This is a genomic window from Hydrogenophaga sp. (assembly GCF_011772445.1).
Lineage (GTDB): Bacteria > Pseudomonadota > Gammaproteobacteria > Burkholderiales > Burkholderiaceae_C > Hydrogenophaga.
In genome coordinates, this window is record NZ_WVZN01000026.1 from 1 (window position 1) to 55,639 (window position 55,639).

A 55,639-nucleotide genomic window follows, 5' to 3' on the forward strand; every position below is an offset into this window, starting at 1 on the left:
GCGGCGGAGAGGTTCTCGCCCGTGATGTTGATGTTGGCCACGGCGTTCTCGAAGCGGCTCTGCAGGGCGCCCAGGTCGGCGCGTGAGCTGTTGATGGCATCGATGGCCGAGTCGATCACCTTGAGCGCGCGCTGGGCTTCGCCGAACGAGGTGATGGAGATGTCGTCGAGCTGCGAGGCCGCGGCCGCGCCCGCGGCGGCCGGCGAGGCACCGGTGGTGGCCGCGGTGAAGCCCGTGAAGTCGGCCGTGGCGATGGCGTCGTCCGAGAAGGTCGTCCAGCCGGTGATGGCGCCGGCGGCGTCGGTCACCACACGGGCGAACACGCCGGTGTCGGAGGATTTGGCGTTGATCGCGTCCACCACCTGGGTGGTGCGCTCCGAAGCGTCGGCCGCGGCGGCGATCGGGCCCAGTTCCACGCCCTTGACCGTGAGCGTGCCGGCGGCGAGCGCGGCGTTGGCGCCGGCCGTGGTGGTCAGCGTGCCGGCGGCGGTGATCAGGTCGGTGTCGCCCAGGGTGTCGGACTTGGCCGAGACGATGGACTCGATGGCGATGCCCTCGCCCGCGTTGGCGCCGACCTGGAAGGTGGCGTTGGCAAAGGAGCCGTCGAGCAGCTTGGTGCCGTTGAAGCTGGTGGTCTTGGCCACGCGGTCGATCTCCTGGCGCAGCTGCGTCACTTCGGACTGCAGCGCGGTGCGGTCGTCGCTGTTGTTCGACGCGTTGGCGGCCTGCACGGCGAGTTCACGCATGCGCTGCAGCATGTCGCCCACCTTGCCCAGCGCGCCTTCGGCGGTCTGAGCGAGGGAGATGCCGTCGTTGGCGTTGCGGGCGGCGACGTTGAGGCCGCGCACCTGGCTGTTCATGCGCTCGGAGATCGCCAGGCCGGCGGCGTCGTCCTTGGCGGAGTTCACGCGCAGGCCCGAGGACAGGCGCTGCATGGAGGTGGCGAGCGAACTGGCCGAGCCACTCAGGTTGCGCTGAGCGGTCATCGACATCACGTTGGTGTTGATGGTGGTCATGACGGACTCCTGTGAAAGGCTTGTTGAAGGCAACCGGCGCGGCGGCCGGATCACGAACCGCGATCCGTGGCCCGTTGCCTGGGTGTTTCGGCCAGGCCGTCGATTACTTGAGTCCGCAGGCATGTGGCCTTAAAACAAAACGGGCGGTGGATGTCCACCGCCCGTCGCGCTTTTCAAGCCGCGCTTCGCCTCGTCACCCGGTGTTCCTGTTCCACATCGTGATCTGTTGCGTGATGTACGCGTTGAGCGAGTTCAGGCGCGCCACGTTGGCGTCCATCGCGTTGTAGTAGGCCAGGTAGCGCGTCTCGGCCCGTGCGGCGCGGTCCACCACCTTGTCCATTTCCTTGTTGGTTCGCTTGATGCTGGCGTTCAGCGACTCGGTGCGGTTGCTGAGGGTGCCGCCCGACTCGACGAGGCCGTCGGCGAAGGCGTCGAGCTTGAGCCCGAAGCCGCGCTGCGTGGGGTCGTCGCTGGTGGCGCCGAAGAGCTTGCCCAGTTCGCCCGGCTTGTCCAGCGCGGCGTCGAGCTTGGTGCTGTTGATGCTCATCTTGCCGTCGGACTTGATCTCGATGCCGACGTCCAGCAACTGCGTGAACTCGCCGCCCGGCGTGCTCGATCGCATCATGCTGCGGATGGCGTTGCGCAGGCCCGTGGCGGTGCTGTCGCCCTGCAGCGAGCCGGCGACCTTGGTCTCCGGGTCGTATTTGGTGGTGGTGGCCAGCAGGTCCATGACCGCGTTGTACGCGTCCACGAAGCCCTGCACGGTCTTCTTCATGGCGTCCTTGTCGTTGCTCACGCTCACGTCCACGGGGCCCGTGGTCACCTTCTTGAGCTCGAACGTGAGTCCGGCGACGCTGTCCTTGACCGTGTTGGTGGCCGATTCGATGGCCACGCCGTTGATGGTGAGCTGGGCGTTGAGGCCCGCTTGCGTGAGCGTGCTGGGCGAACCCGCGCCGGTGTAGGCCAGGCGCCCGAGGTCCTTGCCATCGCCCGCGTCCGCGTCCGCGGCCTCGACCTGGAAACCCATCTCCGCGCCCGTGGCCTTGGAGCGCAGCAGCAGCCGCTCGCCGGTGGCGTCCTTGAGCACGGTGGCGGTGACGCCCGCGTCGGAGTCGTTGATCTGCTTCGCGATGTCGGCCAGCGTGTCCTTGCCTTCCTCGACCGTGATCTCCACCGGCGTTTCGGTGCCGGCCACGAAGCTGCCACTGCCCCAGTTGCCCAGGGTGATGGTGAGCGTGCCGGCGCCCAGGCCACTGCCCGCGGGCACCACGGCGCTGGAGGTGTTCTGCGCCTGCGCCAGGCGCTGCACTTCAAGGGAAAAGCCCGTGGGCGGCGTGCCGGCGGCCACCGTCACACCGATCGATTCGGGCAGCGAGGACGTGGCCTTGACGGCCTTGAAGGCGTTCGCTTCGGCCAGCTTGGCACCCGCGTCGCCCAGGGTGGTGACGAGCGAGCTGATGGTGCCGTAGATGGACAGCTTGCTCTGGGCCTTGGTGACTTGCGACTGCAGGCCGGTGAGTGGCGCGCGTTCCAGCGCCACGAGCTGCGCGACCATTTCCTTGATGGGCAGGCCCGATGCCATGCCGGGAGAAGTGATGGTCGCCATGCGGTTCCTTCGGGGTCAGTGGTGTTTATCGTCCCAGCAGCGACAGAACGTTCTGCGGGATCTGGTTGGCCTGCGCCACCATGGCGGTGCCGGCCTGTTGCAGGATCTGGGCGCGCGAGAGGTTGGAGGTCTCTTTCGCGAAGTCGGCGTCGACGATGCGGCCGCGCGCGGCGGAGAGGTTCTCGCCCGTGATGTTGATGTTGGCCACGGCGCTCTCGAAGCGGCTCTGCAGGGCGCCCAGGTCGGCGCGCGAGCTGTTGATGGCGTCGATGGCGTTGTCGATCACCTTCATCGCGAGCTGGCTGTCGCCGAAGTTCTCGATGTTGATGTCTTCCAGCGTGAAGGGCGCGGCGGTGGGCGCGGTGGCGACCACGGTGCCGACGTCGGCAGCGGCACCGGCCAGGCTTTCCAGGGCCTCGCCCGCGCCGGTGGCGAGCGCGCGGTCCGAGAAGATCTCGTAGCCGGTTGTGGCGCCCGTGGCGTCGAGCACGGGGCGCGCGAAGACGCCGGTGTCGGAGGATTTGGCGTTGATCGCGTCGATCACCTGACCGGTGCGCTGTGCGCCGGTGGTGGCTTCGCCGATGGGGCCCAGCGGGATGGCGTTGCCGTCGGCGTCGAGGATTTCCAGCGTGCCGGCGGCCACGGCGGCCAGCACGGCAGGCGCCACGGGGTCGGCCAGGTTGTTGATGGCCGCGGTGATGTGGAAGTCGGTGGCGCCGATGTCGTCGACGCGGGCGCTGACGATGGATTCGATGGAGATGCCTTCGCCGGCGTTGGCGCCGACCTGGAAGGTGACGTTGGCGAAGGTGCCGTCGAGCAGCTTGGTGCCGTTGAAGGCGGTGGTCTTGGCCACGCGCTCGACTTCCTGGCGCAGCTGGGTCACTTCGGCCTGCAGGGCCTTGCGGTCGTCGGCGTTGTTGGAGGCGTTGGCCGATTGCACGGCGAGTTCGCGCATGCGCTGCAGCATGTCGCCAACCTTGCCGAGGGCGCCTTCGGCGACCTGGGCGAGGGAGATGCCGTCGTTGGCGTTGCGCGCGGCGACGTTGAGGCCGCGCACCTGGGTGTTCATGCGCTCGGAAATGGCCAGGCCGGCGGCATCATCCTTGGCGGAGTTGACGCGCAGGCCCGACGAGAGGCGTTGCATGGAGGTCGCGAGCGACCCCGCCGACGTCGCCAGGTTGCGCTGGGCGGTCATCGACATCATGTTGGTGTTGATGGTGGTCATAACTCACTCCTGTGATGGACTGGAAGGGTTGACCCGGCACACTCCGGGTCTCACCGTCACTGATCGCCGCCCTGGCTGGCCTGGCGACGAACTCCATCGGGAAGCTCGCTCCGTCAATTTCGGTGATAGCCGCGAATTCTTTAGATTTGTCCGATGGGGAACGGGCGGATAAGCGGTGCCGAACATCGGCTGTTCTTGGCTTTGGGGGGATTTCGCTCGACTACCTCGCGGGCTCGCGGCCACTGGGTGCCTTGTTCCGCGAATGTCCCCCGGACGGCTGCGCCGTCCTCCTTTATTTCGCTACACAAGGCACCCAGCGTCCGCGAGCTGCCAGCACGGTGGCGCACCAACAGACCGAGTGCCAACGAGGTCGTCGGTGATTGGGTGTCCGGCGTAGCGACATAAAGGAGGAGGAACGGAGCGCGCCAGCGATCCGTTCCGGGGGACAGTCGCGGAGCCGGACACCCAAGCGCCGATGACCGGCCCCTCCGGAGAAACCCCGCGCAAACCACCGACCAACGGCCCCAGAGCGGTCACGAGCGTGAAAAACCGCAACAACTAAAACCTAGGTTGTAGGCATTGCGCCGACACCCCCTACCGGTATTCCCGACAGCACGCACAGACGTTTCCCGATTCAAGTTTGTTCACCACTCGACACAATTCCTCACATCGGGTCAAGCACAGCAAGCGCGACGGCCCTCAACCGACGAACGATGTGTTCAAGGAGCGAATGATGGACAGCGAACAACTTCTGGCCGAGATCCGCGAAGCCAACCTGACCTACCTGATGCTGGCGCAGAACCTGATCCGCAAGGACCGCGCCGAAGCCTTGTTCCGCCTGGGCCTGACCGAAGAAGCCGCCGACCTGCTCGGCATGCTCTCCACCGCTCAACTGCTCAAGATCGCCTCCAGCAACATGCTGCTGTGCCGCTTCCGTGTCGACGACGACCTCGTGTGGAACCTGCTGACCAGCCACAACGTGAAGAAGGTCGACAACAGCACCACCACCCAGCTGCACGCCAGCATCCTCATGGCCGGCAAGTACGCCGAGTCCATGGCCGCTACAGCGCACTGATACCCACTATCCGTAACAGACGAAGCGCAGGAGCACCAACATGGCCGCAGGCAAAAGCATCCTCAACGAGTCGCGCGACATCGAACGCGCGGTGGCCCTGATCCAGCTGGGCGCACGCCTGCAGGTGCTGGAGTACGAAACCAGCCTGTCCTACGAGCGCCTGCTGCGCCTGTACAAGGAAGTTGCAGGCAAGAGCCCCTCCAAGGGCCAGCTGCCGTTCTCCACCGACTGGTTCCTGACCTGGCAGCCCAACATCCACGCCTCGCTGTTCCTCAACATCCACGAGTACCTGTCCAAGTCCAGCGCCCTCGAGGACATCGACACCGTCATCAAGGCCTTCCGCCTGTACAGCGAACAGATGACCGCCAGCGCCATCGAGCCGCTGCTGTCCATCACCCGCGCCTGGCGCCTCATCAAGTTCGTCGACAGCGGCATGCTGACCCTGACCAAGTGCTCCTGCTGCGGCGGCCACTTCGTCACCGAGCCCTACGAGAACGCCCGCCACTTCGTCTGCGGCCTGTGCCAGCCCCCGGCGCGTGCCGGCAAGGGCAGTGCCGCCGGTTCGCTGCGCTTGCACTGAGAAACAACACACCCGCGCCGTCAAAGCCGGAAAAGGGCCCTTGCGGGGGCCCTTTTCGCGTTTCTGGCGATCTTCATCGCCCCTAGAGTCGGTCGATAAGTCCTGTATCCATTCATTCGACCAAGAACATGTTCGTCATCATCGGCTTCGTGGTCTCGATGCTCTGCATCTTCGGCGTGTTCATCGCGCACGGGGGCAACATCGGCGTGGTGCTCAAGGCGCTGCCGTTCGAGATGACCACCATCCTGGGCGCGGCGCTGGGCGCCTTTCTCATCAACAACCAGATGAAGGTGGTGAAAGCCGCCTTCAAGGGCATGGCCGGCTGCTTCAAGGGAAGCCGCTACACCAAGGAGCGCTACATGCAGCTCATGGCCCTGCTGTACGACCTGCTGCAGAAGGCGCGCAAGGAAGGCCTGATGGCCATCGAGCAGGACGTGGACAACCCGCACGAATCGGCGGTGTTCAAGAAGTACCCGACGATCGCGGCCGACCACCACGTCGTCGAGTTCATCACCGATTACCTGCGCATGATGGTGTCGGGCAACCTGAACGCGCACGAGATCGAGTCGCTGATGGACAGCGAGATCGAGACCCACCACCAGGAAGCGCACGCGCCCGTGGCCGCCATCGCGCGCCTGGCCGGCGGCCTGCCGGCCTTCGGCATCGTGGCCGCCGTGCTGGGCGTGGTCAACACCATGGGCTCGGTGGGCCAGCCGCCCGCCGTGCTCGGCGCCATGATCGGCTCCGCCCTGGTGGGCACCTTCCTCGGCATCCTGCTGGCCTACGGCGTGTTCGAGCCCATCGGTGGCCTGATGGAGCAGAAGATGGAAGAGAGCAGCAAGGAATTCCAGTGTGTGAAGACCACGCTGCTGGCCAGCATGCAGGGCTACGCCCCGGCCACCGCCATCGAGTTCGGCCGCAAGGTGCTGTTCAGCGACGTGCGCCCGACGTTCAGCGAACTCGAAGGCCACGTCAAAGGCAAGAAGGCCTGAGGGATGCGCCATGGCGGGTGATGGAAAGAAGCTGCAGCCCATCGTCATCAAGCGGGTGAAGAAGGCGGGCCACGCGGCGCATGGCGGCGCGTGGAAGGTTGCCTACGCCGACTTCGTGACGGCCATGATGGCCTTCTTTCTGCTGATGTGGCTGCTGGGCTCCACCGCCAAGGGCGACCTGGAAGGCATCGCCAGCTACTTCGTCAACCCGGTCAAGGTGTCCTTCATGGGCGGCGACGGCACCGGCAACAGCAGCAGCATCATCCCCGGCGGCGGGCGCGACCTGTCGGCCGCCACCGGCCAGCGCGATTCGGGCGATACCGAGCGCACCGTCAAGCAGATCGGCGCCCAGATGGCGCGCGCCGAGCTCGCCCGCCAGGACCAGGAGCGCATCGACGCGCTGGAGCGAAAGATCAACACGCTGATCGAGACCGACGGGAAGCTGGGCGAGTACCGCTCGCAGATCCGCATGGTCAAGACGCCCGACGGCCTGCACATCCTCATCGTGGACGACCAGAACCGGCCCATGTTCGACACCGGCAGCGCGCTGGTGAAGCCCTACATGCGCGACATCCTGCACGCCATCGGCGGCTCGCTGGGCGGTGTGGAAAACCGCATCTCGCTGGCCGGCCACACCGACGCCAAGCCCTATGGCAGCGGCGAGCGCGGCTACAGCAACTGGGAACTGTCCGCCGACCGCGCCAACGCCTCGCGCCGCGAGCTGGTGGCCGGCGGCCTGCCCGACGACAAGCTGCGCCGCGTGGAAGGCCTGGCCGCCAGCGTGCCGCTGCTGCCCGAGCAGCCGCTGGACCCGAGCAACCGGCGCATCAGCATCGTGATCATGACGCGCGACTACGAGGAGCGCATGTTCCCGCCCGCGCTGCCCGCCGCGCCGGTGCTGGGCTTGCAGCCGGCGCCGGCCGTGGGGCCTGCCACGGCGGTGGCCGCCACCGCCCTACAGATTTCCCCCGAAGTGACGAAAACACCCGAGACGAGCACGCGCTGAGCGGCCCGACTTTTCCCGACCCCCACCTCCGCGGAGGCTGCCATGTCCACGCCGATGAAATTCCTGATCGTTGACGACTTCTCCACCATGCGCCGCATCGTGCGCAACCTGCTCAAGGAGATCGGCCACGCCGATGCCGACGAGGCCGAGGACGGCGCGATCGCGCTGGGCAAGCTCAAGGCCGGCAACTTCAACTTCGTCGTCACCGACATCAACATGCCGAACATGAACGGCTTCGAGCTGCTGGCCGCCATCAAGGCGGACGAGAAGCTCAAGCAGTTGCCGGTGCTGATGGTGACGGCCGAGGCGCGCAAGGAAGACATCGTGCTGGCGGCGCAGAACGGCGCGGCCGGCTACATCGTCAAGCCCTTCACCAAGGCCACGCTGGAAGAGAAGCTCGCCAACATCTTCAAGAAGCTGGGCCTGTAAGGGCATCGGGAGAACAAGGTCATGAACGACACCCCCGATACCCAGGGCACCAACCCCGACATGTTCCGCAAGCTGGGCGCGATCACGCGCCAACTGCACGACGCGATGAAGGAGCTGGGCTACGCCGACAAGCTGCAAGGCACGGTGGAGCAGTTGCCCGACGCGCAGAGCCGCCTGACCTACATCGCCCGCCTGACCGGCGAAGCCGCCGAGAAGGTGCTGAGCCAAGTGGAAGAGGGCAAGAAGGAGCAGGAGCAGCTCGCGCAGCGCGGCCGGGAACTGGCCGACACCATCCGGCGCGTGCCGGCGCTGGCCAAGGCCATGCCCGAGCTGCTGGAGTGGTCCACGGACGTGGTGGCGCTGGCCGAAAAGACCGACGCGCGCCTGACCGAGATCATGATGGCGCAGGACTTTCACGACCTCACCGGCCAGGTGATCGCGCGGGTGGTGGGGCTTGCCGGGACGATCGAAGAGCAGTTGCTGGGACTGCTGCTGGAGTCGGTGCCGACCGGGCAGCCGGGCCAGGACAAGGCGCACGAGCTGGCGGGGCCGGTGGTGAACGCCGACGGCCGCACCGACGTGGTGACCAACCAGCAGCAGGTGGACGATCTGCTGGCCAGCCTGGGTTTCTGAGGTGTCAGCCGGCGCGCGGCCGACGCGACGCGGGGGCCCTCAGAACGGCGGGGCCGCCAGTACCGGCGCGTAAGCGCTCGTCAGGCTCTCGCTGGAAGGCGAGAAGCTGGCCATGGGCTGCGGCGCGAAGGCGGACATGGCCTGGATCAGGCTGTTGAACTGGGCTTCGAAGGCGGCGTTTGCCGTGCTCGGTGCAAGCGCTGCCGAGACATCGGACTGCAACGCGACTGGCTCGGGCGATGGCGGCGTATCCAGGTCCCATGAGCGTGCGTATGCCCGCTCGTACTGGCGATACATGAGGTCTTGCAGCCAGCGGCGCTCCTGTGTGTCGACGGGGGCGGGCCAGTCCGGCGATGGCTCGTCGTCCCACGGAATCAGATCGGGCAGGCCCGGCGCGGCGGACGCCGCGAGCGGGTTCGGGCCGACATATGCCGTGATGGCGGGCCCTGTCTCGATGGCCACGGGTTCGGGCATCGGCAATACCTGCTGCCGCAGCTGCAGCAGCGGCACCAGCGAGACCATCTGCTCCATCGTCCACACCGTGCCATCGGCGAACTCGAAGCGTTCGATGCCGACGCCGGGCGGGGCACCGTCTTCAGGCATGAGCACGTGCACGCCACCGGGTCCGCCCCAACTGAGCGAGAGCGCTCGGCGCGGGCCTTCGTCGGTGTCCAGCGTGGACCAATGCGCCTGCAGCGCGGCTGGGTCGATGCCGGGGCTCAGGCGCACGGTGTCTGCGCTCAGCGCGCTCAGCACGTCGTCGGTGAAACGGATGCGCGGCCGCGGTCCATGCCTATCCGTGTGGAAGTCGGAGTAAGACACCAAGGGCTGGGCGCTCACGCGGGCCAGCAACTGATCCAAATCAGCCGACAGCACGGCGGTGTGCGGATTGACGGCCGTACTGTCCCGAGCCCACTCAAGGTACTGCCGCGGTTTCAGGGGAAACTCCTCCAGTCGCATCAAGGCATTGAGCGTGTCGGCCGTGGCCGGCAAGGTCAAATCGATCCAGTCCCTATCGCGCAGGTCTTGCTCCTGCTGAGCATCGAGCGTGCCGGCCAGGGCGCGAACCTCGGCGATCAAGGCTGGGTCCGCGTCCCGATACCACCATTCCTCCTTCGGGCGGTCGGGGTTGGCAAACAGCTGCAGGTGAATCGAGACGGACACCGTCGACGCGGTGCGCTCGTCGATCACATCCCAGCCATCGTCCACGGCATCGATGACGTAGATGTCGGCGCCGGCCCCGGCGTCGAGGTGGTCGCTGCCCATGCCGCCGTGCAATTCGTCGTCGCCCTCGCCCGCGACGATGCGATCGTTGCCCGCGCCGCCATCGATACAGGTGGGTGGGGCCATGCGGGTGTCCCAGTTGCTGTACGGCTGGAAGGACGATGCGACCCGGTCGTCGCCACCGCCTGTGCTCACGATCTTGGCCGCCGAGCCGTCCAGGCTGACGTGGTTCGCACCGTCGCCGCCTTGGTAAACCTCGGTGAGGCGCACGTTGTCGTAGGTCGTGCGGTAGTAATCCTCGAAGTAGGTGCTGGTCCTCCATTCGGGCTCGTAGACCTCGGTGCTGAAGGTTCGTATGTCTCCGGGGATGTAGACGTAGATCGGCCGATCGCTGGGTCCCCCGGAGCGGTCTCCGCTCACGATCCTAGCCCCCGCGGGCAGCAAGACCATGCTGCCATTGCCCATGTACTCAAGCAGGGGAACGATGCGATCGGGGATGCTTCCGATGGTGGTGTATTCGTAGTGCGAGAAGCGCTGTCCCAGATACGTCTCGGTGCGCTCGACGCTGGCGAAGCGTTCGCGGCCGACGGACTGGCTGTCGCGCTCGCCACGCAGTACCACCTGGGCGTCGTCGTTCTGCGTGTGCTGCGTGACTTTGTTCAACTGGTAGACGCGCTCCTCGGTGGTGCCGGTGCCCACGGTGAAGCTGCCGGGCTGGTCGCCGAGCCGCATGAAGCTCCGGTCGGCGTAGTGCCCCCACCAGGTCACGCCCATCGGCACCGGCCCGGCCTGCGCATCCGCCGCCTGCGCGAAGGCCGCCTGAGACTGCTGCGGCGTCTGTGTGGCGATGGCCCGCGAGGCCAGGGCCAGCAGGTCGTGCTCGCGGCCCTGCGCGTCCACCAGTGTCCAACGCGTGCCTGCGGTGTAGGCGCCCTGGACGAAGCTGGCGGCGTTGGAGCCGCTGTGCTGGACGAGCAGGTCGTTGCCGACGCGCCCATACATCAAGGCCTCGGGCGCGATGCCATCGAGCACCAAACGCGATACCTGGCCTGGGACTTCGTACAGGCGGTCCAGGCCGGCGTCGGCGCGCAGGGTGTAGCTGTCCAGGCCCGCACCGCCATGCAGGAAATCCGAGCCCGCGCCACCGTCCAGGCGGTCGTTGCCCGCGCCGCCCTGCAAGTTGTCGATGCCGTCCAGGCCTTGCAGGGTGTCGGCCGATGCCGTGCCATACAGCGCGTCGTCGCCCGCGCTGCCAGCCACGGAAACGCCGCTGCCGACGAGGATCTCGGCGTACAAGGGCAAGGCGCTGCGAACCTCGCCGTTGGCGAAGGCAAAGCTCAGCGTGTCCAGGGGCGCGTCGTCGCGGATGAGCACGGCGTCGTTGGCGCTGTAGCGCAGGCGAACGTAGCCCGCGCCATCGATGGTCTCGCGCGTGGCGGAAAGCCGGTCGGGCGTGATGCCAGGGCCGAAGCGCACCAGGCTGGCACCCTCGGCGTCGATCAGCTGGTCCACGCCGTCGCCGATCTGGAAGGTGTAGCGGTCGGCGCCTTCGCCACCTCTCAAGGTGTCGCCGCCCCGGCCACCCTCCAGGTGGTCGGCGCCATCGCCGCCCAACAGCTCGTCGTTGCCGGCTTTGCCTGAGAGGGTGTCGTCACCCGCCCCACCACTGATGAAGTCACCCAGCACGGTGCCCGACAGGTCGTCCTGGCTGGAGGAGCCGACCAGGCTCAGCCCCGCGGACAGGCCCAGGCGCTCGATCAGGGTGTCCAGTGTCCAGACGCTGACACCGCCGCTGCCGTCGTCGAACTCATAACGCACCACGGCCCCTTCGAGCGCGCGGCGCACGGTGAGGCTGGCTTCGGTCTGCCCATCGAGCCACAGGCGCAGGTCGCTGCTGTCGCCGATGCGTTCGGCCCGCAGCGCATCGGTGTGCACACCAGGTGCGAAGCGCACCACGTTGCGGCCCTGCGGGTCGGCGACCTGGTCGTGGCCGGCCTGGGGGGCGGTGAGGTCGATCCGGTAGACGTCGTCACCCAGGCCGCCGAGCAGGGCGTCGCCGCCGCCTTGTCCGTCCAGGGTGTCGTTGCCGTCCTGGCCCATGAGCAGATCGTGGCCATCGCCGCTGATGAGGTGGTCACTGCCCGCGCTGCCATCGACGCCCATGGCGGGCAGGGTGCGCACGAGATCGGCGAGCGAGCGGGTGCGGCCGTCGGCCAGGGCGATGTCGAAGCGCTCGCCCAGCGCGAGTGCGTTGAGGAGGCGAATGCTTGCGCCACCGGCGTTCAGCAGCAGGTCGTTGGAGACCTGGCCATCGGCGCCGGGCGCGGCGCGTTGTACCTGCACGGCGTCCCAGTCGCTGGCGGCGTCTGCGCTGAAGACGATGCGGTTGCGGCCTTCGGCGTCCTGCACGGTGGCGCGCTCACCGGCGCCGAAGTGGTACTGGTCGTCGCCCTGGCCGCCCGAGAGCGTGGCGTCCTGTGGCATGGCCGAGAAGTGGTCCTTGGCAGGTGTGCCGTCTATCCGGCTGGTGCCCATCGGGGCCTCGATGCGCACGCCGCGCTCGAGCAGGTCTCGCCAGCTCAGCGCCTGACCGTCGGCGAATGCGATGTCGGCGAGGAAGGTGCTGCTCAACAGACTCCAGGGCGAGAACGGTAACTCGATGCGATCGGCGCTGCCATTGCCGTCGGGAGGGGCGATGGAGATCAACACCTTGCCCTCCGGCGTGACCGTCAGGCGCAGGTCTTCGGGAGCGATGCCCGCGCCGAAAGCGATGCGGTGGCCGCTGGTCCAGCCCCTCAGCACGTCATGGCCGTCGCCGCGATCGAAGTGCACCACCTCCGCGTCGGCGTTGAGTTCGATCGTGTCGTCACCGCGCCCTCCCATGACCTCGGTGCCGCTGGCGTACAGGCCGAGCCGGTCCTGCCCGGCAGTGCCCACGAGCCATTCGCCCGGCGTCTGCGTGGCGGCGGTCATCGAGCCTTGCAGCGCATCGCCCATCCAGCGTGCGAGCGCCACGCGCTGGCCGTCGGCGAATTCGATGGTGAAGTGGGAGACGTCAGTCAGCGAGCCCAGGCCCAACGCGGCCTGCTGGGACCGGCCCTGGGCGTCGGTGCCCATGGGCCAGACCAGGCACAGGCCGGTGCTGCCGTCGCTGTTGTCCATGGGCAGCAGGGTGATGTCGCGTTGAAGCGCGTCCACGCGGATGGTGTTGCGGCCCAGCTTGTCGCTGATGGTGGTGCTGACGTCGAAGAACTGGGCGTCAGCCGATGCCGGGTTCAAGAGGTCGGCACCGCGCACGAGGTAGAGGTCATCGCCCGAGCCGCCCTCCAGACGGTTCCAGCCCTTGCCGCCGTCCAGGGTGTCATCGCCGTCGCCACCGAACAGGTCGTCGTCGCCGTCGCCACCGAGCAGGTGGTCACGGCCTCCGCCGCCGTACAGGACGTCGTTGCCCGCGCCGCCGTCGAGCCAGTCATCACCATGGGCGCTGGCTTCGACGGTGTAGGTTGACAGGTCATCGCTGAGGTCGTCGCCGTAGAGGACATCGTGACCCTCGCCACCCAGGAGCTTGTCGGCTCCGCCGCCGCCCACGAGCGCGTCATCACCGTCCTCTCCCATGAGGAGGTCCTGGCCGTGGTAGGCGGTGTCGATGGCGTCGCGGGCGTCGTCGTCGCCCCAGAGCACGTCAGCGCCTGAGCCCCCGAGCAACTGGTCGGCGCCGCCGTTGCCCCAGAGCGTGTCGTTGCCGGTACCACCGTCGAGGAAGTCGTTGCCGTGCAGATGGGCCGCGCTGCTGGTGTTGTCGCCTGACAGTCGGTCATCGCCCTCGCCGCCGAAGAGCTGGTCGTGCCCCGCGTCGCCCCAAAGCCGGTCATCACCCGCGCCGCCATTCAGGTGGTCGTTGCCGTGGCCATCGCTGCTGCCGGCGCCGTTGTCGCCCATCAGGCGGTCGTTGCCGCTCCCGCCTTCCAGCCAGTCGCTGTCGGTGCCGCCGAAAAGCACGTCGGCGCCACTGCCGCCATCAAGCCGGTCTTGCCCGCCTTCGCCGAAGAGCCAGTCGTCGCCAGCGCCGCCGTGCAGAACGTCGCCTTCGCCCGTGGCTGAGGTGTCCACATTGGAATAGCTGATGCCTTGGGTGGTCACGCGGTGCGTGTCGATGTCGAATGAGGGGTCGCTCAGAACGGAGCGCTGGAGGCCCCAGTTGGGCTGTGCGGTGCTCGCGTCAAGGTCACCGTAGATCACGTCGTCGCCCGCGCCGCCCCAGAGCTGGTCGCGGCCCGGGCCGCCCAAGAGCAAGTCGGCGCGCTGGTGGCCGACCTGCCAGTCGTCGCCGTTGCCACCAACCAGCAGCTCGCCTTGCTCGGCGATGCCCTGGGCGTCTTCGGTGTCGGGGTCATGCGCGGCGATGACCTGGTCGTCGTTCTGCTCGAACTGGGCATACAGGCGGTCGTTGCCTTCGTGCCCGAAGAGGCGGTCCAGGCCGTCGCCGCCGATGAGGACGTCAACACCCGCGCCAGCGCGCAGATGGTCGTTTCCTGTGCCACCGTCCAGCAGGTCATCGCCGCCGCGCCAGGCGTTGAGCGTGTCATCGCCTCCATGGCCGAAGAGCTGGTCGTTGCCCGTGTCGTCGTAGAGCGTGTCAACTCGGTCAGCTTCGATCTGGTCGGGCTTGACGATGAGGTTGCCCAGGGCGTCGGTGCTGCTCTGCACGCCCTCGGCTTCGGGGTCGTGGTCGAGTGGGGCGCGGTCGCCGTGCAGCACGAGGTTGGCGCTGGGTGCTGGGATGTCGGCCGGGGCGTCCTGCAGCTGGATGCCCAGGTGGCCGTTGTGCCAGTTCTGAACCAGCACGGTGCCGGCGCCGGCGCTGATGAGCAGGTGTTGGCGATCACCGTCGGCCATGAGGTGGTAGCGAACCGCACCGTCCTGCCATTCACCGGAGCCGGGGGCGCTCTCTTTGCCGCCGCTGAGGATTTGGCCTTGGTAGCGGATCACGCCGCCGTCCTCGTCGATGAGCACGTCGCTGCCGGCGGAGCCATCGAGGAGGTAGGTGTCGGAGCCTGAGCCGCCGAGCAGGCGGTCGTTGCCGGCTCCGCCGTCCAACACGTCATCGCCCGAGCCGCCTTCGAGGTGGTCGGCGCCGCCCAGGCCGGTGAGGCGGTCGTTGCCTGCACCACCGTAGAGGTGGTCCTTGCCGCCGTTGCCCGACAGCTCACCGGCGGCATCGTCGCCCGCTGTGCCGAAGACCACCCTGGGTGTGGACATCAGGTCGAGTCCGACCTGAATCCGGGCGTCGCTGGTGAGGTCAAGGTACTGCGCGGCGAGCAGACCACTGACCGGATTGGGCGTGAGCGTGTCGGTGGCGCTGAGGTCGCGCACATGGGTGTCCAACAAGGCGTTGAGCATCGCCAGCCGATCCGCCACCCATTGATCGGAGAAGGCCATCTCGTGTTGCTCGTCACCGCGCAGCACGGCTTGTCGGTCCGATGCCCAGTCCAGGTACACATCGCCGTGGGTGTTCTGCCAGAGCGCGTTGAGGCTGGCTTGCGCCTCGGGGTCGCTGGCGCACACCACCAGCGGGCTGAGGTTCTGCAGGCACAGGAAGGCACCGAAGTCCAGGCGGGCATCGCTGGCGGTGGGCACGGCGGTCTTGATCCGAAGGCCACCGGAGAAGGCGTCGGTCACGGCTGCAACCCGGCCAGCGTAGGCGATGAGTTGTTCGTCCGTGGCGTCGTCGGATAGGGGCGGTCGGGCGGGCTGGAAGATGTGGCCCAGGTCATTGAGCAGGGCGATGGTTTCTCGGCCCTCTCGGGCGGAGGACGCCAGATCGAAGAGGCGGCCCAGGTCGTTCAGTTGGATGCTGTTGTCGATGCGGTGCAGCAGCATGGACGTGTACACCGCGCCCGAGGGGTCGAGGCGGGCGGCGCCTGCGCCGAAGGTGGCGCTCTCCAAGCTCCGCCACAGGCCATCGGGCAGGTAGCTGCCCATCCAGTCGAAGAGGGGGCGAGTGGTGTGGGGGTTGATGTATTTGGCGCCAACGGCGCCGAACACTGATCCAACCCCGCCAGCAAAAGTCACGCCCACGGCTCCTGCTCCAAGCGCTCCTACACCGCTTGCGAACGTGGCACCAATTGCTCCACCCAGAACGATGGAGAGCACTGCTTCGCCAGCCTTGTTTCCGTCGCCGTTTCGGATGGCATCGCCCACTGCGTAGATGTCGAATGCCGGTCCCGCGAATCGGCCGATATTGCGCAATCCATCGTTTACTGCGTCTTGAAAACTGGCCAATCGAACGGCGGCGTCTTTGGTGTCGTCTGCGAGCACAAAGGCTATGCGTGACATCTCGTCGGCGGCTTGGCGCCAGACGCCCTCGGCGATCACGTCGGCCGCCACCAAGGCCATCTCTCGTCGAGAAATGGCCGCAGCAATTGCTACTTCGTAGTTCTTCCGAACTTTCGTGAGACGCTCAAGCGCGCTTGAGCCGCCCTTTTCAAGAGCCTCGACAATGCCTGTGGCGAAATTGGCCGACCATCCTGCGAGGTCGTCACACATAGAGGCTAGTTGTTCAAAGGTCTGATGCTGTGTGGTGTTGGTATTGCTCATGAAACTCCTCCTTGAATGTCAAATGAAGTCCGCGCGTTGGCGGGCGGTAGTGCACGTATGACCCAGCCAAAGCACCAGAAAGCAAAACAATGGGAAGCCCACCAGCAGTTGATTCATGATGACGAGTACGCCACCCTTGCTGGATGTCGCGGCGTTGAGCATGAAATAGGCGCGCCCTTTGCTTATGGGGTCTAAGTAGGGCATCCACCATGCGATACCCAAAATCACCAGAACGATTGCCCACACATGAGTCAACGCCAGCCAACGCTTGGTTGAACTCTCAAACGTCTTGGTGTGATACCCACGAACAGCCACGATGCAGTACAGCAGGATGGCCGATGCGATTAGCAGGGAAAGGCCGATAAACGTTTGGGCAAAGACAGGGTCAGGTGCGCGCTCGGTGACTCGAAGGGCATTGGGAATCAAGGCAACGACGGGTTGCATGAGGGAGTGCAACCAAACCAGGTGCTGGCCCGATGGCAGCAATACACCCAGAGCTGCTGTTCCGAACGCGTGCACAAAGTAGGCGCGCATCATTGGGGGCTGCTTGTAGACGGTGCTGTTCATGCGCCGGCCACCTTATGTTGGACCAGCGCGGAGCATGGGGCGCTCCCGCGTTGGCCGCTGAGCATGCGGTCCTGGTAGCGGATGACACCGCTGCCCAGCGTGGCGGCCAGGCCGCGGCGCAGGTCCATGGGCTGTGTGCTGGCGTTGGAGTCGTAGCGGATCTGGAACCAGGCTTCGGCGCGGTCGCCTTGCCACAGGGCGCGGGTCAGGCCTGGGCCGATGAGGGACTCGGCGTTGTAGGCGAGGGAGAGCAGGCCGGCCATCTCCCGGGTATGGGTGAGGGTGGCGAAGAGGGCTTCTCCGTCGCGTTTGCCCAGGATCCGGCTGAAGCGGTTCTTGATGGCGTCCTGCTTTGCTTGAAGCTCGATCTCGTAGAGTTTCTCGGCTTGGGCTTCGCTCAACGGGGGCGCGGTCCAGGAAGCTGCGAATTTCGCAATCTCTGCGTCGGCCAGTTGCGTAGATCCGTTGCTCAGAGCTTGGGCAATCTCGCTCAACTGATCCAGTTGTGTGTTCGTCAGCGCGATGCCCACGCGCGCCATGTCAGATTTCAAATTGTCAATGACCATCCATTTGCTGTCGGCTCTTCGTCGAATGAAGGTGTAGCCAAATCCCAAGGTGACCGTATGGTCTCCCACGTTTGTCGGCGTTGAGAGACTCTTTCCTTCTCCGTTGTGAATGAGCTTGCGCGTGAGCTGTGCCATGTTGTCACTCGCATGTACTTGAATGGCCATATGTCCTCTCCTTTGATTGACTGAAATGGATTACCGGGGTGTCGTCCAACGGCACCAGCCTTCGTAGCGCGTCCATGTGGCTGGCCGAAATACCTCTGCTCTGACCCAAAGGTCATCGGTGACATCCCATACGACCAGCAAAGTCCTTCGATACGCAGCTAAGGCTGCTCGTTGGCGATCTGGCTCGGTTGCCTGCAATGAGGAATCGGTCGACACCCCAGGACCGTACGGGACGTGCTCGCAGGTCTTAAGGTCGATGCGGCTGTAGCCTTCTCGCCCGGTGCTGGTTTCGGCGAGGTATTCCGACCAATACATGAGGTCGGTTCCCTTGACCCGAGGGAAGTAGCGTTTGAGGGAATACACCCGGAACGGCGGTGCACCAGTGGCCACATCGAATCCACGAAACCCCGTCACCGATCCTTCGTCCATCCACCCGCAACGCTCGACGTCCTTGATCAGTTTGGGCGGACCTACGTGCACCTCGTCCGGGTACTCCGCCGACGGAAAGTCGGTTTTGAACTCCATCACTGGTTCGACCGGCACGAAGCCTTTGCCCTTCATCAGGTCGCGCATCAAGGCCTTGCACAGGGCCGTCTCGCCGGGGTTTCGTCCGTCGTCGTGCAGCCGCAAGGGCGGTTGACGTGCGATCAGCTCTTTCACTCGCGCCAGCCGTTCCGCTTCTGTTGGCTGCACGACTTGGGCTGTCGCGTGGGTGGTCAGCACCCAGGCAGTGAGCAGGAGAACCGTCGGTCTCAACAAACTCAGGAGGCTGATGGCTTCGGCTTCCGTGGTGCGGCGCTCGGCCAAGCCACGGCGCAGGCCCGTGCCACCGGCGAGCGGCGTGGCTGCGCCAGTGCCGCCATCGAGCTGGCCGGAACCACTACCCTCGCCAACTCGTCGCAGCTTCTGCATGCGAACGGAGCGCTTGCTTGTGTTGCCCATGTCGATCCCTTCTCTTTCGCGTGCTTCTTGCGCACGCCGTGAAAGATAGGGGCAGCCGTCGCCAAGCCTTACCCCTGGGAAGTACGCGCGGATCTCAACAACTGATTACGCATGGATGACGCCCTCAGGGAGTCGCTTGGCGGAACGGGTCACTGGGCGGATACCAACCGGCTTGTCGCGTCAGGCTTTCTGCCGCTCGATGCTGACGTTGACGGAAAGTTGCCAGGGTCCCAGCCTCCGCCTGTCCACCGATTCGAATAAGCCCCTTTCCCCCCGTCTTATCGCCCTTTAGTTTTCCGGGTCGCTTTCCACAATCAGGCTCACTTCCCCGAGCCTGACTGATGGATTCCTCGAGCCAAGACAAAAACCTGCCAGCCACCCCGCAGCGCCTGAAGAAGGCGCGCGACGACGGCCAGGTCGCCCGCTCCAAGGACTTGTCCAACGTCACCGTGCTGGGCGGCGGCATGCTGGTGCTGTTTGCGCTGGCGCCCACCGGTTTCGCCCAGCTGCGCGACGCGCTGGCCAGCCAGCTGCGCTTCGACAGCGCCAGCGTGCGCACGCCCGAGCTCATGCTGCAGCGCCTGTCGGACCACACCGCGCAAGCGCTCATCGTCTACCTGCCCCTGGGCCTGCTGGTGCTTGCGCTGGCTGTCGCGGCCCTCGTCGCCGCAGGCAGCTTCGCCTTCAGCACCAAGCCCATCGAGCCCAAGCTCAGCAACATCAGCCCGCTGTCGGGCTTCAAGCGCCTGTTCTCGCGCCAGCAGGTCATCGAGACCTTCAAGCTGGTGGGCATCACCGCCGTGGTGCTGCTGGTGGCCGGCCAGTTCATCGTCAACCACGCGGAGGCCTTTGCCACCCTGCTCATGCGCCCGCTGGAGGCCGGCATCGGCCAGCTCGCGCAGTGGCTGGCCGTGGGCGTGGGCCTGCTGCTGCTGGTGATCGGCGTGGTGGCGGCCATCGACGTGCCCACCCAGCGCTTCCTGCACAAGCACCGCCTGAAGATGTCGCACGACGAGATCAAGCGCGAGCACAAGGAAGCCGAGGGCGACCCGCACGTGAAGAGCCAGCGCCGCGCGCGCCAGCGCCAGCTCGCGCAGCGCCAGAGCATCCGCGCCGTGCCCAAGGCCGACCTGGTGGTGATGAACCCGACCCACTACGCCGTGGCGCTGCGCTACGACGAGGCCACCATGGCCGCCCCCCGTGTGATCGCCAAGGGCACGGACCTGCTGGCCATGAAGATCCGCGACGTCGCCAAGGCCAACGCGGTGCCGGTGCTGCAGTCACCCATGCTGGCGCGTGCGCTGTACGCGCACGCCGAGATCGACCAGGAAATCCCGGGTGCGCTCTACACCGCCGTGGCCCAGGTGCTGGCCTGGGTCTACCAATTCAAGGCGGCCATGAACGGCCAGGGCCGCATGCCAGCCGACCCGCAGCCGACGGTGCCGCCCGAACTCGATCCGCACTTCAAGAAAAAGCCCCAGGAGGCTGAAGAATGAACGCCCTGCAGCAATGGTTCAAGCGCAACGGCGCGCTGGCCGGCGGACTGGCCGCGCCCATGCTGGTGATGACCATCCTGTCGATGATGGTGTTGCCGCTGCCGCCCTGGATGCTGGACACCTTCTTCACGCTCAACATCGCGCTGGCGCTGGTGGTGATGATGGTGGCGGCCTACATGAAGCGCCCGCTGGACTTCTCGGTGTTTCCCACGGTGCTGCTGCTCACCACGCTGCTGCGCCTGTCGCTCAACGTGGCCTCCACCCGCGTGGTACTGCTGGAGGGCCACACCGGTCCCGGCGCGGCCGGCGAGGTGATCGAGGCCTTCGGCCATTTCCTCATCGGCGGCAACTTCGCGGTCGGTCTCATCGTCTTCGTGATCCTGGTGGTGATCAACTTCGTGGTGATCACCAAGGGCTCGGAGCGCATCGCCGAGGTGGCCGCGCGCTTCACCCTGGACGCCATGCCCGGCAAGCAGATGGCGATCGACGCCGACCTGGGCGCGGGCCTGATCGACGAGAAGGAAGCCAAGCGCCGCCGCGCCGAGGTGGGCGAGGAGGCCGAGTTCTTCGGCTCCATGGACGGCGCCTCCAAGTTCGTTCGCGGCGATGCGGTCGCCGGCATCCTGATCCTGATCATCAACGTCATCGGCGGCTTCGCCATCGGCATGATGCAGCACGGCCTGTCGGCGGGCCAGGCGGCGGACAACTACATCCTGCTGGCCGTGGGCGATGCGCTGGTGGCGCAGATCCCGGGCCTGCTGATCTCGGTGGCCGCGGCCATGGTGGTCTCGCGCGTGGGCAAGGACGAGGACCTGGGCGGCATGGTGGCGCAGCAGATGTTCCTGTCCTCGCGCGTGCTGGGCATCGCCGCCTCGGTGCTGTTCCTGCTGGGCGTGATCCCCGGCATGCCGCACCTGTTCTTCCTGCTGTTCGCGGCCCTGCTGGGTGGCCTGGCGTACTGGCGCCGTCAGCAGGAACTGGCGCCCAAGCCCGAACCCGGCGCCGCCGCCGCGGGCGCGCCCGCCAACGACGGCGAGGCGAGCTGGGACGACCTGCAACCCGTGGACCTGCTGGGCCTGGAACTGGGCTACCGCCTGATCGCGTTGGTGGACAAGACCCGCCAGGGCGACCTGCTCACGCGCATCAAGGGCGTGCGCAAGAAGTTCGCCCAGGACGTGGGCTTCCTGCCGCCGCCGGTGCACGTGCGCGACAACCTGGAGCTGCACCCCAGCGCCTACCGCATCACCCTGCGCGGCGTGGTGGTGGGCGAGGGCGAGGTCTTCCCCGGCATGTGGCTGGCCATCGACCCCGGCGGCATCAACACGCCCCTCATCGGCACGCCCACCACCGACCCGGCCTTCGGCCTGCCCGCGCACTGGATCGACGAGCGCCAGAAGGAAACGGCGCAAATGGCCGGTTTCACCGTCGTTGATTCCGAGACTGTGCTGGCGACCCATCTTTCACACTTGATGCAAGTCCAGGCGGCCAAGTTGCTGAGCCGGACGGAGACCCAGGAACTGGTCGAACACGTGACCCGCCTGGCCCCCAAGCTGATCGAAGAAGTCGTGCCCAAGATGGTTTCGGTTGCCACCTTCCAGAAAGTGCTCCAGCTGCTGCTGGAAGAAGGTGTGCACGTGCGCGACATCCGCACCATCATCGAATCGATCGCCGAGCACGCCGTGCACGTCACCGAACCCCACGAGCTGGCCCGCCGCGTGCGCATGGCGCTGTCGCCGGCCATCGTGCAGCAGATCTACGGCCCGGTGAAGGAGCTCGAGGTCATCGCCATCGAGCCCGGTCTGGAGCGGCTGCTGATGCAGGCGCTGTCCGGCCAGAACGCCGGTGCGCTGGACCCTGGCGTGGCCGAGATGCTGAGCCAGTCCGCGACCGACATCGCCAACAAGCAGGAGGAGAAGGGCGTGCCCGCTTGCCTGCTGGTGCCCGACGCCATCCGCAGCGCCATGGCGCGCCTGCTGCGCCGCGCCGCGCCGCGCCTGCAGGTGCTGGCGCACAGCGAGATTCCCGAGACCCACCTGATCCGCATCGGCCCGATCCTGGGCCAGCTTGCCACCTGATCGCCTGACCGCACCTTTCCAGGACCGACCGAATGAACATCCAACGCTTCATCGCCCCCACCTCGCGCGAGGCCATGTCCAAAGCGCGCCGCCAGTTCGGCGACAGCGCCGTGATCCTCTCGACGCGCCAGACGGCGGACGGTTTCGAGGTGATGGCCGCCGCCGAGGAAAGCCTGGCGGGCATCGCGCAGGCGGGGCAGTCCCTGTCGCCCGCGCCCGCGGTGGCCGCTGCGGTGGCCACGGCCGGCCAGTTGGCGGCAGCGCAGAAGACGGCGCACAGCAGCACGGTGGGCAGCGACACCGAAGCCCTGGCGATGAGCACCCTGTCGTTCCAGGAGTACGTGCGCGAGCGCATGCTGCGCAAACGCCGTGAGCAGATGGGCGAGGGCGCATCGCCCGCCGCCGCCGCGCCCGTGGCGAAGGCCGCGCCCGTGGCGCCGGCCAAGCCCTTCATTGCCGAGCCGGCCGACCCGATCATGGTGCCGGTGCAGCGCTACAACGAGCCCACGGAGATGGCCCAGCCCGCGCGCCGCGCGCAGGCCCCCATCCGCACGCGCGAGACCGCCTTCGAGGATTCGGTGCCGCCCGCGCGCTTCGCCACGCAGGAAGACAACCGCATGGCCGTCGAGCTCAACGCGCTCAAGGACATGATCGAAGAGCGCTTCAACACCCTGGCCTGGCTGGGCTCGAGCAAGCAGAACCCGATCCAGTCGAGCCTGATGCACAAGCTCATCCGCGCCGGCTACTCGCCGCAGCTCGCGCGCGCCCTGCTGGAGCGCCTGCCCGCCGAGGCCGGCGCCGGTGAATCGCTGCGCTGGGTGATGGACGCGATCCAGCGCAACCTGCGCGTGGCCGCCGCCGGCGCCAGCCTGGCCGAAGAGGGCGGTGTGATCGCCCTGGTGGGCGCCACCGGTGTGGGCAAGACCACCACCGCCGCCAAGCTGGCCGCGCAGTGCGTGAAGCAGTTCGGCGCTGGCAGCGTGGGCCTCATCACCCTGGACAGCTACCGCGTCTCGGGCTACGAACAACTGCGCGCCTACGGCCGCATGCTGGGCGTGGTGGCGCACCTGGCGCACGACCGCGCCGCACTCAAGGACCTGCTGGGCCTGCTCTCGGGCAAGCGCCTGGTCATCATCGACACCGCCGGCCTGGGCCAGCGCGACCAGCGCGTGCAGGACATGCTCGACGTGCTGGAGGTGCCCTCGCTCAAGAAGGTGCTGGTGCTCAACGCCGGCGCGCAGGGCGATGCCATCGACGAAACCCTGGCCGCTTTCAAGGCCGACAAGCTGCACGGCGTGGTGTTGTCCAAGGTGGACGAGGCCGTGAAACTCGGCCCGGCACTGGACGCCGCCATCCGCCACCAGGTGACGGTGCGCGGCGTGGCCAACGGCCAGCGCGTGCCCGAGGACTGGCAGAACGCCGACGCCGCCACGCTGGTGCGGCTGAGCATGGGTTCGGCCGGCAAGTCGGCTTTCGACCCCGCCAGCGCCGACATGGGCTTCTACTTCGCCCAGTCCGGTGGGCGCGGCATGCCGCTCGGGGGCCTGCATGTTTGATTTCGGCGTCGACCAGGCCGCCGGCCTGCGGCTCGAAGCGAAGGCCCGCCACGGCGGGCCCGCGCTGATGCCGCTGGCCAGCCCCGCGATGCCCTCGCGTGGCTTCGAGTGGCTCTGCCGCCTGGCCATGGACCTCACCGAGGCCGGCCAGCGCGTCGTCGTCATCGACGCCTGCGCCACCGAGCGTGGAGGCAGCGGTGGCCTGAGCCATGCGTTGGCCGACGCCGGTGTTGCCCACCTGGGCGCCGAGTCGGTGCCCGGCGATGGCACCGATTGGCTGGTGATGCCTGCTGCCGACGGCCTGCAAAGCCTCGTGGCCACGGCCGATGCCGCCGGCTCAGACACCGCGCTCACGCGCCTGTTTGCCCCTTTCGCGTCGGGTGCGCTGCTGCTGCTGTACGCGCCCGCCCAACTGCTGGCCCGCCTGCTGAATGGCGTGAAGGCTCGCGTGCTGGTGCCCGTGGTGCCGCAGCCGCAGGCCAGCATCGACGCCTATGGCGCGCTCAAGTGGCTGCACGGCGCAGGCCTGCACCCGGTGCTGGCGCCGCTGGACGCCCACGCGCAGGTGCTCGCCAACGTGGTCGACTGCGCGCAGCGCCACCTCGAACTCAAGGCGCCGGTGTGGCCGCGCGCCGCCTGGGGCCAGCGCGTGCCCGACGCCGCCCTGGTCTGCGCCGACGCGCCGGCCTTCGTTCCCTACCGCTCACCTGCCCGCGGCGCGCACGCCGGGGCCGCCATTCCCTTCTGGAGCTGACGATGTACACCGCCAAAGGCACGCTCAACCGCGAGGACCAGCTGCGCAAGTACAGCCCCCTGGTCCGTCGCCTGGCGCATCACATGATCGCCAAGCTGCCCCCGAGCGTGGAGCTCGACGACCTGATCCAGGTCGGCATGATCGGCCTGACCGAGGCCATCGCGCGCTACGAGCCCTCGCAGGGCGTGCAGTTCGAGACCTTCGCCAGCCAGCGCATTCGCGGCGCGATGATCGACGAACTGCGCGACGGCGACTGGATGAGCCGCGGCTCGCGCAAGAGCCAGAAGGACATCGAACAGGCCGTGCACCGCCTGCAGCAGAAGCTGCACCGGCCCCCGCGCGAGAGCGAGATCGCGGCCGAGATGGGCCTGACCCTGACCGACTACCAGGCCCTGCTGGCCAAGGTGCGCGGCACCCAGCTCGTGTACCTGGAAGACATCGGCGGCGGCGCGGGCGACGACGAGGACGGTTTCCTGGACCGCCACATGGGCGATCACGAGGCCGACCCGTCCGCCATGCTCATGGACCACCGCATGCGCATGGCGCTGGTGGAGGCCATCAAGACCCTGCCGGAGCGCGAGCAGCACATCATGAGCATGTACTACGAGCACGACATGAACCTGAAGGAAATCGCCGCCGTGCTCGGCGTGACCGAATCGCGCGTGTGCCAGTTGCACAGCCAGTCGATCGCGCGGCTGCGATCGAAGATGCGCGAGCATTGAGCCGGGCTTGGTGATCGGTTCCGGCTCGGCTGGTGCGGCGTCGCGCGTCAGCGCGCGGCCACTCAGCGAACGATCCAGGACGGCATGTCTGGAAACAGCGGCGGCAGCCGCTCGAGCAGGCTTTGTGCGCAGACGGGCAGGACCAGTCGTTTGGGCGCGGGCTTGACACCATCGCGCAGATCCGCGAAGCGCCCGAGCAGACCGGTGTCCAGCAGCAGACCGATCGTGTCGTGCGAGAGACCTTCCAGTGACAGCGTGTCTTTCGGCTCAAGAAGCATGCCGGCCAGCTGGTCTCCTGCCTTTTCCAGGGCGTCGCGTTGCGGGGCGTTCTCGGGCAGCGCGTCGAGACTCTTGCGCAAGTCCTGTTGGAACTGGACGACCCGGAACTTTCCGCGATTGCGCAGTTGGAATTCCGACGGGGGCAGAGCGCTCAATCGTGCGTTCAGTGTGCGCAACTCGGAGACCGTCGGCGCCTGGCCGGTGTGTTTCCATCGCCCCATCGATCGGCGGAAAGCGTCCACCGCATCGCCGACGTCCTCGCCTCGGTCGTGCGTCACCTCCTGGACCATGTGCTCCAGGAACGTGTCCAGATCGCCTCTCGGGACGGACTTTCCGGACCGATGCGTGGGGGCGCGCGCGAAGAGCACGAACGTGCCGTCCTCCTGGCGCTTCGCGCTCACGTGGTGCAGGTCGCAATTTCGTTCGGGCGTGGGCTCCAGCAGGCTTTGGGGCGTTGGCGTTGCCAGGAATTGCGTGAGTTGTTCGTTTTTGGTGCGGGGCTGAGGCAGGCGGGTCGAGATCATGGGCGTAGGGACAGAACAGGCCGGTGGTACAGGGGTGGCTTGGGCCACCGGCGCTGAGTGCGCGTTCTCGCCACGAGCGTTGCGCACACGCCTTTTTGTACTGGTCACCTGGATTTGGTGATAGGCCCGCGCTGGCCACACAATGGCCACGCCCCCCAACGCCCAGGAGGCCGCATGTTCCGCCCCCTCACCCTCGATCACCTCGTCCTGCGCGTCGTCGATCTCGATCGCATGCAGCGCTTCTATTGCGACGTGCTGGGCTGCACGGTCGAGCGGCGGCAAGCGGGTATCGGCCTGCTGCAACTGCGCGCGGGCAACGCGCTGATCGACCTGGTGCCGGTGAGTGGCCCGCTGGGACGCGCGGGTGGCGCACCGCCCGGCCGTGAGGGGCGCAACCTCGACCACTTCTGCCTGCGCGTGGAACCCTTCGACGAGGTGCTGATCCGCGCGCAACTGGCCCGCCACGGCGTGGAGGCCGGGCCCGTGGAGCAGCGCTACGGCGCCGAAGGCGAGGGGCCGTCGATCTACCTGGATGATCCGGAGGGCAACGTGGTGGAGCTCAAGGGGCCGCCGCGCGCGTGAGGTATTTCACGATCGACGGCGGCGTGTCCCCTTCCCTGGGGGCGACGCGCCTGCCGCCGCCGGGCGAATGCTGATGCAATCGCGCCCATTGTTTGACGGACGCGATCGGGACCCCATGCCTTGGTTGAGCCAGTACTTCGAGCTGTCGCGCGGCAGCGCCCACAACGTGCGGCCCATGGAAGGCCTGCGTGGCTTCGCCGTCTTCCTGGTGTTCCTGGTGCACTACGCCACGCTGGTCGAGCACTGGCTGGACACCGACGCCGCGGTGCTGCACCTGGCAGAGGCCCTGCACACCGTGGGGAACACCGGGGTCGACCTGTTCTTCGTGCTCAGCGGCTACCTCATCTACGGCTCGTTGATCGCGCGGCGCCAGCCCTTCGCGCGCTTCATGGCGCGGCGCATCGAGCGCCTGTACCCGGCTTTCACGGTGGTGTTCGTGCTCTACGTGGCGCTGTCCTTCCTGTTCCCGGCCGAGAGCAAGATCCCGCCGGGCACCGGTGAGGCGCTGATCTATCTGCTGCAGAACTTCCTGCTGCTGCCCGGGCTGTTCCCCATCGAGCCCATGATCACCGTGGCCTGGTCGCTCAGTTACGAGCTCTTCTACTACCTGGTGATTCCGCTGGTGATCGGCGCCCTGGGCCTGCGCGAGCGCAGCGCGGCCTGGCGCGCCGTGTTCTTCGCCGGCGCCGGTGTGGCCCTGCTGGCCTGGTGTGCCCTGGCCGGCGGCCACGTGCGGCTGGCCCTGTTCATCGCGGGCATCCTGCTGCACGAGGCCATGAACGCGCCGCGCGTGCCCACGCCCTCGGCGGCGGTGGGCGGGCTTGCCCTGGCGGCGGGCCTGCTGGGCACCCTGCTGCCCTGGGAGGGCCCGATGGGCGCCTCGTTCAGCACCCTGATGCTGTGCCTGAGCTTCTTCCTGGTGTGCCTGGCCTGCTTCCGGGCACCGCTGGGTCCGCTGGCGCGCCTGTTCTCCTGGGCGCCGATGCGCTGGCTGGGCAACATGAGCTACTCGTACTACCTGATCCACGGGCTCGCGCTGAAGGCCGCGTTCCTGGCGATGTCGGTGCTGATCCCACGCGCGGCGTTCGACTCGTGGTTCTTCTGGGCCCTGATGCCGATGATGTTCGCCATCACCCTGGTGCCGTCGGCCGCGCTGTTCCTGGCGGTGGAACGGCCGTTCTCGCTGGCGCGCGAAACGGCCAGGCCGCGCGAAGCGGTGGCTTCGACGCTCTGAGGGCGAAAGGGGGGGACGGGTTCAGGCGCCCGCGTAGCGGCGCGCGCCCGGCTTGCCCAGGCCTTGGTAGGTGGGCTTTTGCAGGTGGTCGGGCAAGAGGCTGCCCAGGGCGCGCTCGTTGAGCGCGGCGGCGCGCAGCGTGGCGGCGCGCAGTTGGGTGAAGCGCTGGGCGGCCGCGTGCAGATCCTGCGTGTGGCCGTGTTTCAGTTCGAGGGCGCGCGGGGCCTGCTGCAGCGCGGCCTGCACCGCGCCGCTGGCCAGTTCCGCGCCCGGGGCGTCGCCCTGCAGCAGCGCGCGCTCCAGGGCGTCGAGCCGCTCGTGCAGCAGCGCGATCCAGGGGTGCGGGACGCGGGCCTCGCTCATGGGCTTCAGCCGCGGCCGGCGTTGAGCATCTCGGCCGCGTTGGCCAGGAGCTTGTCGGCGATGGCTTCCGGGTTGACCTGGAAGCTGCCGTCCTCGATGGACTTCTTCACGGCGGCCACTTTCTCGGCGTTGAACACCGCGCTGTCCGAGGCACCGCCCACGGCCGCGGCCGAGGACAGGGTCACGGTCACGCCGGGCTGCGGCGCGCCGGAGGCGGGCTTGGCCACGGCCTCGCCCTGGGCGACGGGCGCCTTGGCGGGGCCACCGGCCACCGAGCCGATGTAGGAATCCGTTGACGAATCGACTTTCATGTCACGCTCCAAACCCTGATGGCAGGGTCCTGTGCACGTTGTATCGACCTTGATCCCTGGAACTTTAGTGTTTTGAGGCGGTTTTTCTGCCGTTCATCGGTCAAGGCGCCCGTCAGAGGGGCACCTCCACCACCTGATCGGCCCGCACCTGGCCGCTGACCACCTTGCCGCTGGGCAGGCGCACCCGGGCGCTCTGGCCCACCAGGCCGGCGTTGAGCGCCTGGCCGATGACCGTGATCGCAAAACCCGGACCGCCCGCGCTCACCTTCACCGGCGTGCCGGCTTCGAAGGCCTGCGGCGGACGCACCATGTTCTCGCGGATGACCTGGCCCGGCGTGAGCGCGTACGCCGCCTGCTGGCCGACCCAGCGCTCGGGCAGGGCCAGCACCATCGACGGGTGGGCCGCCCAGTCCACTTCGGCGCGCTCGGCGTGTTCTTGAGTGAGGGTCTCGCCGGATTGCACCGGTGACTTGAGCACCCAGGCCGGCCCGAAGGCCTGCACCGTGACGGGGAGGTAGACGGCCCAGCGCGTGGGACCGTCGACGCAGCGCAGGCCGACCCGGCTGCGGCCCCAGAGTCGACCGTTGGGCGGCAGGAAAGGTTCGATGGCCTTGCACGGCGCCAGTCGCAGGCGGTTGTCCAGCGAGCCCATCACCACCTCGGCGCGCAGCGGCATGCCCGCCTGCTCGGCCAGGGCCTGATCCACGGCCGGTTGCAGGAAATCGCGCGCGAGCTTTTCCAGGCCGCTGTTGTCGTTCGCGCGTGCGCTCGCGACCGCGCCCAGCAGCGCGAGGCCGAAGGCGACGGTGAGCAGCAGACGAAGGGCGGGGCGGTTCATGGCGGACTCCGGTGGCAGGTTCACGGCGACCACTGTAGGCCGCCCGGTGGGCGGGCTAAGCCGCGAAATGCCCGCCTCGGCTGCCGCTGTTCCGCGCTTATCCCTCCCTCAAGTCTTTTGACAATCCGTCCACGCCCCGGTCCGGGCATGTTCCCGGGCCGGCCACGACAACCGCACGCCAGGGGGTGCGCATGCTCGAACAGATGACCGGCCGGCTGGATTTCCACGCCCAGGCGCTCACGCTGCGCTCGCAGCGCCAGCAGGTGCTGGCCAGCAACATCGCCAACGCCGACACGCCGGGCTACAAGGCGCGCGACTTCGATTTCGCCGCCGCGCTCAAGAGCGCCAGCGGCAGCGCCACGGGCCAGGCCGTCACCACCGACGCGCGCCATTTCCGCAGCGTCGGCGCACACGCGGGCGACCCCAGGCTCGCCTACACGGTGCAGACCCAGCCTTCGCAGGACGGCAACTCGGTCGACCTCGACCGCGAGCGCGCCAACTTCGTGGACAACACCATCCGCTACGAATCCACGCTGCGCTTCATCAACGGCCACGTCAAAACCATGCTGTCCGCGATCACCGGGCAATAAGGAACTCCACGATGTCGATGTTCAACATCTTCAACGTCTCGGGCAGCGCCATCAGCGCGCAACAGCAGCGCCTGAACGTGGTGGCCAGCAACCTGGCCAACGCCGACGCCGTGGCCGGGCCCGACGGCCAGGCCTACAAGTCGCGCCACATCCACTTCCAGACCGTCGCCATGGGCGACGCCGGCAGCGCGGGCGTGAAGGTGCAGACCATCACCGAAAGCGACGCGCCCGGGCGCCGCGTGCACGACCCGCTGCACCCCAGCGCCGACGCCGAGGGTTACGTGACGCACTCCAACGTCAACCCGGTGGAGGAGATGGTCAACATGATTTCGGCCTCGCGTTCGTACCAGAACAACGTCGAGGTCATGAACACCGCCAAGAACCTGCTGCAGAAAACGCTGCAGATGGGCCAGTGATTCCGTTCAAGGACGCCTCGCCATGATGTTCTCCAACCCCTTCGACCTCTCCGCCCTCGGCAACACGCCGGGCGCGTCCACCAAGTCGGGCACCACCGCCACCGGCGCCGAGGCCACGCAGGACCGGTTCCTCAAGCTGCTCGTCGCGCAGCTGAACAACCAGGACCCGATGAACCCGATGGACAACGCGCAGATGACGACGCAGATGACGCAGATCAACACGGTCGCGGGCATCGAGTCGCTCAACACCACGCTCAAGGGCATGGCCACGCAGTTCACGGCCATGCAGAACCTGCAGGGACTGTCCCTCATCGGCCGCGAGGCCCTCGTGGAGGGCAAGACCTTCGGCTTCGACGGCACCGTCGGCAAGGCCGCGTTCCGCATCGACTCGCCCGCCGACAGCGTGCAGGTCGACGTGCTCGACAAGGCCGGCCAGGTGATCGACACCCTGGACTTCGGCGCGCTCACCGCGGGCCAGCACTCCTTCAACTGGGACGGCAGCGAGTTCAACCCCAACGACGTGGCCAGCTACCGCGTGCGCGCCTCCAACGGCGGCACGCCCGTGGGCTCGTTCATGTACAGCCGCCTCACGGTGACCTCCGTCGGCATGAAGGACGGCCAGATGCAACTGCAGCTGCAGAACGGCAGCACGGTCGGCTACGACAAGATCACCACGTTCATGTAATCCCCCTTCCCCGCAGCAAGGACGCAAGGACAACACCATGGCATTCCAGCAAGGACTCTCCGGCCTGAACAGCGCGAGCAAGAACCTCGACGTCATCGGCCACAACATCGCCAACGGCAACACGGTGGGCATGAAGTCCTCGCGCGCCGAGTTCGCCGAGGTCTACGCCAGCTCGGTCAACGCGGCGGGCGGCGTGAACATGGGCATCGGCGTGTCGGTCGCGGCCGTCACGCAGAGCTTCACCCAGGGCAACATCACCATCACCGGCAACGACCTGGACGTGGCCATCAACGGCGCCGGCTTCTTCGAACTCACCATGCCCAACGGCAGCACGGCCTACAGCCGCGCCGGCATGTTCAAGCTCAACGACCAGGGTCAGATCGTCAACCACCAGGGGGCGCAGCTGATGGGCTACCCCACGGACCCCGAGGGCAACCGCCTGAGCTTCGACACGGTGCCCCTGACGCTGCCCACCAGCGCGCCCATTCCCGCGCAGCGCACCACCAACGTCACCGCCGAGTTCAACCTGGACGCGCGCGCCCCGGTGTGGAACTCCGTGACGCCGCCCACGCCGCTGTCCACCTACGGCACCTCCTTCGTCGCCTTCGACGACCAGGGCCTGGAAATCCCCGTGTCCATGGCCTTCCGCAAGGTGGGCAACAACACCTGGGAGGTGTACACCGGCGTGAACGGCGCCGATCCGGCCCTGTCCACGCCCTTCACGCTGACCTTCAACGACGATGGCTCGCTGGACCCCGCCTCGGTGATTCCGCCGCTCACGGTGGCCTCGCCGAACGACCCGGCGCTCACCTTCCCGATCACCCTCGACTTCGTCAACATCACGCAGACCGGCACCGCCTTCGGCGTGACCGAGCTGGACCCCGACGGCTACCGCCCGGGCCAGTTCCTGGGCCTGAAGATCGGCGAGAACGGCGTCATCACCGGCCAGTACTCCAACGGTGAAACGCGCGCGGCCGGCCAGATCGCGCTGGTGAACTTCCGCAACGCGCAGGGCCTGCAGCCCACGGGCGGCGGCAACTGGACGGCCACCTACGCCTCCGGCGACCCGCTGCGCGGCGAGCCCGGCACCGGCAACTTCGGCGCGCTGCGCGCCGGCGCCACGGAAGATTCCAACGTCGACATCACCGCCGAGCTGGTGAACATGATGACCGCGCAGCGCGCCTACCAGGCCAACGCGCAGACCATCAAGACGCAGGACCAGGTGCTGAGCACGCTGCTGAACATGCGTTGAGCGCCTGCTGATCGGAGGCGAAAGCGGTATCACCATGGCCTTGGGCGAGGCAATGCCGCATTCGCAGTAGCGGTTGGTCTCCGGCAACAGGACGAGTGCGCACCGTGCGCGGCGTGGCTAGCATGGCCGGCCCCGCCACTGCGCCCATCGCCCCATGACCGACACCACACCCGCCTCGTTTCTCTCCGACGTCGAGCTCTCGTTCCCGCCCGCCGAGCGCCTGGGCGCCAAGGTCGAGTACTTCCACTTCCTGCCGCACGAGAAGTCGTACACGGTCAACGTGTACTTCATCCGCCAGGCGCCCGATGCCGCCACCATCGATCGCGTGATGCGCGAGTGCCTCGCGCTGGCGGCCGCCCACGATGGCCGCTTCATGATCAGCGGGGGTGTCTACCTGGCGTCGGGCGATGACATCGACGTGCACGAACGCACGGAGCTGCTGCCCTGGGGCAAGGACCGCTTCCTGTGCTTCGACCCGACGCTGCGCCAGATCGGGGTGCGCCGCTACGGCAAGAAGCACTTCGAGGACAAGCAGGCGATCACCGAGGTCGGCACCATCGGCACCGGCGACAAGGTGGACTATCCCGGCCGCCCGGTCAACCCGGTGTACGAGGGCGAGGACATGGACGAAGAAGTCGACGACGCCACGGACACGCAGCGCGCCATGGTCAGCGAATGGCTCTGGTACGGCTATTGCAGCCCCGAGAGCATCCACCGCTGGATCGACGAGAACCACGCCGCGGGCGATGGCTTCGACCTCGCGTGGATCAAGGCCTTCGCCGGGCGCGCGCTGGCCCGCAAGCGCGCCGCCGAGGCCGGTTGGCCACAGGTCACCGACGTCGATCGCCTCGATCAAGCCTTCACCAGCCTGCACGATCAAGGCATTTGCGCCGTGCAATGGGCCGGCAACACCATGGCCGAGGGCGAGCAGGCCGTCTGGGACGCGATCGACGACGCTTGCGAGGCCGGCGTGGCCGAAGACCACTACTGGGGTGTGTGCTTCTTCCACAGCCAGGACATGGACAGCGCGCTCCAGGGCGAGGGCCTGCGCATCGCCTTCAGCGGCGTCGAGACCGACGATGAGGCCCAGACCCTGCGCGTCGCGCAGTTGATCTGTCAGACCTTGCAGCAGCACGGCCTCAGGACCGACTGGAACGGCCGGGCCGACACCCGCATCGCGCTGCCCGCGCTGTGCTGGCAGAGCCGCACCCGTCAGGACTGAGTCCTGCTGCGCCCCGTTCCCGGCGGCCCTGAAGCGGGGAATTGAACGGCGCGACCCCCGCTGTTCCGGGCATCGCGCTCCCTCAAGAATTTCCACAATCCTTTCCAAGCCCTCATGGCCAGCGCTGCTGGCGCGAGCGGCGAGCGAAAGGATTTGGGTTGGACCGCTTCATTTACACCGCCATGACGGGCGCCAGCGCGGCGGCGCACCGCCAGCAGGTGCTGTCGAACAACCTGGCCAACGTCTCCACCACCGGCTTTCGCGCGGAGCTTTCCACGTTTCGCGCCGTGCCCATCCGCGGTGACGGCGCCAGCACGCGCGTGTTCGCGCTCGAAGCCACGGCCGGCCATTCCAGCCTGCCGGGGTCCATCCAGCAGACCGGCCGCAACCTGGACATTGCCGCGCAGGGCGATGCCTGGTTCGCCGTGCAGGGCCTGGACGGCACCGAGGCCTACACGCGCGCGGGTGCGCTGCAGGTGAACGCCGACGGCACGCTGGTGAACGCCGCCGGCCTGCCCATGCTGGGCGACGGCGGCCCGATCGTGATTCCCGAAAACGCGCGCGTGGACATCGGTGCCGACGGCACCGTCAGCACGCGCGTGGGCAACGAGCCCGGCCAGGTGGCCGGCCGCCTGAAGATGGTCGTGCCCGACGCCGACAACCCGCTCGCGCGCGGCGACGACGGCCTGTTCCGCGGGCCCGAGGGCAACCCCCTGCCCAACAGCGAGGTGGCGCGCCTGCACGATGGCGCGCTCGAAGGCTCCAACGTCAACCCGGTCGAGGCCATGGTCGGCATGATCGCCGCCTCGCGCCAGTTCGAGTACCAGATGCGCATGCTGCAGAACGGCGAGGGCAACGACCGCAGCGCCTCGCAGCTGCTCAGCGCCAACGGCTGATCTGAAAGGACAACGCCATGATCAATTCCCTCATGATCGCCAAGACCGGCATGACGGCGCAGCAGACCCAGCTCGACGTCATCTCGAACAACCTGGCCAACGTCAGCACCTTCGGCTTCAAGCGCTCGCGCGCGGTGTTCGAAGACCTCATGTACCAGAACCTGCGCCAGGTGGGCGCCAATGCGGCCGAGCAGGCCGAGCTGCCCACCGGCCTGCAGGTGGGCCTGGGCGTGCGCACCGTGGCCACCAGCCGCAACTTCACGCAAGGCAGCCTGCAGCAGTCGGGCAATGCGCTGGACGTGGCCGTCAACGGTTCGGGCTTCTTCCAGATCGAGATGCCCGACGGCACCACCGCCTACACGCGCGACGGCAGTTTCCAGCTCGACGCGCAGGGCCGCCTGGTCACCAGCAGCGGCTTCCCGCTCACGGCCGGCATCACGCTGCCGGCCGAGACCGAGAGCATCACCGTGTCCAGCGACGGCATCGTCACCGCGAAGCTGCCGGGCCAGACCCAGCCGCAGCAGGTGGGTCAGATCGAATTGGCCAACTTCGTCAACCCGGCCGGCCTGGAGCCCATGGGCCAGAACCTGTTCCGCGAGAGCGTGGCCTCGGGCGCGCCGGTCAACGGCATGCCCGGCACCACCGGCATGGGCGTGCTCATGCAGGGCTACACCGAACAGTCCAACGTGAACGTGGTGCAGGAGCTGGTGGACATGATCCAGACCCAGCGCGCCTACGAGATGAATTCGAAGTCGATCCAGACCTCGGACCAGATGCTGCAGAAGCTGTCGCAGCTGTAAGGACCGCCATGATGCGCATCGCCCCCCTCATGGCCCTTTTGGCCCTGGCCGTGCTGGCCAGTGGTTGCCAGACGCTGCGCAACGAGCCCGTGGTGGACCTGGCGCCCGCCCAGCCCGTGCAGTACGCGCAGCAGGCGCAGGCGGCGCAGACCGCCAGCGCGCCACCCACCGGCAGCCTGTTCCGCGCCGTCACCTACCGGCCCGCTTTCGAGGACCCGCGCGCGCGCCTGCCCGGCGACATCGTCACCATCCAGATCACCGAGCGCGTGACCGCGAGCCAGAGCAATTCGGCGTCGATCGAGCGCAGCGCCGACGCCTCCGCCAGCATCAACGCCATTCCGCTGTTCGGCGGATCGGCGCCCTGGAACAAGGCCAACCTCGGCGCCCAGAGCGACAACAACTTCTCGGGCGACGGGCGCACCACGAGCAACAACACCTTCACCGGCGCCATCACCGCCACCGTGCAGGAGGTGCTGCCCAACGGCCACCTGCGCGTGGTGGGGGAAAAGCAGATCGGCGTGAACGCCAACGTGGACGTGCTGCGCTTCTCCGGCACGGTCGACCCGCGCCACCTGCGCCCGGGCAACGTGGTGCCGTCCACCCAGGTGGCCGACGCGCGCATCGAATCGCGCAGCCGCGGCGCACAGGGCGAAGCCATGTCAATTGGCTGGTTGGCGCGCTTCTTTTTGAGCGTTCTGCCGTTCTGAACACAACCAAGATCGGGGCGAACCGCCTTCCCTTGTTCGAACCGGGTGCCTTTGATATGAATATCGTCCACTGCCTGCGCAACTTGATGCTGATCTGCTGCGCGTTGGCGACTTTTTCCGCCGCCGCGCAAAGCGTGCGCGTGAAGGAGATCGCCGCGGTGCAGGGCGTGCGCAGCAACATGCTCACGGGCTATGGCCTGGTGGTGGGCCTGGACGGCAGTGGCGACCAGACGACCCAGATGCCCTACACCGGGCAGAGCCTGGCCAACTTCCTGCAGCAGTACGGGCTGGTGCTGCCGCCCGGCGCCAACCCCCAGCTCAAGAACGTGGCCGCCGTGATGGTCACGGCCGAGCTGCCGCCCTTCGCGCAGCCGGGCCAGGCCATCGATGTCACCGTGTCGTCCATGGGCAATGCCAAGTCGCTGCGCGGCGGCACGCTCATCGTCACGCCGCTGCGCGGCGCCGACGGCGAGATCTACGCGCTCGCGCAGGGCAACCTCATGGTCGGTGGCGCGGGCGCAGCGGCCGGCGGCAGCAAGGTGCAGATCAACCACCTGAGCGCGGGCCGCATCCCCGGTGGCGGCCAGGTGGAGCGTGCCGTGCCCACGCCGCTGCACGCGGGCGACACGCTGGACCTGGGCCTCAACAGCAACGACTTCCAGACCGCCAGCCGCGTCACCGAGGCCATCAACAAGGCCCTGGGCGCCGGCACCGCCAGCGCCATCGACGGCCGCGTGGTGCGCCTGAACGCACCCGCCGATCCCTCGCAACGCGTCGCCTTTCTGGCGCGCGTGGAGGAGGTGCGCATCGAATCGAGCGTGCCCAGCGCCAAGGTCGTGATCAACGCGCGCACCGGCTCCATCGTCATGAACCAGGCCGTCACGCTGGGCTCGGTGGCCGTGGCGCACGGCAACCTCTCGGTCAGCGTGAGCAGCACGCCCGTCATCAGCCAGCCCGCGCCGTTCTCCGGCGGCGAGACCGTGGTGCGCGAGCAGGCCAGCATCCAGATCAGCCAGGACAAGGGAGCGCTCATTCACATGGGCCCGGCCGCCAAGCTCGCCGACGTGGTGAAGGCGCTCAATACCCTGGGCGCCACGCCGCAGGACCTGATCGCCATCCTGCAGGCCATCAAGGCATCGGGCGCGCTGAACGCCGAGCTGGAAATCATCTGACGGCCATGATCGGCAACACCGCCTTCACGTCCCCCAGCGGCCTGGCCGCCGACCCGAACGCGCTGGCCGCGCTCAAGGGCGCGGGCGACAGCAAGGCCGCGCTGAAAGAGGCCGCGAAGCAGTTCGAGGCCCTGTTCATGCGCGAGCTCATCAAGAGCATGCGCGAGGCCACGAGCAAGAGCGGCCTGTTCGAAAGCCAGGGCGAGAACCTGGGCACCGACCTGCTGGACCAGCAGTTCGCGCAGCAGCTCACCGGCTTGCCGGGCGGCTTGTCCGAGGCCATCGAGCGCCAGCTCGCCGGGCGCATGGCCGGCACCGAGCCGCTGCCCGACAGCGCCACGCCCAGCACCGTGGGCCGTGCCAGCGCGGGCGAGCGCCAGACGGCCTTCGTCTCGAAACACGGTGCCGCCGCGCAGGCCGTGGCGCGCGAGTCCGGCATTCCGGCCGCCTTCATGCTCGGCCAGGCCGGGCACGAGAGCGGCTGGGGCCGTGGCGAGATCCGCCACGCCGACGGCTCGCCCGCGCACAACCTGTTCGGCATCAAGGCCACCGGCGGCTGGACCGGCAAGGTCGCCGAGATCACCACCACCGAATACATCAATGGCGAGCCGCGCAAGGTGACCGCGAAGTTCCGCGCCTACGACTCCTACGAGGACTCGTTCCGCGACTACGCGCGCCTGATCGGCAACAGCCCGCGCTATGAGGGCGTGATGGATCAGCTGCACTCCGTGAAGGGCTTCGCCCAGGGCCTGCAGCGCGCCGGCTACGCCACCGACCCGTCCTACGCCGAGAAGCTCGGCCGGGCGATCAACACCACCCTCAGCTTGCAGCGTGCACAGGGTTAAGGGAGCGAACACGCATGTCCTCACTCAACATCGCCACCCGCGCGCTCAACACTAACCTCGCGGCGCTGCAGGTCATCGGCCACAACATCGCCAACGTCAACACGCCGGGCTATTCGCGCCAGAACGTGGTGCTGTCCAGCGCGGGTTATCAGTTCACCGGCGGCGGCTACTTCGGCAAAGGCGTGGAGATGACCACGGTGGAGCGCGCCCACAACGAGTACCTCACGCGCGAGGCGCGCCAGACCGGCTCGGTGGCCGCGTCCGACGCCGCGCGCCTGGCCCGCCTGGAGCAGCTCGAGACCGTGTTCCCCACCGGCGAAAAGGGCCTGGGCGTGGCGCTCAACGACATGCTCAACGCCTGGACCGACCTGACCGCGGCGCCAGGCAACTCCACGGCGCGCCTCGTGGTCATCGCGCGCGCCGACGAATTCGCCAGCCGGCTGCGCGACAGCGCGGGCCAGCTCGACCTGCTGCGCAACTCCACGCAGCAGCAGGTGAAGTCCATCACCGACGACATCAACCGCCTCGCGCAGGACCTGGCCAAGGTCAACCAGCGCATCGTCGAGACCGCCGGCACCGCGCACACGCCCAACGACCTCTACGACCAGCGCGACCAGTTGCTGGCCGAGTTGAGCGGGCGCATCCAGATCACCACCGTGCCCGGCGAGGCCGGCGCGGTCAACGTCTTCGTGGGTGGCAGCCAGCCGCTGGTGCTGGGCGCGCAGGCCGCCAGGCTCGCGGCGCAGACCGATCCCATGGACAACTCGCGCATCAGCATCAACTTCGTGCAGGGTGGCGTGAGTTCGCCGCTGGCCGATGGGGCGCTGGCCGGTGGTCAACTGGCCGGCGTGGTGCGCTTCCTGAACGACGACCTGGCCGCCGCGAGCAACCAGCTCGGGCGCATTGCCCTGGCCACGGCCAGCCTGATGAACGAGCAGCACGCGCTGGGCCTGGACCTCAACGGCAACCCGGGCCAGAACTTCTTCGTGCCGCCGGCGACCGCCAAAGGCATCGCCTCGCCAGCCAACGGCGGCACCGGCCAGATGAGCGCCGTGGTGAGCGACCCGCAGGCGCTCATCGCCTCCGACTACGAGGTGCGCGTGGAAGCCGGTGGCTTCAGCATCGTGCGCCTGAGCGACGGCAACACCACCAGCGTGGGCGCGCTGCCCGCCGATGTGGACGGCCTGACCTTCCAGGTGGACGCCGCCGGCGCGGTGCCGGGCGACCGCTTCCGCATCCGGCCCTTCGAGGCCGCCGCGCGCAACCTGCAGGTGGCCATCGACGCGCCCGAGCAGCTGGCCGTGGCCAGCCCCGTCATGGTGACGCCGGCCACCACCAACTCGGGCAGCCTGAGCGTGGAGAAGCTCTACGCCGTCGAGAACTCGGCCAACCTCACCGACCCGGTCACCATCACCTTCAACGCCGACGGCAGCTTCAGCGCCACCGGCCTGGGCCCCGGCAACCCGCCGCCCGACAACCCCGGGCCGCCCCCCAGCTACAACTTCAAGCCCGGTCAGCCCATCGTGCTCAACGGCTGGAGCATGACGCTGCGCGGCAACCCCACCGCGGGCGACAGCTTCTCCATCGGCGCCTCGCCGTCCAACGCCATCGCGCAGAGCGCGGGCAACGCCAACGGCATGCTGGCATTGCGCGACCTGGCCACCTTCGACGGCGTGCCGCTGTCGGACGGCTACGTCAGCCTGTTCTCCGACCTGGGCACGCGCGTGCAGGGCGCGCAGTTCGCGGCCGACTTTTCGGCCGGCGTGGCCACGGCGGCCGAGCAGGCGCGCGCGAATGTGGCCGGCGTCAACCTCGACGAGGAAGCCGCGCGGCTGCTGCAGTACCAGCAGGCCTACCAGGCATCCGCCAAGTTCCTGCAGATCGCACAAAGCACCTTCGACAGCCTTCTCCAGACCGTGGGACGTTGATCGCCATGAGCTACCGCATCGCCACCGCCAACCAGTTCGACCGCACGATCGACCAGCTCGCGCAGCGCCAGTACGACCTGGCCAAACAGCAGGAGCGCATCTCCACCGGCAAACGCGTGATGAAGGCCAGCGACGACCCGGTGGCCGCCACGCTGGCCGAGTCCGCCCACAACCGCATGACGCGCGTGCAGGCCGACCTGCGTGCGCTGGAGGCCTCCAAGACCAGCCTGCAGCAGGCCGAGTCGGGCCTGGCCGAATCGGGCGAACTCATCCAGCGCGTGCGCGACCTGCTGGTGAGCGCCGGCAACGCCAGCTTCACCGACGCCGAGCGCGAGGACGTGGCGCGCCAGCTCGAGGGCCTGCGAGAACAATTGCTGGCCGTGGCCAACCGCACCGACAGCAACGGCCGCACGCTCTACGGCGGACTGGGCGGCGCGCCCACGCCCTTCGTGGACATCTATGGCCCCAGCGGCACCGGCGTCCAGTTCGAAGGCCAGCGCGGCCAACCCGCCGCCGGCAACGCGACCCTGCCGCAATCCCTGGACGGCGACGCCATCTGGATGCGCATTCCGCAGGGCAACGGCACATTCACCATGAGCCTGCCCACCACCAACACCGGCGGCGTGAGCACCAGCCTGGGCCAGGTGACCGACGCCACCGCACTCACCGGCGACGACTACCGCGTGGACTTCGCCGACGTGGGCGGCGTCATCCAGTACACCATCACCAACACCACCACGGGCACGCCGGTGGCGGGTCACGCGGGCGTGCCTTACGAGGCCGGCAAGACCGTGGCGTTCGATGGCCTGTCCTTCGAGATGAACGGCCAGCCCGACGCGGGCGACCGGATCGACCTGGCGCCCACCACGGGCACGACCGACCTCTTCTCCGTCGTGCAGGGCGCCATCGACGCGCTGCGCTATCAGGGCGACGGCGAATCGGCCCAACGCACCCAGGCCCTGGGGCGTGCGCTCACCGAGGTGGACGCCGGCCACGACCGCGTGCTGCTGGCGCGCGGCCGCGCGGGCGAATGGCTCAACCGCGCCGATTCGATGGACCTGCTGATGAACAACCGCAGCACGGACCTGGAGCTGGAGGAGTCGCGCCTGGTGGACCTGGACATGGTCAAGGGCATCTCCGATTTCAAGAACAAGGAGCTTGCGCTCAACGCGGGCCTGCAGGCCTACGCCTCCGTGCAGCGCATGTCCCTGTTCGACTACATCAAATAAAAGTATGAAGCACCCCCGCCGCGCTCCGCGCGACCCCCTCAAGGGGGCAGCACCAGCGGCCCGGCAAAGCCGGTTCCGCGGCGCCTCTGGGTTCGACCACCTCATGCGCAGCGCATGGGTGCTTCGTGACGTTGTGAGATTGTCTTGACATGTTGATGCCAGCACACACCGTTCTCGACAGCGTGGCCATGGCCTACGTGCCGCTGTGGAACCGCGCGCGCGAGCTGGCGGGCGTGCGCCTGTGCGTGCGCGCCATCCACCCTGAGGGCGTGGACGCCCGCCACCTGCTGGAGGCCATCGGCGAGGACTGGCCCGAGGGTGCGCCGCCGCTGATGCTGTCGCTGCAATCGCCGCGCCTGCTGCAGCAGGCCCTGTCCTGCCCGCCAGTGCGCAACACCTTCCTGGAGGTGCCGGCCTCGATGTTCGGTGCGCAGGAAACGCTGGCGCGCCTGTCGCTGGCGCGGCGCAGCGGCCACCTGCTGGTGCGCCATGGCGACTGGAGCGCGTTGCACGGGCGCCCCACGCCCGGCGTCGATCATCGCAACCTCTTCACCATCGCCCCGGACGACCGCCTCGCGCCCCTGCCGGGCCAGATGGTGGAGGGCGTGGACACACAGGAGCGCGTGCGCCAGGTGCTGGACCAGGCACAGGCCGCCGCCGTGCTGGGCTGGCCCGCGGCCGACGTGCTGCGCGCGCACAAACGCCAGCCCTTGAGTTACGACCCGCGCGTGGTGCAGCAGGTGCTGCTGGCCATCGACGACGAGGAATGCTCGGTGGAATACCTGGAACGCCTGGTGCGGCAGGACCCGGTGCTGGTCTACCGCATCCTCATGCTCGTCAATTCCGCGGCCTACGGCCTGCGGCGCGAGATCGGCTCACTGCGCCACGCCATCATGATGCTGGGCTTTCGCGAGCTGGGCCGCTGGCTCACCGAGCAACTGCCCGAGGCCGATCCCGACATCGACCTGCAGCCCGTGCGCTACGCCATGGTCATGCGCGCGCGCCTGGCCCACCACCTGCTGGCCACCGGCTCGGACGACCTGCTGCGCGCCGAGGTCTACATGACCGCGCTGCTCTCGCAGCTCGACCAATTGCTGCACCAGCCCCTGGCCGACCTGCTGCACCGCCTGCCCCTGGCCAGCCGCGTGACCGACGCCGTGCTGCGCCACGACGGGCCGTACTTCCCTCTGGTCGACCTCTCGCGTGCCATGGGCGACCCCGAGCGCCTGGACCGCATGGAAACCCTGTGCCGCCGGCACGAGCTGACCCTGGAACAGGTGAACCGCGCGCTGCTTCGCATGCTGGCGACGAGCCGGGACCATGCGAACAAGCGATCGGAGCGCTTGACGCACTGAGCGGGTGTCAGCCGGGTGTGTCGCCCGACCCTGCGCGCCGAGCCACCGCTCGTTCGATCTGGTTGCGGATGTCCAGAAAGTAGTCGCGCATCTGCGCGACGGAGGGTGGTTTGTCCAGCAGGGTTTCGTAGCCTTCATCGCCCGCCTCGGGTTTGCCCGAGCACAGGCGTTGCATGGCGATGTCGAACTTCTGGATCACGCCAGCGGCCTCGAACGGGACCCGCATGTCGATGGGCTGAAAGTACCCGCCGCGCAGCAACAGGTACAGGTCGAGCCAGTCGCGGGTCTTGGAGCGGTTGGCGCAGGCGATGCACTTGAGGCGGAAAATTTCCTCCAGCGAAGCGACGCGCACGTGGTCGGGCGCGGCGGCCAGCAGTTGTACCCGCACCTCATGCTCGGGGGCCACGAACGTGAGCTTCACGCGCTCGCCCACGATGTGGTTCTGCTGGTAGTCGTTCAGATCGAGTCCCGTGTCCTCGAACTCCTGCAACGCAGCGATGGGGTCGTTGGGTGCGAAGCGCCAGCCCCTGGCGCCGAGCCGGCGCTTGAGTGCCTCGATGCGCGGACGAGGCAGCTTCGGTCCGTCGAAGGCGAAGTTCAGGTCTTCGCTGAGGCGGTGGTTCAGGTGCAGGCTGAGCGCGGTGCCGCCGATCAGGATGAACCCCCCCAGCCCCTTCTCGGCCTGAAGGATGTTCCAGAGGGCCTGGGTGTCAGGCCGCAGCATCGTTCAAGCCCTGTTCGATGTTGTTCAGCTTGCGCTCGACCTCCTGGCGCGCGCGAGTGGGCAGAGTGGGCGATACCTGCCGCCACTGCGTCTTCACAAAAGCCAGGCCATGGCCGAGCACGGCCTGCAGCAGCAGGTCGAAGTTGCCATGCGCCAGCGCATTGCGGACCAGGACGTCGGCCGGTGCGTCGGGGTTGGACCAGGCCAGTCCCCACTTGGGGTCGGCCAGGGGGGAGCGCTGTGCGGGGGATCGCTCACGCCGCACGGGCAGGGCTTCCGTGCCTGACACGGGTTGAAGCGTCAACTCCAGGCCCACAGCCTGGGCCAGGGCCTGCAGGCTGGCCAGGTCGATGGTGCCGCGGTGCTTGGCCCTGGAGACTGTCTCCGCGCGCAACCCCGCTCGCCGCGCCAGTCGGGACTGGTCCAGTCCCTGCGCTTGGGCGGCGTGCAACACGGTCTCGACGAGTGACTGTGATGTTGACATTGGGATCAATCGTACATTTATTGACTTGAAAGTCAATAAACGCGAAGAACGATCCGGGCACACTCCGCGCATGTCTTGCCCGATCGAATCGCGATGAACAACGCCCCAACGGTCGCCGATCGCGTGGTCGTCATCGGTTCAAGTTGTGCTGGCAAATCCACTTTCGCCCGCGCGCTCGCCGCGTCCCGCGGCTGCACGGTGATCGAACTGGACGAGCTCTACTGGTCCCCGGACTGGACGCCCAAGCCACAGGCCGAATTCCTCACGCTGGTCGCCCGCGCCGCCGAGGGCGAGCACTGGGTGGCCGCGGGCAATTACGGCCTGGCGCGCGACGCGCTCTGGGGCCGCGCCACCACCATCGTGTGGCTCAACTTCGGCTTGCCGCGGGTGTTCTGGCGCGGCCTGCGGCGCACCGTGGCGCGCGTGGTGTCGGGCGAGGAGCTGTTCCACGGCAACCGGGAGTCCTTTCGCCGGTCGTTCCTGTCGCGCGACTCCATCCTCTGGTGGATCCTCACCACCTTTCACCGGCGCCAGCGCGAGTTCGAGGCCTTGCGGGGCGCCGGCGCGTTCGCCCACCTGCAGTGGCACGAGGCGCGCCACCCACGCGAGGCCGACGCTATCCTGCGGCGCTTGCGCGACACCCCATGACCGCCCACCGCCCACCATGACTGCTCTCGTCGTCCCCCTCGCTGAAGCCCATTTCCCTCGTCTCCATGAAGTGCGCCGCCAGTACGGCCGCTTCCAGGTGGATGGCGAGACCTTCGATAGCCACGCCATGGCGCTGCTGCGACAAGGCTCCCGCTGAGCCCTACCATCCCGCCCATGCCCGAACCCACCCGCCACACCCGCGCCCTGGTCCTCTTCTCCGGGGGCCAGGATTCCACCACCTGCCTCGCGCACGCGCTCGCGCGTTTCGAGCACGTCGAGACCATCGGCTTCGATTACGGCCAGCGCCACCGCGTGGAGCTCGACGCCCGCCGGGTCGTGCTGCGTGAGCTGCGCGCGGCCTTTCCCGACTGGGCCGCGAAGCTCGGCGAGGACCACGTGCTCGACCTCGCGGTGCTCGGCGCCGTGTCCGAGACCTCGCTCACGCGCGACATGGCCTTTCGCATGGAGGCCAGCGGCCTTCCCAATACCTTCGTGCCGGGGCGCAACCTGCTGTTCCTGACGCTGGCGGCGGCGCTGGCCTACCGGCGCGGGCTGTCGGTGCTGGTCACCGGCGTGTGCGAGACCGATTTCTCCGGCTACCCCGACTGCCGCGACGACACCATGAAGGCCATGCAGCTCGCGCTCTCCCTTGGCATGGACCAGCGCTTCCTGATCGACACGCCGCTGATGTGGATCGACAAGGCCGACACCTGGCGCCTGGCGCGCGACCTGGGCGGCGAGGCGCTGGTCGATCTCATCGTCGAGCACACCCACACCTGCTACCTGGGCGACCGCGAGCACCGCCACGACTGGGGCTGGGGCTGCGGCCAATGCCCCGCCTGCGCGCTGCGCGCGCGCGGCTGGACGGCTTACCGTGAAGGATCGACCGCATGAGCGCCATGAACATCCGCCGCGACGACCTGCGTGGACCCGAGGTCCGCGCGCTGCTGGAGGAGCACCTCGCGCACATGCGCGCCATCTCGCCGCCCGACAGCGTGCACGCGCTCGATCTGGACCGCCTGCGCCACCCGGCGATTGCCTTCTGGACCGTGTGGGACGGCGCCGAGTTGCTGGGCTGCGGCGCGCTCAAGCGCCTGGGCGAACATGACGGCGAGATCAAGTCCATGCGCACCGCCACGCGCCACCAGCGGCGCGGCGTGGCGCGCGCCATGCTTGAGCACATCCTCACCTACGCGCGCAACGATGGCGTGCAGCGGCTGTGGCTGGAAACCGGCTCCACGGCGCATTTCGTTGCAGCGCGTACGTTGTACGCGGCCTTCGGCTTCGTGCCCTGCGGGCCGTTCGCCGATTACCGCGAAGACCCGCACAGCGCGTTCATGCGGCTGGATCTGTAAGCGCTCTCAGATTCGCGCCAGTGCCCTTGTGTGGTTCACGAACGCCTGGCGCAGCTTGGCATCCTGAGTGACCAGGGTGGCGCCGAGTCGGTACGCGAGGGCCACAAACTCGCAGTCGTAAGCGGTGCACCCGCTGTCCTTCGCGAGCTTCAGCACATCGAGGGAGTCCACGTCGTACTCCCTCTCCGCCATCAGGGCCTCGGCTTCGCGCTGGATGCGGTACGCGTCTTCCAGCGAGAGCAGTGCTTTGCGGACATACGTCGACAGGATGTTGCGCAGTTCGCTGCGCCACAGCAGGGGGGCAGCCCAGTCAGGGTCTGACAGGAAGAGGGCCTCGGCCGCGGGGGTGTAGGGGCCGGGCAGGTAGAGGTAGGCGATGATGTTCGTGTCGACGACGATCACTTGCGCCCCTGCTGTTTGGCTTGGTCGATTCCCGCGGGTGTGAAGGCGCCGATCTTGAGACCAGCCCGCAATTCGCGGGCCTTCAGCAAGCGTTCCGACGCGCTCACGCGGCGCGGCAGCAGCACCCCTTCCAGGCAGGCGATGGCTTCACTGTTCAAGCTGCGATGGTGCAGCTCGGCAGCGGCCTTGAGTTGGGCATAGATGTCGTCGGGAATGCCCTTGAGTGTCAGTGTTGTTGGCATGGCGGCTCTCCGGAAGGAACCATTATGGTTCCAATATGGTTTACTTGTCCACCGCCAAGCGCTCTTCCAGCCACCGCCTCAGCGCCTGCAGCGCGGGCGTGGCGCGCCGCCGGCTCAGGCGGGTGAACCAGTAGCGGCCCACCGCCACCTCCACGTCGAACAGGCGCACCAGCCGGCCGGCCTGCAGGTCGCGGCTGAACAGGCGCAGCGGCAGCAGGGCCACGCCCGCGCCCTGGGCGGCGGCGTCGGCCAGCAGCAGGGACGAGTCGAACTGCGGCCCGGTGAGCAGCGGCGCGCGCACGCCCGCGGCCTCGAACCAGGCGGGCCACTCGTCACCGCGGTAGGAGCGCAGCAGGGTCTCGCGGCCCAGGTCGGCCGGGGTGCGGATGCGGTGCGCGAGCGCCGGGGCGCACACGGGCGCCAGCGGCGTGTCCATCAGCGGCACGGCCTCGCAGCCGGGCCAGTTGCCGTCGCCGAAGCGGATGGCGGCGTCCAGGCCCTCGGCCGCCAGGTCCACGCGGTTGTTGTGGGTGAACAGGCGCAGTTCGATGAGCGGGTGGCGGGCCTGGAAGTCGCGCAGGCGCGGCAGCAGCCAGCCCACCGCGAAGGTGCCCACCACCCCGATGGACAGCACCTCGCGGCGCTGGCGGGTCTGCAGGCTGGCCAGCGTCGCGCCCATGCGTTCGAAGGCGTCGCTGAGCACGGGCAGCAGGGCCTGGCCTTCGTCGGTGAGCGCCAGGCCACGCGGCAGGCGGCGGAACAGCCGGCGGCCCAGGCGGTCCTCCAGTTTGCGCACGTGCTGGCTGACGGCGGTCTGGGTGAGGTGGAGTTCCTCGGCCGCGCGGGTGAAGCTGAGGTGGCGGGCCGAGACTTCGAAGGCGCGCAGGGCGTTGAGCGGCAGGTCCATGGTTGGCGGAAGTTTTTCTTTGGTCTCCCGCAGCTTATTCCCATTTGAGTCGCGCCAGGACGCTCTCTAGCATTCGCGCTTTCCCAAGGAGATTCATCCATGCAAAGACGACAGTTTCTCAACGCCAGCACTGGCCTGGCCGTGTTCACGGTCCTTGCGAGCCCGAAGTTTGTCTGGGGTCGTACCGAGATGCCCGAGCTGGACGCGGCCGTGCGTGAACTGGAGGCGCAATCCCAAGGCCGCCTCGGCGTGCATTTCATCGACACCTCGGACGGCCGCGAATGGGGCTACCGCAGCGACGAGCGCTTTCTCATGCTCAGCACCTTCAAAACGCTGGCCTCGGCGCTGGTGCTCCAGCGCGCCGACGAGGGCAAGGCGCCGCTGAGCAAGCGCGTGCGCTACCGCCAGCGTGATCTCGTGCAGTGGTCGCCGGTGACCGAGAAGCACGTGGGCGGCCAGGGCCTGAGCCTGGCGCAGCTCTGCGAGGCCACCATCACCACCAGCGACAACACCGCGGCCAACCTGATCCTGCGCGAGGTGGGGGGCCCCGCCGCACTGACGGCCTTCCTGCGCCGCATCGGTGACCCGGTCACGCGGCTCGACCGCACCGAGCCTGAGCTCAACGAGCCCTCGCCCGGTGAGGACCTGGACACCACCACGCCGCGCGCCATGGCGCGCAGCTTGCGAACGCTGTTGCTGGGTGAGGCGCTGTCGCCGGCCTCGCGCGAGCAACTCGCGGCCTGGCTCAAGGCCAACACCACGGGCGACAAGCGCCTGCGCGCAGGTGTGCCGCCGAGCTGGGGCATCGGCGAGAAGACCGGCACCGCCGGCCCGAGCGCGAACGACGCGGGCATCGTCTGGCCGCCGGGGGCGGCGCCCATGCTGGTGAGCGCCTATCTGGCGGACAGCCCGGCGGGCGCGGCCGTGCGCGAGCGCACGCTGGCCGGCGTCGGCCGGCTGCTGGCGGCCTGGTGAACGGCGATGGGGCCGCGCCTCAGCGCGTGGCCACGTGGTAGCGCGGGCCGTTGCCGGCGCCCGGCTCCAGCACCCAGCGCCGCGCGTGGTACGCCGCCACCCCGGGCCGGTGCGCGATCGACACCAGGGCGCCGTCCTGTGCTTTCACCAGGGCCTGCAGGCGCTCGTAGAGCCTGGCCTCGGCCGATTCGTCGAGCGCGCTGGTGGCCTCGTCGACGAACAGCCAGCGCGGCTGCTTGAGCAGGGCGCGCGCGATGGCCAGGCGCTGCTGCTCGCCACCCGAGAGCTTCTGGCCCCAGGCGTCGTGCTCGTCGAGGCGGGCCGCCAGGTCGGGCAGCAGGGCGTCGCGCAACGCGGCCTGCAGCTCCTCGTCGCGGTAGCGTTCCGCGGGTTCGGGGTAGGCCAGGGCGTCGCGCAGGCGGCCGTTGGGGAAGTAGGGCCGCTGTGGCAGGAACATGGCGCGCGCGCTGAAGTCGGCCGGCAGGCGCAGGCGGCGCTTCGCCCAGGGCCAGATGCCCGCCAGGCCGCGGAACAGCGTGGACTTGCCGCTGCCCGAGGGGCCTTGCACGAGCACCGAATCCCCGGGCGCGATGCGCGCGCCTTGCACGGCCAGCAAGGCCGCGCCGCCGGGAAGGGCCAGGTCCATGGCGTCGAGCGCGATGGTGTCCTCGGTGTTGGCCTCGCTGGCGGTGGCGTGGTCGTCGGCCTGCAGGGCGGCGAAGCTGTCCTCGAAGCTGGTGATGCGGTCGGTGGTGGCGCGCCAGGCGGCCAGGGACTGGTAGTTCTCCACGAACCAGGACAGCGCGGTCTGCACGCGGTCGAAGGCCGAGGCGATCTGCATCAGCTCGCCGAGCTGGATGGCGCCGCTGAAGAAACGCGGCGCGGCCACGATGAAGGGGAACACCACGGCGGCCTGGCCGAAGCCGGTGCTGAACCAGATGAGGCGCTTTTGCGCGCGGATGAGCTGCAGGTAGTTGCGCAGCACGTCGGCGAAGCGCAGGCCGAGCTGGCGGCGCTCCACCGGTTCGCCCTTGTCCAGGGCGATGGATTCGCTGTACTCGCGCACGCGCACCAGGTGGTGGCGGAAGTCGGCCTCGAAGCGCTGTTGCTTGAAGTTGAGCGCGATCTGCGGCCGCCCGATGTAGTGGGTGATGACGCTGCCCGCCAGGCAGTAGATCACCGCCATCCAGACCATGAAGCCGGGGATGTCGTAGGACTGGCCCTGGAAGGTGAAGCCGAAGCTGCCCGACAGTGTCCAGAGGATGCCGATGAAGCTCACCAGCGTCACCACCGCGTTGAGCAGGCCCATGGACAGGCCCACGGTGTAGCTGGTGAAGAGGTTCATGTCCTCGGCGATGCGCTGGTCCGGGTTGTCGGGCGGCGCGCTCTCGCTGCGCGAGAAGCGCGCGAGCTCCATCTGGTAGAAGCGGTGGCGCTGAAGCCAGCGGTCCAGGTAGTGGTGGGTCATCCACTCGCGCCAGCGCATCTCCAGCAGTTGCGTGAGGTAGAAGCGGTAGACCGCGATGACGATGAAGCCGAAGGCGAGGTAGGTGAAGCGGCCGAGCTCGCGCCAGAAGACGGCGGCGTCCTTGTTCTGCAGCGCGTCGTAGAACACGCGGTTCCACTCGTTGATGAGCACCAGCATGTACACCGCGCCCAGGTTGAGCAGCACGATGGCCAGCAGCAGGCCGCGCGCCTTCCACTTGTCTTCGGAGTGGAAGTAGGGCGTGGACAGCCGCCAGGCCTTGCCGGCGAATTCGCGGAAGGCGCGCCACTTGCTGATCGGGGCTTCGGTCAGGGGCTCGGTCATGAAGGGACTCCGGCGGCGGGGGCCGCGATCTCGACGGTGAGGCGGTGCTGGCCGCCGGGTGGCAGCGTGAGGGTGTCGTCGCCCGCGTTGGCGGTCTCGACGCAGACGAAGCGCTGGTGCGTGTCGGGGCCCAGGTCGGCCATGGTGGCGGCGAGCTCGGCGCCCGGGTTCCACACCACGGCGGTGCGGCTGCCTTCGCTGCGCAGGTGCAGGGGCCGGCCGCCGGCCGCGCCGAGCAGTTGCAGGCGCGCGGGGAAGGGCTGGTAGATGCGGTCGAGCCGGCCGCTGAAGCGCAGGGCGTCGCCCGTGGCCTGGCCCTGCGTGGGCGCGCCGGGCAGCTTGTCGATGAAGGCGCAGCCCTCCAGGCCCAGCACGCGCACGGTGTCGATGTGGTCCACCGCGAAGTAGCTGTGCAAGGCCTGGGTGATGGTGAAGGCGGTGTCGCCGGTGTTGCGCGTGCTCAGGCTCAGCCGCAGCGTGCGGCCCACGCGGATGTCCAGCCGCAGCTCGAAGGCGTGTGGCCACAGGGCGCGCGTGGACGGGTCGTCGCTCAGGGCCAGGGTGAGCCGCGTGGTGCCGTCGCTGTCGTCGGCGCTCTGGCGCAGCGACCACGGCCGCTGGCGCGCGAAGCCGTGCGCCGGGCGGCCAAGGGCGTCCGGGTCGGGGCCGAACCAGGGCCAGCAGACGGGCACGCCGCCGCGGATCGGCTGGCCGGGTTCGAAGCGCGCGCGCGGGCTCAGGAACAGCCAGTCGGGCTGACCGTGCGGCTGGAAGGACAGCAGCTGCGCACCCTGCAGCGACACGCGTGCGCGCGCCAGTGGGTTGTTCACTTCGAGCATCGGGAGTCCCCCCGGGCCGGCCACGGCGCGCACCGTGGCGGAGGCGGGGCGCTGCGGGTGCTGCACGGTGGCGACGCTCAGGGGTTGGAGATGCCCGAGGCCACGTGCCCCGCCGGCACGTGCTGCGCGGCGGACTCGATGTGCCCGGTCTGGTCGTCGAAGAAGAAGTCGGGCTCGAACTCGCGCAGGAACTCGCCCTTGGGCAGGCCGCCGAGGAACATGGCCTCATCCACTTCGATGTTCCAGTTCATCAGCGTGCGGATGGCGCGCTCGTGCGCGGGCGCGCTGCGGGCGGTGACCAGCGCGGTGCGCACGCGCATGAGGGGTGTGCCCTCGCTCTGCAGGCGGTGCAGGGCTTCGAGCAGCGGCTTGAAGGGCCCGCCTGCGAGCGGCGTGGTGGCCTTGCTCGATTCGTGCGTCTGGAAGGCCGATAGGCCCTGTGTCTGGTACACGCGCTCGGCCTCGTCGGAGAAGAGCACGGCGTCGCCGTCGAAGGCGATGCGCACCTCGTGCGGGTGAGCGTCGCTGGCGCGCACCGAGGTGGGGTAGACCTGCGCGGCGGGCACGCCGGCGTCGAGCGCGGCGCGCACGTCGGCCAGGTGGGCCGAGAGGAACAGGTTGGCGCGCAGCGGGCGCAGGTAGCGCCAGGGCGGCTGGCCGCGCGTGAAGCTGCCGCGCTGGATGGGCAGGCCGTAGTGCTGCGCCGAGCGGAACACGCGCATGCCCGAGACCGGGTCGTTGCGCGAGAGGATCACCACCTCCACGCGCTGGGCGTGGGCGTCGTTGAAGGCGAGCAGCTTGTGCACCAGCGAGAAGGCCACGCCGGGCGCGGCGGGCGCGTCCAGGCGCTCGAGCTGCAGGCGCATGTAGGCCTTGTCGTCGCCCTGTTCGAAGAGGTGGTTTTCTTCTTCGAAGTCGAACAGGGCGCGCGAGGAGATGGCAACGACGAGTTTGCCGTCGAGGGTGACGGGCATTAGACCGCCCGCCGGGCCGCCCCAAGGGCGGTCTGCACCCCCTCGGGGGGCAGCGAATACACGAAGTGATGAGCGTGGGGGCACATGTTCAGGCCTCGATCTCGCGCGAGCGGTCAGAAGCCATCGGCGTCGTCGTGCCGGTCGGTCAGCGACCAGGGCGCCCGGGCCAGCCGCGCGGCGAGTCCGGCGTCGCGCGACTGCACGCCGCAGGGGCGGCCGTCGTCGTCGCTGGACGGCAGGAAGCCCGCGCGCGCGGCCACGCGCTGCGAGGCCTCGTCCTGCAGCAGCAGGCGCACGCAAGTGCAGGCCTGCGCGGCGGCCTCGCGCAAGGCCTCGTGCAGCAGCACCAGCAGGGCCTCGTCGCTGTCGTGGTGCCAGTCGATCAGGTGCAGCTCGGGCCGGCCCAGGTCGTCGGCTTCCACGGCCCAGGCGATGAGACCGGCCACGGTGTCGCCGCGCCGCGCCACGCGCAGGCTCAGCGGCCGGCGCGGGTTGGCAAGCAGGCGGCGCTGCAGATAGTCGCCGTCGTGCCGCAGGTGCACGCCGCCCGCGCGGCGCGGCACCGGCGCGGCGAGCGCGGGATCGAGCCGCGTGGCGCCATCGACCGCAAAGCCGCGCGGCCGGCGCCAGCGCAGCGCCAGGCGCCGCAGCGACAGGCCCGCGTTGGCCACGCGCATGGCCAGTGGCGTGGCCGCCAGGGTGGGCCAGCGGCGGCGCACGAAGGGGCCCAGGTCCAGCGGGTGGGTGAAAGTCAGGCGCGGTGCCAGCGGCTCGAACAGGCGGCGCACGATGCCGGCCGAGTTGGCGTTGGCGCCCACGGCCAGCGTGAAGTCGTGGCGCGCCAGCATGGCCTGGTTGAGCCAGATGCCCAGGCCCGACTCCTGCGCCTCGGGCCGCACCAGCAGGTCCATCACCTGCGCGCCGCTGAGGTGCTGGCCGTCCACGTCGATCGGCAGGTCTTCCACGCCGATGGTGGCCAGCACGCGGCCGTGCGCGCGCAGGCACCACAGATCGCCGAAGCCCGCCTGCTCCCGCCCGAGGCGGTAGCGCCAGCGCAGGTAGGCGTCGTCGTCCCACTGGTGGCCGGGCAGCAGGTGCTCGCGGCGCAGGGCCAGCACGTCGGGCAGGTCGTCCAGCGTGGCCGGGCGCAGGCCTTCGCGCAAGGCGGGCTCGTCCAGCCCCAGGCTGCGCGCCACCAGGCGACCAAGCTTGTCGTGCGCCGGCACGCGCGGCGCCGGCGACACGGGGCGCGTGGCCTCAGTCACCCTCACGCAGCACCCCGTGCGCGCGCAGGAAGTCCAGCACGTGGCCGATGCGCGTCATCTCGCGCGACACTTCGGCGGTGAGTTCCAGGCCGAAGCGCTCGTCGAGCTCCGCGATGAGCATCAGCGCGCCCATGGAGTCCCAGTCCTCGATGGACTCGCGCTCCACGTCGGCGTGCAGGCTGCCGGCCGGCACGTTGAAACATTCGGCCAGCAGGGCCAGAGCCTCGGGCGGGGTGATGGTGGGGCGGGTGCTGGCGTCCATGGGCGTTGCCTCGGCAATGTTCAAAGGCCTTCACCATCGTCGTGCAACAGCACGGTGCGCTCGTCCACCGGCACCAGGGCCGAGGCCCAGGACAGGCCCACGCCGTAGCCCAGCAGCATCCACAGTTGGCGCTGGCCGGGCGGCGGCGCCGAGAGCCGGCGCGTCATGGCCACCGCCACCGAGGGGCCGCCGCAGTTGCCGCTGTCTTCGATGGAGAAGGGCACGCGGTCCTCCGGCAGGCCGCTCTTCTTCATCAGGTGCTTCATGATGAAGCGGTTGGACTGGTGGAAGACGAAGGCGTCCACGTCGGCCACGGCCTTGCCGGCGAAGGCGAGGGTGTCGGCGATGAGCGCGGGCACGCGCCTGATGGTGAAGTTGAAGATGGCCGCGCCGTCCATTTCCAGGAAACGGTGGCGCGGGTTGGCGGGCTCGCGGTCGCGGAAGGCGCCACCGCGCAGGATCAAACCGTCGGCGCCACTGCCATCGGTGTGCAGCACGAAGTGGCCGCCCGCTGCGGGGTCGTCGTCGAGTTCGAGCGCGGTGGCCGAGCCGGCGTCGCTGAACAGCAGCACGGTGGCCTGGTCTTCGGGGCTGACGAAGCGGCTGGGGGTTTCGCCGTGCAGCATCAGCACGCGCCGGTGGCCGCCGCCGCGCAGCATGGTGGCCGCGATGTACAGGCCATAGGGGTAGCCCGAGCAGCCCAGGCCCACATCGAAGGCGGCGCAGGTGTCGGGCAGGCCCAGGCGCTGCTGCAGCAGGCAACTGGTGGAGGGCAGGAAGTGGTCGGGCGTCTGCGTGACGAAGATCAGCGCGCTCACCGTCTCGGGCGCCCAGCCCAGTCGCGCCATCAGGCGTTCGGCGGCGCGCTGGCACAGGTCGGCGGAGGTGAGGTCGGGCCGCACCACGCGGCGCTCGCGCACGCCGGCCATGGCCACCACCTTGCGCACGTCCTCGGGTGCGAAGCCCAGGGCCGGGTCGAGGTTGTCCACCACCGATGGCGGCAAGCAAGTGCTCACGCCGGCGATGCGAAAGCCGCCGATGTTCGATTGGCTCAACCGGGGGTCCCTTTTCAAAGCTGGAGAAACCAGGCGATCTCAGCGTGGGGGGCTGGACGTCTTTTTACCTATCCCCGGGCAGTATAAGTACGGGCCGATGGCGGTCTCAAGGCGGTGCGACGGTCATAAGTCACGAAAGCCCGGGGCTTGCCCGGAACCTCGCCCGATACCGGTACGGGGAAGCCGACGACGGGCGGCCGGGCGGTCCAGGGCGGCGCTTCATATACTGTTGTTTTGTACAGTATCGGAGGCCGTCATGTCCGACGTCCACATCCCCGTCGCGGCCCTCAAGGGCCGCGGGGTCTCCTTCCGCCAGGCCCACCGTTTCGAGTCCGCCGCGCGCGCCGCCTTCGACGATGGCTGGGGCACGCTCGACGAATCGCAGGCCGAGGAACACGCCGCGCCGGCCACCAGCGTGAGCTGGGAGGACGCCAAAAGCGCCATCACCACCAACGCCTCGCCCGACATCGGCTTCGTGCACGGGCTCAACCCCTACCGGGGCTGCGAGCACGGCTGCGTGTACTGCTACGCGCGGCCCAGCCACAGCTACCTCGGCCTCTCGCCGGGGCTCGATTTCGAGACGAAGCTGATCGCCAAGCGCGGCTTCGCCGAGGTGCTGGCGCGCGAGCTGCAGCGCCCGTCCTACCAGCCGAGCATGATCGCCCTGGGCACCGTGACCGACGCCTACCAGCCCATCGAACGCGAACTGCGCCTCACGCGCGCCGCGCTCGACGTGCTCTTTCGCGCCCGCCACCCGGTGGGCATCGTCACCAAGGGCAGCGGCGTCGAGCGCGACATCGACCTGCTCGCGCCCCTGGCCACGCTGGGCCTGTCAGCGGTCTACGTCACCATCACCACGCTCGACCCCAAGCTGGCTCGCACCCTGGAGCCGCGCGCCGCCGCACCGCACCGGCGGCTGCGCACCATCCGCACCCTGGCCGAGGCCGGCATTCCCGTGGGCGTGAGCGTCTCGCCGCAGATTCCCTTCCTGAATGAAGACATGGAGCAGGTGCTGGAGGCCGCGCGCGAGGCCGGCGCGCGGCGCGCCTTCTACCAGGTGATCCGCCTGCCCTGGGAGCTCGCGCCCATCTTCCGCCAGTGGCTGCAGCAGCACTGCCCCGAACGCGCGGGCCGCGTGATGGCGCGCATCCAGGACATGCGCGGCGGGCGCGACTACGACAGCGACTTCGCCACCCGCATGAAAGGCAGCGGTCCCTGGGCCGATCTCCTGCGCCAGCGCTTC

Annotated in this window: 54 protein-coding genes (1 of these 54 cut by a window edge); 32 read left to right on the plus strand and 22 right to left on the minus strand. The window is 68.5% G+C overall.

Annotated features, from left to right (window positions below):
* The 3 genes from GTO19_RS11285 to GTO19_RS11295 form a co-directional block, all read right to left on the minus strand.
* Positions 1 to 1,016: flagellin (locus tag GTO19_RS11285; protein ID WP_291020994.1), on the minus strand; the 1,016-nt coding region annotated here is incomplete at its 3' end.
* 193 nt (positions 1,017 to 1,209) lie between these two features.
* Positions 1,210 to 2,622: a flagellar filament capping protein FliD gene (gene fliD, locus GTO19_RS11290; RefSeq protein ID WP_291020995.1), complete on the minus strand. Its 1,413-nt coding sequence runs from the start codon at positions 2,620 to 2,622 to the stop codon at positions 1,210 to 1,212.
* Positions 2,623 to 2,647: 25 nt separating this feature from the next.
* A complete protein-coding gene (locus tag GTO19_RS11295; protein WP_291020996.1) occupies positions 2,648 to 3,847 on the minus strand; it encodes a flagellin in 1,200 nt (399 codons plus the stop codon).
* 733 nt (positions 3,848 to 4,580) lie between these two features.
* Between GTO19_RS11295 and flhD the strand changes: the two genes are divergently transcribed.
* The 6 genes from flhD to GTO19_RS11325 all read left to right on the plus strand — a co-directional run bounded on the left by flhD (position 4,581) and on the right by GTO19_RS11325 (position 8,562).
* Entirely contained in the window at positions 4,581 to 4,922 is a 342-nt protein-coding gene (gene flhD / locus GTO19_RS11300; protein ID WP_009516287.1) for a flagellar transcriptional regulator FlhD, read from the plus strand.
* Positions 4,923 to 4,962: 40 nt separating this feature from the next.
* Entirely contained in the window at positions 4,963 to 5,502 is a 540-nt protein-coding gene (gene flhC / locus GTO19_RS11305) for a flagellar transcriptional regulator FlhC (RefSeq protein ID WP_009516288.1), read from the plus strand.
* Between the two features lie 128 nt (positions 5,503 to 5,630).
* The gene (gene motA, locus GTO19_RS11310; protein ID WP_009516289.1) at positions 5,631 to 6,494 is read left to right on the plus strand and encodes a flagellar motor stator protein MotA; all 864 of its coding nucleotides are present in this window, start codon (positions 5,631 to 5,633) and stop codon (positions 6,492 to 6,494) included.
* Positions 6,495 to 6,504: 10 nt separating this feature from the next.
* Positions 6,505 to 7,500: a flagellar motor protein MotB gene (motB, locus tag GTO19_RS11315; RefSeq protein ID WP_291020997.1), complete on the plus strand. Its 996-nt coding sequence runs from the start codon at positions 6,505 to 6,507 to the stop codon at positions 7,498 to 7,500.
* A gap of 42 nt (positions 7,501 to 7,542) precedes the next feature.
* Complete coding sequence (gene cheY, locus GTO19_RS11320) at positions 7,543 to 7,929, plus strand: chemotaxis response regulator CheY (protein WP_009516291.1); 387 nt, start codon at positions 7,543 to 7,545, stop codon at positions 7,927 to 7,929.
* A 21-nt stretch (positions 7,930 to 7,950) separates the two neighbouring features.
* Positions 7,951 to 8,562, plus strand: coding sequence for a protein phosphatase CheZ (locus GTO19_RS11325; protein ID WP_291020998.1), 612 nt, complete (start codon positions 7,951 to 7,953; stop codon positions 8,560 to 8,562).
* A 39-nt stretch (positions 8,563 to 8,601) separates the two neighbouring features.
* Here the strand turns inward: GTO19_RS11325 and GTO19_RS11330 are convergent, their stop codons facing one another.
* The 4 genes from GTO19_RS11330 to GTO19_RS11345 all read right to left on the minus strand — a co-directional run bounded on the left by GTO19_RS11330 (position 8,602) and on the right by GTO19_RS11345 (position 18,623).
* Entirely contained in the window at positions 8,602 to 15,831 is a 7,230-nt protein-coding gene (locus GTO19_RS11330; protein WP_291025866.1) for a calcium-binding protein, read from the minus strand.
* Between the two features lie 570 nt (positions 15,832 to 16,401).
* Positions 16,402 to 16,950, minus strand: a complete 549-nt coding sequence (locus GTO19_RS11335; protein WP_291021000.1) for a hypothetical protein — start codon at positions 16,948 to 16,950, stop codon at positions 16,402 to 16,404.
* Positions 16,947 to 17,651: a hypothetical protein gene (locus GTO19_RS11340; RefSeq protein ID WP_291026555.1), complete on the minus strand. Its 705-nt coding sequence runs from the start codon at positions 17,649 to 17,651 to the stop codon at positions 16,947 to 16,949. The genes GTO19_RS11335 and GTO19_RS11340 overlap by 4 nt, the downstream gene beginning before the upstream one ends.
* Before the next feature lie 60 nt (positions 17,652 to 17,711).
* Positions 17,712 to 18,623 (minus strand): hypothetical protein, encoded by a 912-nt coding sequence (locus tag GTO19_RS11345; RefSeq protein ID WP_291021002.1) that lies wholly within the window; start codon positions 18,621 to 18,623, stop codon positions 17,712 to 17,714.
* 341 nt (positions 18,624 to 18,964) lie between these two features.
* On the opposite strand from GTO19_RS11345, the gene GTO19_RS11350 reads away from it, so the two are divergent.
* The 5 genes from GTO19_RS11350 to GTO19_RS11370 are packed head-to-tail and all read left to right on the plus strand — an operon-like array spanning position 18,965 to position 25,226.
* On the plus strand, positions 18,965 to 20,119 hold the full coding sequence (locus GTO19_RS11350) for a flagellar biosynthesis protein FlhB (protein WP_291021003.1): 1,155 nt from the start codon (positions 18,965 to 18,967) through the stop codon (positions 20,117 to 20,119).
* Positions 20,116 to 22,194, plus strand: coding sequence for a flagellar biosynthesis protein FlhA (flhA, locus tag GTO19_RS11355; RefSeq protein ID WP_291021004.1), 2,079 nt, complete (start codon positions 20,116 to 20,118; stop codon positions 22,192 to 22,194). The genes GTO19_RS11350 and flhA overlap by 4 nt, the downstream gene beginning before the upstream one ends.
* Before the next feature lie 32 nt (positions 22,195 to 22,226).
* Positions 22,227 to 23,750: a flagellar biosynthesis protein FlhF gene (gene flhF, locus GTO19_RS11360; protein WP_291021005.1), complete on the plus strand. Its 1,524-nt coding sequence runs from the start codon at positions 22,227 to 22,229 to the stop codon at positions 23,748 to 23,750.
* Positions 23,743 to 24,504 (plus strand): hypothetical protein, encoded by a 762-nt coding sequence (locus GTO19_RS11365; RefSeq protein WP_291021006.1) that lies wholly within the window; start codon positions 23,743 to 23,745, stop codon positions 24,502 to 24,504. Before flhF ends, GTO19_RS11365 begins: the two co-directional genes overlap by 8 nt.
* Before the next feature lie 2 nt (positions 24,505 to 24,506).
* Entirely contained in the window at positions 24,507 to 25,226 is a 720-nt protein-coding gene (locus tag GTO19_RS11370; protein ID WP_291021007.1) for an RNA polymerase sigma factor FliA, read from the plus strand.
* Between the two features lie 62 nt (positions 25,227 to 25,288).
* Here the strand turns inward: GTO19_RS11370 and GTO19_RS11375 are convergent, their stop codons facing one another.
* Positions 25,289 to 26,029, minus strand: coding sequence for a hypothetical protein (locus GTO19_RS11375; protein ID WP_291021008.1), 741 nt, complete (start codon positions 26,027 to 26,029; stop codon positions 25,289 to 25,291).
* Positions 26,030 to 26,203: 174 nt separating this feature from the next.
* Here GTO19_RS11375 and GTO19_RS11380 point away from each other — a divergent pair, with 174 nt between their 5' ends.
* Entirely contained in the window at positions 26,204 to 26,611 is a 408-nt protein-coding gene (locus tag GTO19_RS11380; protein WP_291021009.1) for a VOC family protein, read from the plus strand.
* A 115-nt stretch (positions 26,612 to 26,726) separates the two neighbouring features.
* Positions 26,727 to 27,845: an acyltransferase gene (locus GTO19_RS11385; protein WP_291021010.1), complete on the plus strand. Its 1,119-nt coding sequence runs from the start codon at positions 26,727 to 26,729 to the stop codon at positions 27,843 to 27,845.
* Positions 27,846 to 27,866: 21 nt separating this feature from the next.
* Here the strand turns inward: GTO19_RS11385 and GTO19_RS11390 are convergent, their stop codons facing one another.
* From GTO19_RS11390 to flgA, 3 genes are all read right to left on the minus strand, one after another.
* Entirely contained in the window at positions 27,867 to 28,208 is a 342-nt protein-coding gene (locus GTO19_RS11390) for a hypothetical protein (RefSeq protein WP_291021011.1), read from the minus strand.
* A 5-nt stretch (positions 28,209 to 28,213) separates the two neighbouring features.
* Positions 28,214 to 28,519, minus strand: a complete 306-nt coding sequence (flgM, locus tag GTO19_RS11395; protein ID WP_291021012.1) for a flagellar biosynthesis anti-sigma factor FlgM — start codon at positions 28,517 to 28,519, stop codon at positions 28,214 to 28,216.
* Positions 28,520 to 28,631: 112 nt separating this feature from the next.
* On the minus strand, positions 28,632 to 29,357 hold the full coding sequence (gene flgA, locus GTO19_RS11400; RefSeq protein ID WP_291021013.1) for a flagellar basal body P-ring formation chaperone FlgA: 726 nt from the start codon (positions 29,355 to 29,357) through the stop codon (positions 28,632 to 28,634).
* 191 nt (positions 29,358 to 29,548) lie between these two features.
* On the opposite strand from flgA, the gene flgB reads away from it, so the two are divergent.
* The 13 genes from flgB (at position 29,549) to GTO19_RS11465 (ending at position 42,454) form a co-directional block, all read left to right on the plus strand.
* The gene (flgB, locus tag GTO19_RS11405; protein WP_291021014.1) at positions 29,549 to 29,947 is read left to right on the plus strand and encodes a flagellar basal body rod protein FlgB; all 399 of its coding nucleotides are present in this window, start codon (positions 29,549 to 29,551) and stop codon (positions 29,945 to 29,947) included.
* Between the two features lie 11 nt (positions 29,948 to 29,958).
* Complete coding sequence (gene flgC, locus GTO19_RS11410; protein ID WP_009520047.1) at positions 29,959 to 30,363, plus strand: flagellar basal body rod protein FlgC; 405 nt, start codon at positions 29,959 to 29,961, stop codon at positions 30,361 to 30,363.
* A 22-nt stretch (positions 30,364 to 30,385) separates the two neighbouring features.
* The gene (locus tag GTO19_RS11415; RefSeq protein WP_009520046.1) at positions 30,386 to 31,048 is read left to right on the plus strand and encodes a flagellar hook capping FlgD N-terminal domain-containing protein; all 663 of its coding nucleotides are present in this window, start codon (positions 30,386 to 30,388) and stop codon (positions 31,046 to 31,048) included.
* A 37-nt stretch (positions 31,049 to 31,085) separates the two neighbouring features.
* Positions 31,086 to 32,300: a flagellar hook protein FlgE gene (flgE, locus tag GTO19_RS11420; protein ID WP_291021015.1), complete on the plus strand. Its 1,215-nt coding sequence runs from the start codon at positions 31,086 to 31,088 to the stop codon at positions 32,298 to 32,300.
* Between the two features lie 154 nt (positions 32,301 to 32,454).
* Positions 32,455 to 33,522, plus strand: coding sequence for a hypothetical protein (locus tag GTO19_RS11425; RefSeq protein WP_291021016.1), 1,068 nt, complete (start codon positions 32,455 to 32,457; stop codon positions 33,520 to 33,522).
* Positions 33,523 to 33,680: 158 nt separating this feature from the next.
* Positions 33,681 to 34,418: a flagellar basal-body rod protein FlgF gene (gene flgF, locus GTO19_RS11430; protein ID WP_291021017.1), complete on the plus strand. Its 738-nt coding sequence runs from the start codon at positions 33,681 to 33,683 to the stop codon at positions 34,416 to 34,418.
* 17 nt (positions 34,419 to 34,435) lie between these two features.
* Entirely contained in the window at positions 34,436 to 35,218 is a 783-nt protein-coding gene (gene flgG, locus GTO19_RS11435) for a flagellar basal-body rod protein FlgG (protein ID WP_291021018.1), read from the plus strand.
* 8 nt (positions 35,219 to 35,226) lie between these two features.
* Positions 35,227 to 35,925, plus strand: a complete 699-nt coding sequence (locus GTO19_RS11440) for a flagellar basal body L-ring protein FlgH (protein WP_291021019.1) — start codon at positions 35,227 to 35,229, stop codon at positions 35,923 to 35,925.
* Between the two features lie 86 nt (positions 35,926 to 36,011).
* Positions 36,012 to 37,097, plus strand: coding sequence for a flagellar basal body P-ring protein FlgI (locus GTO19_RS11445; RefSeq protein WP_291021238.1), 1,086 nt, complete (start codon positions 36,012 to 36,014; stop codon positions 37,095 to 37,097).
* A gap of 5 nt (positions 37,098 to 37,102) precedes the next feature.
* Complete coding sequence (gene flgJ, locus GTO19_RS11450; RefSeq protein WP_291021020.1) at positions 37,103 to 37,942, plus strand: flagellar assembly peptidoglycan hydrolase FlgJ; 840 nt, start codon at positions 37,103 to 37,105, stop codon at positions 37,940 to 37,942.
* Between the two features lie 14 nt (positions 37,943 to 37,956).
* A complete protein-coding gene (gene flgK / locus GTO19_RS11455) occupies positions 37,957 to 39,870 on the plus strand; it encodes a flagellar hook-associated protein FlgK (protein WP_291021021.1) in 1,914 nt (637 codons plus the stop codon).
* A gap of 5 nt (positions 39,871 to 39,875) precedes the next feature.
* Positions 39,876 to 41,099 (plus strand): flagellar hook-associated protein FlgL, encoded by a 1,224-nt coding sequence (gene flgL / locus GTO19_RS11460; RefSeq protein ID WP_291021022.1) that lies wholly within the window; start codon positions 39,876 to 39,878, stop codon positions 41,097 to 41,099.
* Positions 41,100 to 41,254: 155 nt separating this feature from the next.
* The gene (locus GTO19_RS11465; protein WP_291021023.1) at positions 41,255 to 42,454 is read left to right on the plus strand and encodes an HDOD domain-containing protein; all 1,200 of its coding nucleotides are present in this window, start codon (positions 41,255 to 41,257) and stop codon (positions 42,452 to 42,454) included.
* Between the two features lie 7 nt (positions 42,455 to 42,461).
* Here the strand turns inward: GTO19_RS11465 and GTO19_RS11470 are convergent, their stop codons facing one another.
* Together GTO19_RS11470 and GTO19_RS11475 are read right to left on the minus strand one after the other, a co-directional pair.
* Positions 42,462 to 43,178: a nucleotidyl transferase AbiEii/AbiGii toxin family protein gene (locus tag GTO19_RS11470; RefSeq protein WP_291021024.1), complete on the minus strand. Its 717-nt coding sequence runs from the start codon at positions 43,176 to 43,178 to the stop codon at positions 42,462 to 42,464.
* Positions 43,165 to 43,629 (minus strand): hypothetical protein, encoded by a 465-nt coding sequence (locus GTO19_RS11475; protein ID WP_291021025.1) that lies wholly within the window; start codon positions 43,627 to 43,629, stop codon positions 43,165 to 43,167. Before GTO19_RS11475 ends, GTO19_RS11470 begins: the two co-directional genes overlap by 14 nt.
* Positions 43,630 to 43,755: 126 nt before the next feature.
* Here GTO19_RS11475 and GTO19_RS11480 point away from each other — a divergent pair, with 126 nt between their 5' ends.
* Genes GTO19_RS11480 through GTO19_RS11495 form a run of 4 tightly spaced genes read left to right on the plus strand, consistent with a single transcriptional unit; the run spans position 43,756 to position 45,665 of the window.
* Positions 43,756 to 44,310, plus strand: a complete 555-nt coding sequence (locus GTO19_RS11480; protein WP_291021026.1) for a toxin — start codon at positions 43,756 to 43,758, stop codon at positions 44,308 to 44,310.
* Positions 44,311 to 44,326: 16 nt separating this feature from the next.
* The gene (locus tag GTO19_RS11485; protein ID WP_291021027.1) at positions 44,327 to 44,467 is read left to right on the plus strand and encodes a hypothetical protein; all 141 of its coding nucleotides are present in this window, start codon (positions 44,327 to 44,329) and stop codon (positions 44,465 to 44,467) included.
* A 17-nt stretch (positions 44,468 to 44,484) separates the two neighbouring features.
* The gene (queC, locus tag GTO19_RS11490) at positions 44,485 to 45,204 is read left to right on the plus strand and encodes a 7-cyano-7-deazaguanine synthase QueC (RefSeq protein WP_291021028.1); all 720 of its coding nucleotides are present in this window, start codon (positions 44,485 to 44,487) and stop codon (positions 45,202 to 45,204) included.
* Positions 45,201 to 45,665 carry a GNAT family N-acetyltransferase gene (locus GTO19_RS11495; protein WP_291021029.1) on the plus strand — a complete coding sequence of 155 codons (465 nt, stop codon included), beginning with the start codon at positions 45,201 to 45,203 and terminating at the stop codon, positions 45,663 to 45,665. The genes queC and GTO19_RS11495 overlap by 4 nt, the downstream gene beginning before the upstream one ends.
* A gap of 6 nt (positions 45,666 to 45,671) precedes the next feature.
* On the opposite strand, the gene GTO19_RS11500 is transcribed toward GTO19_RS11495, so the two are convergent.
* Genes GTO19_RS11500 through gcvA form a run of 3 tightly spaced genes read right to left on the minus strand, consistent with a single transcriptional unit; the run spans position 45,672 to position 47,216 of the window.
* The gene (locus GTO19_RS11500) at positions 45,672 to 46,067 is read right to left on the minus strand and encodes a type II toxin-antitoxin system VapC family toxin (protein ID WP_291021030.1); all 396 of its coding nucleotides are present in this window, start codon (positions 46,065 to 46,067) and stop codon (positions 45,672 to 45,674) included.
* On the minus strand, positions 46,064 to 46,309 hold the full coding sequence (locus GTO19_RS11505; protein ID WP_291021031.1) for an Arc family DNA-binding protein: 246 nt from the start codon (positions 46,307 to 46,309) through the stop codon (positions 46,064 to 46,066). The genes GTO19_RS11500 and GTO19_RS11505 overlap by 4 nt, the downstream gene beginning before the upstream one ends.
* Positions 46,310 to 46,349: 40 nt before the next feature.
* Complete coding sequence (gene gcvA, locus GTO19_RS11510; RefSeq protein ID WP_291021032.1) at positions 46,350 to 47,216, minus strand: transcriptional regulator GcvA; 867 nt, start codon at positions 47,214 to 47,216, stop codon at positions 46,350 to 46,352.
* Positions 47,217 to 47,315: 99 nt separating this feature from the next.
* On the opposite strand from gcvA, the gene bla reads away from it, so the two are divergent.
* The gene (bla, locus tag GTO19_RS11515) at positions 47,316 to 48,191 is read left to right on the plus strand and encodes a class A beta-lactamase (protein WP_291021033.1); all 876 of its coding nucleotides are present in this window, start codon (positions 47,316 to 47,318) and stop codon (positions 48,189 to 48,191) included.
* A 19-nt stretch (positions 48,192 to 48,210) separates the two neighbouring features.
* On the opposite strand, the gene GTO19_RS11520 is transcribed toward bla, so the two are convergent.
* The 6 genes from GTO19_RS11520 to GTO19_RS11545 all read right to left on the minus strand — a co-directional run bounded on the left by GTO19_RS11520 (position 48,211) and on the right by GTO19_RS11545 (position 54,396).
* The gene (locus GTO19_RS11520; RefSeq protein ID WP_291021034.1) at positions 48,211 to 50,001 is read right to left on the minus strand and encodes an ABC transporter ATP-binding protein/permease; all 1,791 of its coding nucleotides are present in this window, start codon (positions 49,999 to 50,001) and stop codon (positions 48,211 to 48,213) included.
* Complete coding sequence (locus GTO19_RS11525) at positions 49,998 to 50,906, minus strand: D-hexose-6-phosphate mutarotase (protein ID WP_291021035.1); 909 nt, start codon at positions 50,904 to 50,906, stop codon at positions 49,998 to 50,000. Before GTO19_RS11525 ends, GTO19_RS11520 begins: the two co-directional genes overlap by 4 nt.
* 11 nt (positions 50,907 to 50,917) lie before the next feature.
* A complete protein-coding gene (locus GTO19_RS11530; protein WP_291021036.1) occupies positions 50,918 to 51,814 on the minus strand; it encodes a 5'-nucleotidase in 897 nt (298 codons plus the stop codon).
* Between the two features lie 113 nt (positions 51,815 to 51,927).
* Positions 51,928 to 53,058 carry a hypothetical protein gene (locus GTO19_RS11535; protein ID WP_291021037.1) on the minus strand — a complete coding sequence of 377 codons (1,131 nt, stop codon included), beginning with the start codon at positions 53,056 to 53,058 and terminating at the stop codon, positions 51,928 to 51,930.
* A gap of 13 nt (positions 53,059 to 53,071) precedes the next feature.
* Positions 53,072 to 53,341 (minus strand): acyl carrier protein, encoded by a 270-nt coding sequence (locus tag GTO19_RS11540; protein ID WP_291021038.1) that lies wholly within the window; start codon positions 53,339 to 53,341, stop codon positions 53,072 to 53,074.
* Between the two features lie 20 nt (positions 53,342 to 53,361).
* A complete protein-coding gene (locus GTO19_RS11545; protein WP_291021039.1) occupies positions 53,362 to 54,396 on the minus strand; it encodes a 3-oxoacyl-ACP synthase III family protein in 1,035 nt (344 codons plus the stop codon).
* Between the two features lie 256 nt (positions 54,397 to 54,652).
* Between GTO19_RS11545 and GTO19_RS11550 the strand changes: the two genes are divergently transcribed.
* On the plus strand, positions 54,653 to 55,639 hold the 5' portion of the coding sequence (locus GTO19_RS11550; RefSeq protein WP_291021040.1) for a PA0069 family radical SAM protein. The gene runs 102 nt beyond the window's last position; only the first 987 of its 1,089 coding nucleotides appear in the window; the start codon lies at positions 54,653 to 54,655; its stop codon lies beyond the right edge, outside the window.

Bases quoted from the DNA above. Each gene is read 5' to 3' on its own strand.
- fliD (WP_291020995.1), bottom strand. From the start codon at position 2,622: ATGGCGACCATCACTTCTCCCGGCATGGCATCGGGCCTGCCCATCAAG.
- GTO19_RS11295 (WP_291020996.1), bottom strand. From the start codon at position 3,847: ATGACCACCATCAACACCAACATGATGTCGATGACCGCCCAGCGCAAC.
- flhD (WP_009516287.1), top strand. From the start codon at position 4,581: ATGGACAGCGAACAACTTCTGGCCGAGATCCGCGAAGCCAACCTGACC.
- flhC (WP_009516288.1), top strand. From the start codon at position 4,963: ATGGCCGCAGGCAAAAGCATCCTCAACGAGTCGCGCGACATCGAACGC.
- motA (WP_009516289.1), top strand. From the start codon at position 5,631: ATGTTCGTCATCATCGGCTTCGTGGTCTCGATGCTCTGCATCTTCGGC.
- motB (WP_291020997.1), top strand. From the start codon at position 6,505: ATGGCGGGTGATGGAAAGAAGCTGCAGCCCATCGTCATCAAGCGGGTG.
- cheY (WP_009516291.1), top strand. From the start codon at position 7,543: ATGTCCACGCCGATGAAATTCCTGATCGTTGACGACTTCTCCACCATG.
- GTO19_RS11325 (WP_291020998.1), top strand. From the start codon at position 7,951: ATGAACGACACCCCCGATACCCAGGGCACCAACCCCGACATGTTCCGC.
- GTO19_RS11335 (WP_291021000.1), bottom strand. From the start codon at position 16,950: ATGAACAGCACCGTCTACAAGCAGCCCCCAATGATGCGCGCCTACTTT.
- GTO19_RS11340 (WP_291026555.1), bottom strand. From the start codon at position 17,651: ATGGCACAGCTCACGCGCAAGCTCATTCACAACGGAGAAGGAAAGAGT.
- GTO19_RS11345 (WP_291021002.1), bottom strand. From the start codon at position 18,623: ATGGGCAACACAAGCAAGCGCTCCGTTCGCATGCAGAAGCTGCGACGA.
- GTO19_RS11350 (WP_291021003.1), top strand. From the start codon at position 18,965: ATGGATTCCTCGAGCCAAGACAAAAACCTGCCAGCCACCCCGCAGCGC.
- flhA (WP_291021004.1), top strand. From the start codon at position 20,116: ATGAACGCCCTGCAGCAATGGTTCAAGCGCAACGGCGCGCTGGCCGGC.
- flhF (WP_291021005.1), top strand. From the start codon at position 22,227: ATGAACATCCAACGCTTCATCGCCCCCACCTCGCGCGAGGCCATGTCC.
- GTO19_RS11365 (WP_291021006.1), top strand. From the start codon at position 23,743: ATGTTTGATTTCGGCGTCGACCAGGCCGCCGGCCTGCGGCTCGAAGCG.
- GTO19_RS11370 (WP_291021007.1), top strand. From the start codon at position 24,507: ATGTACACCGCCAAAGGCACGCTCAACCGCGAGGACCAGCTGCGCAAG.
- GTO19_RS11375 (WP_291021008.1), bottom strand. From the start codon at position 26,029: ATGATCTCGACCCGCCTGCCTCAGCCCCGCACCAAAAACGAACAACTC.
- GTO19_RS11380 (WP_291021009.1), top strand. From the start codon at position 26,204: ATGTTCCGCCCCCTCACCCTCGATCACCTCGTCCTGCGCGTCGTCGAT.
- GTO19_RS11385 (WP_291021010.1), top strand. From the start codon at position 26,727: ATGCCTTGGTTGAGCCAGTACTTCGAGCTGTCGCGCGGCAGCGCCCAC.
- GTO19_RS11390 (WP_291021011.1), bottom strand. From the start codon at position 28,208: ATGAGCGAGGCCCGCGTCCCGCACCCCTGGATCGCGCTGCTGCACGAG.
- flgM (WP_291021012.1), bottom strand. From the start codon at position 28,519: ATGAAAGTCGATTCGTCAACGGATTCCTACATCGGCTCGGTGGCCGGT.
- flgA (WP_291021013.1), bottom strand. From the start codon at position 29,357: ATGAACCGCCCCGCCCTTCGTCTGCTGCTCACCGTCGCCTTCGGCCTC.
- flgB (WP_291021014.1), top strand. From the start codon at position 29,549: ATGCTCGAACAGATGACCGGCCGGCTGGATTTCCACGCCCAGGCGCTC.
- flgC (WP_009520047.1), top strand. From the start codon at position 29,959: ATGTCGATGTTCAACATCTTCAACGTCTCGGGCAGCGCCATCAGCGCG.
- GTO19_RS11415 (WP_009520046.1), top strand. From the start codon at position 30,386: ATGATGTTCTCCAACCCCTTCGACCTCTCCGCCCTCGGCAACACGCCG.
- flgE (WP_291021015.1), top strand. From the start codon at position 31,086: ATGGCATTCCAGCAAGGACTCTCCGGCCTGAACAGCGCGAGCAAGAAC.
- GTO19_RS11425 (WP_291021016.1), top strand. From the start codon at position 32,455: ATGACCGACACCACACCCGCCTCGTTTCTCTCCGACGTCGAGCTCTCG.
- flgG (WP_291021018.1), top strand. From the start codon at position 34,436: ATGATCAATTCCCTCATGATCGCCAAGACCGGCATGACGGCGCAGCAG.
- GTO19_RS11440 (WP_291021019.1), top strand. From the start codon at position 35,227: ATGATGCGCATCGCCCCCCTCATGGCCCTTTTGGCCCTGGCCGTGCTG.
- GTO19_RS11445 (WP_291021238.1), top strand. From the start codon at position 36,012: ATGCTGATCTGCTGCGCGTTGGCGACTTTTTCCGCCGCCGCGCAAAGC.
- flgJ (WP_291021020.1), top strand. From the start codon at position 37,103: ATGATCGGCAACACCGCCTTCACGTCCCCCAGCGGCCTGGCCGCCGAC.
- flgK (WP_291021021.1), top strand. From the start codon at position 37,957: ATGTCCTCACTCAACATCGCCACCCGCGCGCTCAACACTAACCTCGCG.
- flgL (WP_291021022.1), top strand. From the start codon at position 39,876: ATGAGCTACCGCATCGCCACCGCCAACCAGTTCGACCGCACGATCGAC.
- GTO19_RS11465 (WP_291021023.1), top strand. From the start codon at position 41,255: ATGCCAGCACACACCGTTCTCGACAGCGTGGCCATGGCCTACGTGCCG.
- GTO19_RS11470 (WP_291021024.1), bottom strand. From the start codon at position 43,178: ATGCTGCGGCCTGACACCCAGGCCCTCTGGAACATCCTTCAGGCCGAG.
- GTO19_RS11480 (WP_291021026.1), top strand. From the start codon at position 43,756: ATGAACAACGCCCCAACGGTCGCCGATCGCGTGGTCGTCATCGGTTCA.
- GTO19_RS11485 (WP_291021027.1), top strand. From the start codon at position 44,327: ATGACTGCTCTCGTCGTCCCCCTCGCTGAAGCCCATTTCCCTCGTCTC.
- queC (WP_291021028.1), top strand. From the start codon at position 44,485: ATGCCCGAACCCACCCGCCACACCCGCGCCCTGGTCCTCTTCTCCGGG.
- GTO19_RS11495 (WP_291021029.1), top strand. From the start codon at position 45,201: ATGAGCGCCATGAACATCCGCCGCGACGACCTGCGTGGACCCGAGGTC.
- GTO19_RS11505 (WP_291021031.1), bottom strand. From the start codon at position 46,309: ATGCCAACAACACTGACACTCAAGGGCATTCCCGACGACATCTATGCC.
- gcvA (WP_291021032.1), bottom strand. From the start codon at position 47,216: ATGGACCTGCCGCTCAACGCCCTGCGCGCCTTCGAAGTCTCGGCCCGC.
- bla (WP_291021033.1), top strand. From the start codon at position 47,316: ATGCAAAGACGACAGTTTCTCAACGCCAGCACTGGCCTGGCCGTGTTC.
- GTO19_RS11520 (WP_291021034.1), bottom strand. From the start codon at position 50,001: ATGACCGAGCCCCTGACCGAAGCCCCGATCAGCAAGTGGCGCGCCTTC.
- GTO19_RS11530 (WP_291021036.1), bottom strand. From the start codon at position 51,814: ATGCCCGTCACCCTCGACGGCAAACTCGTCGTTGCCATCTCCTCGCGC.
- GTO19_RS11540 (WP_291021038.1), bottom strand. From the start codon at position 53,341: ATGGACGCCAGCACCCGCCCCACCATCACCCCGCCCGAGGCTCTGGCC.